The organism is Novosphingobium sp. EMRT-2, assembly GCF_005145025.1.
Lineage (GTDB): Bacteria > Pseudomonadota > Alphaproteobacteria > Sphingomonadales > Sphingomonadaceae > Novosphingobium.
Genome location: NZ_CP039695.1, coordinates 1,102,843 through 1,160,513 on the forward strand (window position 1 = coordinate 1,102,843; position 57,671 = coordinate 1,160,513).

40 protein-coding genes (2 of these 40 only partly in view) are annotated in these 57,671 nt (G+C 66.7%); 10 read left to right on the forward strand and 30 right to left on the reverse strand.

What is annotated here, in order from left to right; all coding sequences use genetic code 11:
• Nucleotides 1-608, forward strand: the 3' portion of a protein-coding gene (locus FA702_RS05435) for an RcnB family protein (RefSeq protein ID WP_136955324.1). Its footprint begins 448 nt before the window's first position; 608 of the gene's 1,056 nt are visible here — the last part of the coding sequence; its start codon lies beyond the left edge, outside the window; its stop codon occupies nt 606-608.
• A gap of 138 nt (nt 609-746) precedes the next feature.
• Here the strand turns inward: FA702_RS05435 and FA702_RS05440 are convergent, their stop codons facing one another.
• Complete coding sequence (locus tag FA702_RS05440; RefSeq protein WP_255504726.1) at nt 747-1,025, reverse strand: winged helix DNA-binding protein; 279 nt, start codon at nt 1,023-1,025, stop codon at nt 747-749.
• Between the two features lie 83 nt (nt 1,026-1,108).
• Here FA702_RS05440 and FA702_RS05445 point away from each other — a divergent pair, with 83 nt between their 5' ends.
• Nucleotides 1,109-2,113 (forward strand): prolyl hydroxylase family protein, encoded by a 1,005-nt coding sequence (locus FA702_RS05445; protein WP_370385498.1) that lies wholly within the window; start codon nt 1,109-1,111, stop codon nt 2,111-2,113.
• Nucleotides 2,104-4,005, forward strand: coding sequence for a DUF885 family protein (locus tag FA702_RS05450; RefSeq protein ID WP_210417589.1), 1,902 nt, complete (start codon nt 2,104-2,106; stop codon nt 4,003-4,005). Before FA702_RS05445 ends, FA702_RS05450 begins: the two co-directional genes overlap by 10 nt.
• Nucleotides 4,006-4,081: 76 nt before the next feature.
• On the opposite strand, the gene FA702_RS05455 is transcribed toward FA702_RS05450, so the two are convergent.
• On the reverse strand, nt 4,082-5,707 hold the full coding sequence (locus FA702_RS05455) for a lysine--tRNA ligase (protein ID WP_136955328.1): 1,626 nt from the start codon (nt 5,705-5,707) through the stop codon (nt 4,082-4,084).
• Nucleotides 5,708-5,877: 170 nt separating this feature from the next.
• Nucleotides 5,878-6,705 carry a flagellin gene (locus tag FA702_RS05460; protein WP_136955329.1) on the reverse strand — a complete coding sequence of 276 codons (828 nt, stop codon included), beginning with the start codon at nt 6,703-6,705 and terminating at the stop codon, nt 5,878-5,880.
• Between the two features lie 267 nt (nt 6,706-6,972).
• Here FA702_RS05460 and FA702_RS05465 point away from each other — a divergent pair, with 267 nt between their 5' ends.
• Complete coding sequence (locus tag FA702_RS05465; protein WP_136955330.1) at nt 6,973-9,765, forward strand: ATP-dependent DNA helicase; 2,793 nt, start codon at nt 6,973-6,975, stop codon at nt 9,763-9,765.
• The gene (locus FA702_RS05470; RefSeq protein ID WP_136955331.1) at nt 9,762-10,307 is read left to right on the forward strand and encodes a histidine phosphatase family protein; all 546 of its coding nucleotides are present in this window, start codon (nt 9,762-9,764) and stop codon (nt 10,305-10,307) included. Before FA702_RS05465 ends, FA702_RS05470 begins: the two co-directional genes overlap by 4 nt.
• On the opposite strand, the gene FA702_RS05475 is transcribed toward FA702_RS05470, so the two are convergent.
• From FA702_RS05475 to rpmF, 5 genes are all read right to left on the reverse strand, one after another.
• On the reverse strand, nt 10,304-10,744 hold the full coding sequence (locus FA702_RS05475; protein WP_136955332.1) for a MerR family transcriptional regulator: 441 nt from the start codon (nt 10,742-10,744) through the stop codon (nt 10,304-10,306). The genes FA702_RS05470 and FA702_RS05475 overlap by 4 nt on opposite strands.
• The gene (locus tag FA702_RS05480) at nt 10,741-11,040 is read right to left on the reverse strand and encodes an integration host factor subunit alpha (RefSeq protein ID WP_124807974.1); all 300 of its coding nucleotides are present in this window, start codon (nt 11,038-11,040) and stop codon (nt 10,741-10,743) included. The genes FA702_RS05475 and FA702_RS05480 overlap by 4 nt, the downstream gene beginning before the upstream one ends.
• Nucleotides 11,041-11,148: 108 nt before the next feature.
• A complete protein-coding gene (locus FA702_RS05485) occupies nt 11,149-12,123 on the reverse strand; it encodes a beta-ketoacyl-ACP synthase III (RefSeq protein WP_136955333.1) in 975 nt (324 codons plus the stop codon).
• Complete coding sequence (gene plsX / locus FA702_RS05490; protein WP_136955334.1) at nt 12,120-13,202, reverse strand: phosphate acyltransferase PlsX; 1,083 nt, start codon at nt 13,200-13,202, stop codon at nt 12,120-12,122. The genes FA702_RS05485 and plsX overlap by 4 nt, the downstream gene beginning before the upstream one ends.
• A gap of 27 nt (nt 13,203-13,229) precedes the next feature.
• Nucleotides 13,230-13,409, reverse strand: coding sequence for a 50S ribosomal protein L32 (gene rpmF / locus FA702_RS05495; protein WP_124807977.1), 180 nt, complete (start codon nt 13,407-13,409; stop codon nt 13,230-13,232).
• 214 nt (nt 13,410-13,623) lie between these two features.
• On the opposite strand from rpmF, the gene FA702_RS05500 reads away from it, so the two are divergent.
• Nucleotides 13,624-14,013 (forward strand): MAPEG family protein, encoded by a 390-nt coding sequence (locus FA702_RS05500; protein ID WP_124807978.1) that lies wholly within the window; start codon nt 13,624-13,626, stop codon nt 14,011-14,013.
• Between the two features lie 43 nt (nt 14,014-14,056).
• Here the strand turns inward: FA702_RS05500 and FA702_RS05505 are convergent, their stop codons facing one another.
• Both FA702_RS05505 and FA702_RS05510 read right to left on the reverse strand, forming a co-directional pair.
• Nucleotides 14,057-14,725 carry an MBL fold metallo-hydrolase gene (locus tag FA702_RS05505; protein ID WP_136955335.1) on the reverse strand — a complete coding sequence of 223 codons (669 nt, stop codon included), beginning with the start codon at nt 14,723-14,725 and terminating at the stop codon, nt 14,057-14,059.
• Nucleotides 14,726-14,795: 70 nt separating this feature from the next.
• Nucleotides 14,796-15,473, reverse strand: coding sequence for a S24 family peptidase (locus tag FA702_RS05510; RefSeq protein ID WP_136955336.1), 678 nt, complete (start codon nt 15,471-15,473; stop codon nt 14,796-14,798).
• Nucleotides 15,474-15,569: 96 nt separating this feature from the next.
• On the opposite strand from FA702_RS05510, the gene FA702_RS05515 reads away from it, so the two are divergent.
• Nucleotides 15,570-15,773 carry a hypothetical protein gene (locus FA702_RS05515; RefSeq protein ID WP_136955337.1) on the forward strand — a complete coding sequence of 68 codons (204 nt, stop codon included), beginning with the start codon at nt 15,570-15,572 and terminating at the stop codon, nt 15,771-15,773.
• Complete coding sequence (locus tag FA702_RS05520) at nt 15,757-16,137, forward strand: hypothetical protein (protein ID WP_255504727.1); 381 nt, start codon at nt 15,757-15,759, stop codon at nt 16,135-16,137. Before FA702_RS05515 ends, FA702_RS05520 begins: the two co-directional genes overlap by 17 nt.
• Nucleotides 16,138-16,227: 90 nt before the next feature.
• On the opposite strand, the gene FA702_RS05525 is transcribed toward FA702_RS05520, so the two are convergent.
• The 9 genes from FA702_RS05525 to FA702_RS05565 all read right to left on the reverse strand — a co-directional run bounded on the left by FA702_RS05525 (nt 16,228) and on the right by FA702_RS05565 (nt 32,874).
• Nucleotides 16,228-20,832: a multiheme c-type cytochrome gene (locus tag FA702_RS05525; protein WP_136955338.1), complete on the reverse strand. Its 4,605-nt coding sequence runs from the start codon at nt 20,830-20,832 to the stop codon at nt 16,228-16,230.
• Nucleotides 20,832-22,763, reverse strand: a complete 1,932-nt coding sequence (locus FA702_RS05530; RefSeq protein ID WP_255504795.1) for a hypothetical protein — start codon at nt 22,761-22,763, stop codon at nt 20,832-20,834. Before FA702_RS05530 ends, FA702_RS05525 begins: the two co-directional genes overlap by 1 nt.
• A 98-nt stretch (nt 22,764-22,861) precedes the next feature.
• On the reverse strand, nt 22,862-24,877 hold the full coding sequence (locus tag FA702_RS05535; RefSeq protein WP_136955339.1) for a heme-binding protein: 2,016 nt from the start codon (nt 24,875-24,877) through the stop codon (nt 22,862-22,864).
• Nucleotides 24,878-24,894: 17 nt separating this feature from the next.
• On the reverse strand, nt 24,895-26,313 hold the full coding sequence (locus tag FA702_RS05540; RefSeq protein WP_136955340.1) for a multiheme c-type cytochrome: 1,419 nt from the start codon (nt 26,311-26,313) through the stop codon (nt 24,895-24,897).
• Between the two features lie 179 nt (nt 26,314-26,492).
• On the reverse strand, nt 26,493-27,296 hold the full coding sequence (locus FA702_RS05545) for a class I mannose-6-phosphate isomerase (protein WP_255504728.1): 804 nt from the start codon (nt 27,294-27,296) through the stop codon (nt 26,493-26,495).
• 50 nt (nt 27,297-27,346) lie between these two features.
• A complete protein-coding gene (locus FA702_RS05550) occupies nt 27,347-28,387 on the reverse strand; it encodes a mannose-1-phosphate guanylyltransferase (RefSeq protein ID WP_136955342.1) in 1,041 nt (346 codons plus the stop codon).
• Between the two features lie 163 nt (nt 28,388-28,550).
• A complete protein-coding gene (locus FA702_RS05555; RefSeq protein ID WP_210417590.1) occupies nt 28,551-29,987 on the reverse strand; it encodes an aldehyde dehydrogenase family protein in 1,437 nt (478 codons plus the stop codon).
• 113 nt (nt 29,988-30,100) lie between these two features.
• Nucleotides 30,101-31,765, reverse strand: coding sequence for an acetolactate synthase large subunit (locus tag FA702_RS05560; protein ID WP_136955344.1), 1,665 nt, complete (start codon nt 31,763-31,765; stop codon nt 30,101-30,103).
• Between the two features lie 170 nt (nt 31,766-31,935).
• Nucleotides 31,936-32,874, reverse strand: a complete 939-nt coding sequence (locus tag FA702_RS05565) for a D-2-hydroxyacid dehydrogenase (protein ID WP_136955345.1) — start codon at nt 32,872-32,874, stop codon at nt 31,936-31,938.
• A gap of 57 nt (nt 32,875-32,931) precedes the next feature.
• On the opposite strand from FA702_RS05565, the gene FA702_RS05570 reads away from it, so the two are divergent.
• A complete protein-coding gene (locus FA702_RS05570) occupies nt 32,932-33,642 on the forward strand; it encodes a TonB-dependent receptor (RefSeq protein WP_210417591.1) in 711 nt (236 codons plus the stop codon).
• A 6-nt stretch (nt 33,643-33,648) separates the two neighbouring features.
• On the opposite strand, the gene FA702_RS05575 is transcribed toward FA702_RS05570, so the two are convergent.
• The 11 genes from FA702_RS05575 to fsa form a co-directional block, all read right to left on the reverse strand.
• Nucleotides 33,649-34,110, reverse strand: coding sequence for an RES family NAD+ phosphorylase (locus FA702_RS05575; RefSeq protein ID WP_136955346.1), 462 nt, complete (start codon nt 34,108-34,110; stop codon nt 33,649-33,651).
• The gene (gene cysS / locus FA702_RS05580; RefSeq protein ID WP_136955347.1) at nt 34,110-35,579 is read right to left on the reverse strand and encodes a cysteine--tRNA ligase; all 1,470 of its coding nucleotides are present in this window, start codon (nt 35,577-35,579) and stop codon (nt 34,110-34,112) included. Before cysS ends, FA702_RS05575 begins: the two co-directional genes overlap by 1 nt.
• A gap of 61 nt (nt 35,580-35,640) precedes the next feature.
• Entirely contained in the window at nt 35,641-43,905 is an 8,265-nt protein-coding gene (locus FA702_RS05585) for a hypothetical protein (RefSeq protein WP_136955348.1), read from the reverse strand.
• 35 nt (nt 43,906-43,940) lie between these two features.
• On the reverse strand, nt 43,941-45,800 hold the full coding sequence (locus FA702_RS05590; RefSeq protein WP_136955349.1) for a ShlB/FhaC/HecB family hemolysin secretion/activation protein: 1,860 nt from the start codon (nt 45,798-45,800) through the stop codon (nt 43,941-43,943).
• Between the two features lie 116 nt (nt 45,801-45,916).
• Entirely contained in the window at nt 45,917-46,711 is a 795-nt protein-coding gene (locus tag FA702_RS05595; RefSeq protein ID WP_136955350.1) for a hypothetical protein, read from the reverse strand.
• A gap of 14 nt (nt 46,712-46,725) precedes the next feature.
• A complete protein-coding gene (locus FA702_RS05600) occupies nt 46,726-47,487 on the reverse strand; it encodes a hypothetical protein (protein WP_136955351.1) in 762 nt (253 codons plus the stop codon).
• Nucleotides 47,480-49,501, reverse strand: coding sequence for an adenylate/guanylate cyclase domain-containing protein (locus FA702_RS05605; protein WP_136957279.1), 2,022 nt, complete (start codon nt 49,499-49,501; stop codon nt 47,480-47,482). The genes FA702_RS05600 and FA702_RS05605 overlap by 8 nt, the downstream gene beginning before the upstream one ends.
• Before the next feature lie 28 nt (nt 49,502-49,529).
• On the reverse strand, nt 49,530-52,709 hold the full coding sequence (locus FA702_RS05610; RefSeq protein WP_136955352.1) for a CHAT domain-containing tetratricopeptide repeat protein: 3,180 nt from the start codon (nt 52,707-52,709) through the stop codon (nt 49,530-49,532).
• Between the two features lie 213 nt (nt 52,710-52,922).
• Nucleotides 52,923-53,627, reverse strand: coding sequence for a nitroreductase (locus FA702_RS05615; protein ID WP_136955353.1), 705 nt, complete (start codon nt 53,625-53,627; stop codon nt 52,923-52,925).
• A gap of 32 nt (nt 53,628-53,659) precedes the next feature.
• Nucleotides 53,660-55,477, reverse strand: a complete 1,818-nt coding sequence (gene cobT / locus FA702_RS05620) for a cobaltochelatase subunit CobT (RefSeq protein WP_136955354.1) — start codon at nt 55,475-55,477, stop codon at nt 53,660-53,662.
• 63 nt (nt 55,478-55,540) lie between these two features.
• Entirely contained in the window at nt 55,541-56,194 is a 654-nt protein-coding gene (fsa, locus tag FA702_RS05625) for a fructose-6-phosphate aldolase (RefSeq protein ID WP_124807997.1), read from the reverse strand.
• A gap of 127 nt (nt 56,195-56,321) precedes the next feature.
• Between fsa and FA702_RS05630 the strand changes: the two genes are divergently transcribed.
• Nucleotides 56,322-57,671, forward strand: the 5' portion of a protein-coding gene (locus FA702_RS05630) for a primosomal protein N' (protein ID WP_136955355.1). 819 nt of this gene lie beyond the right edge of the window; the window shows 1,350 of its 2,169 coding nt (coding positions 1-1,350); the start codon lies at nt 56,322-56,324; the stop codon falls past the right edge of the window.

Below are 57,671 nucleotides of genomic sequence, written 5' to 3' on the forward strand. Positions count from 1 at the left end.
GTTGGCAGGGAGGTGGCTGGCAGGGGGGCCGCAATGGCGACTGGCAGCGCGGCAACCCGAACCCGCGCCCGGACGGTCCCCGGCCCGGCGGCCCGCGCCCCGATAATGCCCGCCCCGGCCCGACCTATCGCGATGGCGTAGGCGTGCATTACGGCAACGGCCAGTGGCGAAACGACAACCGGGGCTACGATCGCGGGCGGGACAATCGCTGGCGTGGCAACGATGGTTGGCGCGGCAACGACGGCTGGCGTTCGGGCGAAAGCTGGCGTGGCGACCGCGGACGCTGGAACAATGGCGGTGGCTGGAACAGCGACTGGCGGCGTGACCGGCGCTACGACTGGCGCGGCTATCGTGCCGAAAACCGCAGCATCTTCCGGTCCCGGCCATATTATGCGCCCTATCGCGGGTACTCGTACAGCCGCCTCAGGGTAGGCTTCTTCCTGGACAGCGTGTTCTTCGGCAACCAGTATTGGATCAACGATCCCTGGTCCTATCGCCTGCCGGACGTGTACGGCCCCTATCGCTGGGTTCGCTACTACAACGACGTGCTGCTGGTGGATGTCTATTCCGGCGAAGTCGTGGACGTGATCTACGATTTCTTCTGGTGACATCCGGTCCGGAAAACCACCGGCCCCAAAGACGCGACGACCCGCCGTTGGCCCTTGCCAACCGGCGGGTCGATCGCTTCAGGAGCGCGCCAGCCGAAGCCCGCAGCAGCCATCGGCATCACGCCGGTTCGCTGCCTCTCAGCTGATCGGCCCGATCGCGCGCAACACGCGGCGCATCACGGCATGGCCTTCATCGGTCAGGCGCACGAACCGGCGGCGCGCATCCCCGCGATCGGCCTTGCGGTAAAGCAGGCCTTCCTTTTCCAGCCGGGCAATCCACCGCAGGATCGTGGTGGAAGGGACGCCAGCCTCGATGCAGACGCTGGAAACCTGGATTTCCATCCCGCGCTTGCTGGCGATGTACAGGTCCAGAAGTATATCCCACGCCGGCTCGCCGAAAATCCGCCTTGGACCCAAGGCCGAATCACGCTTGCGGCGCAAGTTATTCAGGGCTTGAGCGAGCCGATAAGCTTCAGCTTCAGTATCGATCAGGGCTTCCAATGGAATACGACCTCCCTATATCAAAAGTAGGTCGTCCCAATTTAGCGAAAGAAGAACACAGAATTCCTTGCCCGCTATTAGGCATAGCATTCCAATTCGACCCTTCCGCAAAGTTAGGACTTCGATTCCTACTTCCCGGTATTTATTTAACGACTTTGACCTGCACCAATATTCACAGTATTTGCCCTGACTGGCAACGGCTCGCCACCGGATCGGATCAAAACCGCATTAACCTTAAATCGCCCCTGAACTCGGGGTGTGACATCCGTCACAAGGCGCCCGCACCTCTTGCTCCCCGTCCCGCCTTGGGTCATGAAAGCGAGCCCATGATCTCCCTGTCTCGCAAGTCCCGCCCGCATCCGGACGCCGTCCTTCTCAAGCGTATCGGCCAGACCGTTCGCGCCCGTCTGGATGCCGATCCCGCGGCCTATCGCCTTCCAGTGGAAGGTATTGAAATTTATGGAGTTTCTAACTTCCTTTCCGAAGCGGAATGCCAGCGCCTGATCGCGACCATCGACGACGTCGCGCGTCCCTCGCTCACCTACGATGGCAACCGCAGCGGGGGCCGCACCAGCTACTCCGGGGACGTCGATCCGTGGGACCCGTTCACCCTGATGTTGCAGCGCAGAATCGATGACCTCGTGGGGCTCGATCCCGACACCGGAGAGACGATTCAGGGGCAGCGTTACACCCCCGGACAGGAATTTTGTCCCCATTTTGACCATTTTAATCCGGATCAGCCGTTCTGGGATCGGGAGATGGGGCGCGGGGGACAGCGAAGCTGGACCGCCATGGCCTATCTCAACACCGTCGAGGAAGGCGGTTCGACCGATTTTCCGAAAGTCGATCTGTCGATTCCGCCCCAGCGCGGCGCGCTGCTGGTGTGGAACAACATGGCCGTGGATGGCACGCCCAACCCCAACAGCCTCCACGCCGGGCGGCCGGTCGTGAAAGGCACCAAATACGTCCTCACCAAATGGTACCGGACGCGCGCATGGGGCTGATTCGGGAGGCGGGCACGGCGATCCCGGCCAGTACGGCTGCAAGCTGGCGCCTGCTTCGCGGCACCGCACTGGTCCTTGCCCTGGCGCTGACGACGGCGGCGAGCGCCCCGCAGGCTTCCTCGCTGGCGGATCGGCCGGTCCCGCAAGCCGCCGCGAAGGCCGGCTTCGTCCGGCAAAGCGAAGCAGCCCTGGCGCTCGACCGGTTGTTCATGGACGACAGCCGGGCGGAACAGGCGCTCGACCCGCTCGGTGCGCTGGAACAGGGCGAACAGATTCCGCTCGACCGCTTCCTGCTGCTGTTCACGCCGGAACTCGTCCATCGCCTGCGCGAAACCAACGCCGCCACGCTGACGCGGCTGGACGGGATCGATCGCAATCAGCTCGATGACGCCCACCGCATTTCCTACGACGTGTTCCGCGATGCCAAGCTCCAGGAACGCGATGCGCTGACTCCGGAGGTGGAGGCGCTGACCGCCGTTCGCCCGTTCAACCACTTCGGCGGCTTCCACGTCGAGTTTCCCGGCCTCGCTTCGTCCGAAACGCCTGTTCCGCTGGATACGCCCGCCGATTTCGAGGCGCTGCTGGCGCGTGACCGCGCGCTGCCACAGGTCTTCGACCATGCCATCGCCCGGTTCCGTGAAGGCATGGCCGGCGGCGCGATCGAATCCCGCCTGACCGTGCGCAACATGATCGCGCAGATCGACACGATCCTGGCGCAGCCGGTCCAGCGATCCCCGTTCTATTCGCCCGTCGCGCAATACCCCGCGCGATACGGCACCGGCGCCAAACGGCGCGTCGCCGCCGCCTTCCGGCAGGCGATCGGGCAATCGGTGTACCCCGCCTATCGCAAACTTCGGGCGTTCCTTGCGGAGGAATACTACCCCGTCGCGCGTGAGGATGCGGGATTGTGGGCGATGAAGGGGGGAGACCGGCTCTATCGGCTGCTCATCCGCAATCACACGACCCTGCCGCTCGATCCCGATGCGGTGCACGATCTGGGCCTAGGTGAAGTGGCGCGCATCCAGCGCGAGATGGAAGGGGTGAAGACGGAACTGGGCTATGCCGGTCCGCTCAAGGCGTTCTTCGACGAATTGCGCGTGAACCCCCGATACCATCCGCGGACCGACGCGCAGCTTGCCGACGGTTTCCGCGCCGTCGGTCGCAAGGTCGAAGCGCAGGCACCACGCTATTTCCTGCACCTGCCGCGCACGCCCCTGCTGATCCTGCCCTATCCCGCCTATCGCGCGCGCTATGAAGCGGGCGGCAGCTATAGCCAAGGCGCGCCGGACGGCAGCCGGCCCGGCGTGTTCTTCTACAACACCTACGACCTCAAAAGCCGCTTCCTGACCGGCATCACCACGCTTTACCTCCACGAAGGCGCGCCGGGGCATCATTTCCAGATCAGCCTGGCCCAGGAGAACGCCAGCCTGCCAGATTTCCAGCGTTTCGGCGGCAATACCGCCTATGTCGAAGGCTGGGCGCTCTATGCCGAGACGCTGGGTTACGAGATGGGGTTCTACAAGGACCCGATGCAGCACTGGGGCACACTGGACGACGAGATGCTGCGCGCCATGCGGCTGGTGGTGGACACCGGCATCCACGCCAAGCGGTGGACGCGCGAACAGGCGATCGACTACATGCTGGCCAATTCGGGCATGGGTCGCAGCGATGCGACCGCCGAAGTCGAACGCTACATCGCCAATCCGGGGCAGGCGCTATCCTACAAAATCGGCGCGCTCACCATCCAGCGCCTGCGTCGCAACGCCGAAGCGGAACTCGGCCCGCGCTTCGACATTCGCGCGTTTCACGATCAGGTGCTGGGCAGCGGCGCGCTGCCCATGCCGGTTCTGGAAGCGAAGGTCGACCGCTGGATCGCGGGGCAGCGGGGATAGGGCCACGCTGCCCGCCCCGAGCCCCTCCCGCAAGCGGGAGGGGAGTTCTTGGAGCACCCGGTTGGGCCAGAAGCGCTCAGCCTTCCAGCGCCTCGGCGATCAGCTTGCGCGTGTTCTCGATGCCGTAGAGCGCGATGAAGCTGCCCATTCGCGGCCCCTGGCTGGAGCCGAGCAGCGTCTCGTAAAGCGCCTTGAACCAATCGCGCAGGCTTTCGAAGCCGTAATGCGGGTCCTTGCCAATCTCATAGACGATGTTCTGCAGTTCTTCGGCGGTGGTGTCGGCGCTGGCGGCGGCCAGTTCCTCGTCGAGCGCGGTGAGCGCGGCGACTTCGCCGTTCTCCGGCTTGCGGCGGAGAAGCGTGGGCGCGATGAAATCGCGGTTGTAAGCAAGCGCGCAGGTTACCAGCGTATCGAGCGCGGGATGCGCCGCCGGATCGGCGTTCTCGACGTAGTTGGCAAGGTACGACCAGACCTGCTCGCGCGTCGCACCGGCCCCCAGCACGCCCACCAGATTGAGCAGCAGGCCATAAGTGACCGGCAGCTTCTCGCCCGCTCCGGCGGCATCGCCATTGGCACGCAGCAGGTGCCACACCGGGTTGCCCAACTGCTGTTCGATCGGCTGCGCGGGCAGCTTCTCGCGGAACTGCCAGTATTCATCCACCGCGCGCGGGATGATGCCAACGTGCAGCGACTTCGCGCTCTTGGGCTCGCGGAACAGGTAGAAGCCCAGGCTTTCCTCGCTGCCGTAGTCAAGCCACTGCTCGATCGTCAGCCCGTTGCCCTTGGACTTGGAGATCTTCTCGCCCTTCTCGTCGAGGAACAGTTCGTAGATCAGCCCTTCGGGCCGGCGGCCGCCCAGCACTTGCGCGATCCGGCCCGACTGGGTGACGCTGTCGGTCAGGTCCTTGCCGCACATCTCGTAATCGACGCCGAGCGCCACCCAGCGCATCGCCCAATCGACCTTCCATTGCAGCTTGGAGCGCCCGCCCAGGATCGACTGCTCGACCATCTCGCCGGTCACGTCCTCGAACCGGATCAGGCCCGCTTCCGCATCGACCACGTCCACCGGCACCTGCAGCACCTGATGATTGGTCGGCGAAACCGGCAGGACCGGCGAATAGGTCTTGCGCCGTTCCTCCCGCAGCGTGGGCAGCATGATGCCCATGATCGCGTCGTAATGGCGCAGCACGTTCTTCAGCGCATCGTCGAAACCGCCCGCGTTGTAGCGGTCGCTGGCCGAGACGAATTCGTAGTCGAAGCCGAAGCGGTCCAGAAACGCGCGCAGCATCGCGTTGTTGTGGTGCGCGAAGCTTTCGTGCGTGGCGAACGGATCGGGGATGCGCGAAAGCGGGTGGCCGATATAGGCGGCGAGCAGACCCTTGTTGGGCACGTTGTCGGGCACCTTGCGCAACCCGTCCATGTCGTCGGAAAAGGCGACGAGGCGCGTGGGATGACCGCCCGTCAACACGTCATAGGCCCGGCGGACCAGCGTGGTGCGGAGCACTTCCTGGAACGTGCCGATATGTGGCAGGCCCGAGGGACCATAGCCCGTCTCGAACAGCACGGGCACGAGATTGCCGGCGGCATCGCGTTTGCCGCCCGGATACCGCTTCACGATCTTGCGGGCTTCCTCGAACGGCCAGGCCTTGGAGACCTGCGCGGCTTCGAGCACGGACGGCGGACGGGTTTCGGTTTCGGTCATAGCGGGCGTCCTTTCGCCCGCCTGCCCCGCTTGCGCAAGGAAAAGCTGGCGCCGCTGACGACGTGGCCCAATCGTGGGAGAGGCACCGCGCCGCGCAACCCAAAAAAGAACGGCCGCCCCGCCAGGGTGCGGGGCGGCCGCGCTGCGGCGCAAGACGCGGGGGAGAGCCTTTAGCGCAGCAGCGTCAGGACGGTCTGCTGGGCCTGGTTGGCCTGTGCGATCATCGCGGTCGATGCCTGGCTGAGGATCTGCGACTTCGCCAGCGCCGTGGTTTCGGCCGAATAATCGGTGTCCTGAATCCGCGAACGGGCTTCCGACAGGTTGGTCACGTTGCTGGTGAGGTTGTTCACCACCGATTCCAGCCGGTTCTGCCCCGCGCCCAGCGAGGCGCGCGTAGCGCTGACATCCGAAAGCGCGGCTTCCACGTTGCTCATGGTGGTCACGGCCTTGGCAGCCGTGGTCACGTCGAGCGCGGCGGCGGCCAGGTTCGTGCCGTCGATGGCGGTGCTGGTCAGCGTCACGGTATCGCCGCTGTTGGCCCCCGCCTGGATGTCGATCGACACGTCGGTGCCGGCCGTGGTGCTGAACAGCGCGTTGCCGTTGAACTTGACCGTGCTGAAGACGCTGCCGATCTGCTCGGTCAGCGCGGTCACTTCGGTCTGCATGTAAACGCGGTCGGTGGTGTCCTGATAGGTGCCCGAAGCCGACTGGTTCGCCAGTTCGCGGATGCGCTGGAGCATGTTGGTCACTTCGCCCAGCGCGCCTTCGGCGGTCTGCGCCAGCGAGATGCCATCGTTCGCGTTGCGGATGCCCTGGCTCATGCCCTTGATCTGCGAGGTCATCGACGTGGTGATGGCGAGGCCCGCCGCGTCATCCTTGGCGCTGTTGATGCGCAGGCCGGTGGACAGGCGCTCCATCGAAAGGCCCAGGGTCTTGGTCGCGAGATTGGATGCGTTCGCGGCGCGTATCGCGTTGATGTTCGTATTGATAACGGTCATGACAAGTACCTCCACTCTGTCTGCCGGAACGATCCGGCGCGGACCGGTTGGTCCCGTGCCAAAGACCGGTCTGGAAGCGGGGGGTTTCAGGTCATCCGTGTCACTACCTAGCGCGGGAACAAGGATCGCTTCAGCATGATCCCTTCTTATCATATGATTGTTTTGACTTAATAATCTTCGATCTTCGCCATTGCTGGCAGCGTCTCATCGTGGATCGTGACCGGCCATGGCTTGCCCCGCGTTCCAGTTCCGTTCTATGCGGAACGCATGGCCGCCCTCACCCTTCCCGCGCTTCACGCCAGCCACGGCGGCTGCTGGCTGCGCGATGCCTCGCTGACGGGCAACCCGTCGACGCGCGCGGTGGGCAAGGGCGATGCGATCATGGCCGCGGCCGATACGCCGCTGCTGCTGCTGAACGCGCCGCTGGTGGCAAGCCGGCTGGGTTATCCGGACCTGTCCGGGCTGGACCTGCTCGAACTCTACGCCTTCATTCACCCCGCTCGGTTCGTGGTGCCCACGCCCAAGGGCCTTGCCCATGCCCTGAACCTTGCTGAGCCGGCCAGTGACGACGCCGTGCCGCTGCTGTTGCAGGAGGCGGCGGAAGCCCTGCTGGCGACCTGCGAAAGCCCCGGCTGGGCCGAACGCGAGGGCGCCTGGACGGCGCTGCAATCGCTGGTGCGGATGCGCTGGCCCTGGGCAACGCTGCTCGCCCCCCGCATCCACCGGCCCGAACGCGCCGAACGCTGGCTGTTCACACGCCTGCCCGAATGGGAAGAGGCGGCCGAGCGCCCGCAGCCGGCGCAGGTTTCGCTGACCGGCGAGGAGGTGGAGGAGCGGCTTGCCATGCTGACCGGGCGCGACGCGGAAGCGCGCCCGGCGCAGCGCTCCTATGCGCGCGAGGCCGCCGGCATGTTCGCGCCGCGCCCGCCGCGCGGCAGCGGTTCGGGGCAGCCGCACATGCTGCTGGCGCAGGCCGGCACCGGCACCGGCAAGACCTTCGGCTATCTCGCCCCCGCCTCGCTATGGGCGGAGAAATCCGGCGGCACCGTCTGGGTTTCGACCTACACTAAAGCGCTGCAACGGCAGTTGCGGCGCGAAAGCCGGCGGGCGTTTCCGGCCGAGCGCCACGGCAAGGCCCCCGTGGTAGTGCGCAAGGGACGCGAGAACTACCTGTGCCTGCTGAATCTGGAAGACGCGCTGCAGGGCGGATTCGCCGGCCGCGCCGCGATCCTGGCCCAACTGGTCGCGCGCTGGGCCGCCTATAGCCAAGACGGCGACATGATCGGCGGCGATCTGCCCGGCTGGCTGGGCACGCTGTTCCGCAAGCGCGGGATCAGCGCGCTGACCGACCAGCGCGGCGAATGCGTCTATGCCGGCTGCCCGCACTACCGCAAATGCTTCATCGAGCGCGCGGTGCGCGCCTCCGCCGATGCCGAACTGGTGATCGCCAACCACGCGCTGGTCATGGTCAACGCCGCGCGGGGCCGCGATGCGGCACAGCGCCCGACGCGGATCGTGTTCGACGAAGGGCACCATGTGTTCGAGGCCGCGGATTCGACGTTTTCCGCCGCACTTACCGGCGCGGAGACGATCGAACTGCGGCGCTGGGTGATCGGCCCCGAAGGCAAATCGCGCGGCCGGCGGCGCGGGCTTTCCGCGCGGCTGGCCGACGTGGCGAGCTACGACGAGGAAGGCGCGCGGGCGATTGCGCAGGCGCGCGAGGCGGCCGAAGCACTGCCCTCCGACGGATGGCTGGCGCGGCTGCAGGAAAACGCACCGATCGGCCCACTCGAAGCGCTGCTCGCGGCGACGCGCGCGGTGGTCCATGCCCGCGACGAAAGCGGCGGACAGGAAGCCGGCTATGGCCTGGAAACCGAGATCGCGCAGATGGACGGGGCGTTCATCGAGGTGGCCGGGCTCGCGCAGGAAGCGCTCGAGTCGCTGCGGCAGCCCCTCGCCCGGCTGGCGCTGCGGCTGGAAGCGATCGTTGAGGACGGCCCCGACTGGCTCGACGGGCCGGCGCGCGCGCGGATCGAGGGCGCCCGCGGGGCGATCGGCTGGCGGACCGATCTGGTCGCCGGGTGGATCGCCCTGCTGAGCCGCCTCGGCGGCCCCGCTGATCCCGATTTCGTCGACTGGCTGGCGGTGGAACGCTCCGACGGACGCGAGTGGGATATCGGCCTCTATCGCCACTATCTCGATCCGATGAAGCCGTTCGCCAACACCGTGCTGGCGCCCGCGCACGGGGTGATGATGACCAGTGCGACCTTGCGCGACCGGGCCGGTGGCGGCCGGGGGGATTCCCCGGACAACGGAGACTGGGACAGCGCGATCCGGCGCAGCGGCGCGCCTTGGCTCGACATGACCCCGCGCCTGTTCTCGGCGGAAAGCCCGTTCGATTATGCCAGCCAGGCCGAAGTGCTGATCGTGACCGACGTGCCCAAGGGCGATATTCCCGCGCTGGCCGGCGCCTATGCCCGGCTGATCGAGGCATCGGGTGGCGGCGCGCTGGGCCTGTTCACGGCGGTCCGGCGGCTGCGCGCGGTATATGGCCGCATCGCCGACCGCCTCGCCCGCGCCGGACTGCCGCTCTATGCCCAGCATGTCGATCCGATCGATACCGGCACGCTGGTCGACATCTTCCGCGACGATCCGCGCGCCTCGCTGCTGGGCACCGACGCGCTGCGCGACGGGGTGGACGTGCCGGGCCATTCGCTGCGGCTGGTGATGATGGAACAGGTGCCCTGGCCCAAGCCATCGATCCTGCACCGCGCGCGCCGTCTGGCCGGCGGGGGGCAGGCATATGACGACCGCATCATCCGTGCGCGGCTGGCGCAGGCCTTCGGGCGGCTGATCCGCTCGGCGGACGACCGGGGCTTTTTCGTGGTGCTTTCCTCGGCCTTCCCCTCGCGCCTGCTTGGCGCCTTCCCGCCGGGAACGCCGGTTCGCCGCGTCACGCTCGATGTGGCTTTACAAAGCGTGGCGGGCGGTGTTTCTGGAGCCTCGGCAACCATCGCCAACGCCGGCGCCAGCGCCGGACCTGCCGGGGACCTTTCGTGAAGACGCTTGCGCTTTTCCGCCATGCCAAATCAGACTGGTCGGACGCGCGCGCGCGCGATTTCGACCGGCCGCTGAACGAACGCGGGATCAAGGGCGCGCAAGTGATGGGGCGGTTCATCCGCGATGGCGGCTGGCGCTTCGACCGGCTGCTCGCCTCGCCCGCCGTGCGCGTGGCCGAAACGATCGAGCAGGCGAGCACCGCCTGGGGCCACGGCTTTCCGGTGGAATGGGACCGGCGCATCTACCTTGCCAGTTCGGCCACACTGATGGACCTGCTGCGCGAAGTGGAAGGCGATCCCGCCAGCATCCTGATGGTGGGGCACAATCCCAGCCTGGAAGACCTGATCTTCGATCTGGTGCCCGATGACGGCAGCAGTCCCTTGCGCGACATGGTGGAACAGAAGTTCCCCACCGCGACTTTCGCCGTGCTGGAACTGGACATCGACCGCTGGCCCGACATCGACGAAAACTGCGCGCGGCTGGTGGCGCTTACCCGCCCGCGTGATCTCGACCCGGCACTGGGACCGGTCTTGATCGACTAAACGGCTTCGGCTTCCGCGAGCGCGCCGGCAAGCCCATCGCGCACAGCTTCCAGACGGCCGTACAGCACGCGCAGGGCCGAAAGGACATCCTCCGCCCGCGCCAGTTCGTCGTTGCTGACCGGCGCCGGATCGGACGCGAGCGGCCCCGGCACGGGCCGTGCTCCACGCGCCTTCCCCCCGAGCGCCTGCCGCGCCCCGCGGATGGTATAGCCTTCGCGGTGGAGCAGACGGTCGATCTCGGAAACGAGCGCCACGTCCTCGGCGCGGTAGTATCGCCGCCCGCCAGCCCGCGTGAGCGGGCGCAGCATGGGAAACTGCTCTTCCCAGTACCGCAGGACATGGGGCCGGATGCCCAGCCCCCGGGCCACCTCACCGATGGTGCGGAGCGCGCCAGGATCCTTGCCGTCCTGGAAAACAGAGGCGCTTCGGCCGCTCATCCACCGGCGCAGATGCGATCCTTGAGCATCTGGCTGGCGCGGAAGGTCAGCACTCGGCGCGGCGTGATCGGCACTTCGATGCCCGTCTTGGGGTTGCGCCCGATCCGTTCGGTCTTGTCGCGCAGCAGGAATGTGCCGAAGCCTGAAATCTTGACGTTCTCGCCCGTCGCCAGCGCGTCGCTCATATGCGTCAGGATCGATTCGACCATGTCCAGCGAATCCGCGCGCGACAAACCGACGCGCCGGTTGATGCTTTCCGCCAGATCAGCCCGGGTCAAAGTGCCTATCGATCGCATCCGTTCAGTTCCCCCAATGCAAACCCCTGCGTTGCACCATAATGCAAAACGCTTGCATGGCAATGCAATGCCTTGGGGTTGAAGGGAATTCGGATGAAATCGCCGCGATCAGACGCGCGCGAGGCAGGCACCCCAGGTGAAGCCGCCGCCCATCGCCTCCAGCATCACCAGGTCACCGGGCTTGATCCGCCCGTCCCGCGCCGCCGTATCATAGGCAAGCGGCACCGAGGCGGCGCTGGTATTGGCATGGCGATCGACCGTGACCACGACCTTTTCCGCCGGAAGCCCCAGCTTGCGCGCGGTCGCGTCGAGAATGCGGAAATTGGCCTGATGTGGCACCACCCAGTCGATGTCGGACGGCGCATAGCCCGATGCCGCCAGCACTTCTTCCAGCACCGAAGCGAGATTGACGACGGCGTGGCGGAACACCTCGCGCCCCTTCATCCGCACCTTGCCGACCGTGCCCGTGGTCGACGGGCCGCCATCCACGTAGAGCAACTGGTTGTGCTGGCCATCGGCATGAAGCCGCGAGGCGATGATCCCGGGCGCCTGCCGGTCATCGTCGGCCACCGTGCGCGCTTCCAGCACCAGCGCGCCGGCGCCATCGCCGAACAGAACGCAGGTGGTGCGGTCTTCCCAGTCCAGGATGCGCGTGAAGGTTTCCGCGCCGATTACCAGCGCGCACTTCGCCATCCCCGTGCGGATCATGCTGTCGGCCGTGGCCATCGCATAGAGAAAGCCCGAACAGACCGCCGCCACGTCGAACGCGATGCCGCCGTTGCAGCCAAGGTTGTGCTGCACGATCGTGGCCGTCGCGGGAAACGTCTGGTCCGGAGTGGCCGTGGCCAGCACGATCAGGTCCACGCGCGCCGCATCGACGCCGGCCGCTTCCAGCGCGCGCCGGGCAGCATCGGTCGCGAGGCTCGACGTCGTTTCGCCTTCCCCGGCGATGTAGCGGTTGCGGATGCCCGTGCGCTCGACGATCCATTCGTCGGTCGTATCGACCATCTTTGCCAGTTCGGCGTTGGAGACCGCCCGTTGCGGCAGCGCCGAACCGCTGCCCGTAATCACCGATCGAATCACGCCGCCGTCTCGTCTTGCGCGGCGGCGGCCTTGCGGCGGCTGGAGGAACGGATGGTCTCAGCACCGACGCTGGCAAGGTCGGCCGCGATACGCTCGGTCAGATTTTCCTCCAGCAGCCGGGCGGTGACCGCCACGGCATTGGCCACGCCCAGCGCCGAAGCGCCGCCATGGCTTTTTACGACAATCCCGTTGAGGCCCAGGAACACGGCCCCGTTGTGGTTGTTCGGATCGAGATGATGCTTGAGCAGTTCGGTCGCCGGGCGGGAGATCAGGAAGCCCACCTTGGACCGCAGCGAACTGGCGAAGCTGCGCTTGAGCAGGTCCGCCACGAAGCGGGCGGCGCCCTCAACCGCCTTGAGCGCGATATTGCCCGAAAAGCCGTCGGTCACGACAACGTCGACGTCCCCGCGCGAAAGCTTGTCCGCCTCGGTATAGCCATCGAACGACATTGCGAGGCTGGCGTTGGCTTCCTTGAGTTGCTGCGCGGCGACCTGCAGTTCCTCGGTGCCCTTGGTCTCTTCCGTGCCGATATTGAGCAGGCGCACGCGCGGCGCCGGCAGGCCGGTGACAATGCGCGAATAGGCCGCGCCCATGATCGCGAACTGGACGAGATTGCGCGCATCGCATTCGGTGTTCGCACCGAGATCGAGCATGACGAGATCGTGCTCGCCCATTGTGGGCAGCAGCGCGGCAAGCGCAGGCCGGTCGATCCCCGGCATGGTGCGCAGCGAAAGCTTGGCCATCGCCATGAGCGCGCCGGTGTTGCCCGCGCTCACGGCGGCGCCGGCATCGCCGCGCTTCACGGCGTCGATGGCGAGCCCCATCGAGGTCGTCTTCGCACGGCGGAGCGCCTGAGTCGGCTTCTCATCGCCCGACACGACATCGGGCGCATGGAGGATTTCCGTGGCCGCGCGCAGATTGGGGTGGTTCTCGAGAGCCTGCTTGATGCGTTCTTCGTCCCCGACGAGCAGGAACTTGAAGCGTTCATGGCGACGACGGGCCAGCGCCGCGCCTTCGACCATCACGCGCACGCCCTCATCGCCGCCCATCGCATCAACAGCGATACGCGGCAGGCTCATTGTGCGAATACCCCCCAAAGGATGGGATTAGAGCCCGACGGCGATGACTTCGCGGCCGTTGTAGTGACCGCAGGCGTTGCACAGCATGTGCGGACGCTTCAGTTCACCACAGTTCGAGCATTCGTGGAATGCTTCCGCCTTCAGCGCATCGTGGCTGCGGCGCATGCCGCGACGGGACGGCGAGGTCTTTCTTTTGGGGACGGCCATTTCGGCACCTGTTCCTGATCTTGCGAAACTGTTTGTTACGGGCGCGATAGGGAAAACAAGCCTTCCGCACAACCCCTGCGCGCGTATGCGGCGGAACGGCAAGTCGGGAGTCGCCCCTATCGCGGGCGAAGGCGCGCCTATACGGAATTTCTCGTGCTTTGCAAGCGCAACAGGGCTAGCAATCGTGCGGACAACAAGGGGAGTGGACGAGAGGATGATCCTGCCTGTCACATTGAGCACGGCCGCCGCCGCCGCGCTGCTGAATATCTGGCTTACCATCCGGGTCGGCATGGTGCGCCGCGCCACCGGCATCAGCGTGGGCGACGGTGGCAACGAAGCGTTGATCCGCCGGATGCGCGCACAACTGAACTTCATTGAAAACGCACCGGTGGTGCTGGTCATGGTGGGCGGGATCGAGCTGGCGCGCGCCGGCAACCCCTTCCTGCTGGGCGCCGCCGCGATCTTCATCCTGGGCCGCGTGGCGCACGGCATCGGCATGGACGGCGGCCCGCTGGGCTTCCTGCGCGGTGTGGGCACGCTGACCACGATGCTGACGCAACTGTGCCTTGCCGTCTGGGCCGTTTCGATCGTGCTGGACGCCTGAGGGACAACGGGCCGGCCGCGCGCAAGCCCGGTCGGCCGCTTGCCTACCCCAGCACGTAATCGCTGACGTAGGAATTGGTCTGGCGTTCGCGCCCGAATGTGCTGGTCGGCCCGTGACCGGGCACGAACGTCACGTCCGAACCCAGCGGCCAGAGCTTCTGCGTGATCGAATCGATCAGATCCTGATGGTTGCCCATCGGGAAATCGGTGCGCCCGATCGAGCCCTGGAACAGCACGTCGCCCACGATCGCGAAGCGCGACGGCGCGTGATGGAACACGATATGGCCAGGCGTGTGTCCGGGGCAGTGGATAACGTCGAGCTCCAGTTCGCCGATGGTGACCTTGTCGCCATCCTGCAGCCAGCGGTTCGGCTCGAACGGTTCTCCGGGGATGCCCCAACGCTTGCCGTCGTCTTCCAGACGCGAAATCCAGAAGCGGTCCGCCTCGTGCGGCCCCTCGATCGGCACGCCCAGGTCTTTCGCGAGAATACCGGTCACGCCGCAGTGATCGATGTGGCCATGGGTGACGAGCAATTTCTCGATGGTAACGCCCGCCTTGGCGATCGCTGCCTTCAACCGCTCCGGATCACCGCCGGCATCGATGAACGCGGCCTTCATGGTGCGGGTACACCACACCAGCGTGCAGTTCTGCTCCAGCGGCGTGACGGGGATGATGGCCACCTTCATCGGCGGCTGCACGGCGGTTTCGGTCATACAAAGGGAAATGGCGGGTCGCGTGGCGCTTGGCAAGGGACGAGCCACCCACCGTGCCATAATCGGCGCGCTATAAACGCCCACCCTTCCACACCACGCGACCGACCACGTCGACCTCGCCCGCCGCGCGTTCGCTGGCCGGATAGGCCGGGTTGTCGCTGATCACGCGCAGGGTTCCCGCAGGGCCGGGTTCGAGGCGCTTGACCAGCAGCATGTCGTCCAGGCGGATCACGTGGATGCCGGCGCGCAGGGCGCGCGGCGTGCGATCGACGAGAATCTCGTCTCCATCGCGCAAGGTCGGCTCCATCGAATCGCCTTCCACCGCGATCACCGAAAGCGCGACCGGATCGAGTCCCTGCGCCTTGAGCCAGCGGGCGGAGAAGCGCAGCTGGCCCGATGGCGCCTCGTCACGCGCCAGCGCGCCAGGACCGGCCGACGCGCCCAGCGGCAAGCGGGGGATGTCCGCCCAATCGGCCAGCGCGCGCGCGACGCCGCCCGCCTTGGCCGCCTCCCCCGAAGCGGCATGCGACGGCGCACCAAGTTCGCTTTCCGAAACGCCGAAGAAGTTGGCAAGAACGCGCCGGTCGTCCTCCTCCAGCTTGCGCGGGCTGCCCTTGCGCACGAATTGCTGGAGGTAGGCCGGATTGCGCCGCAGCAGGCCCGAGAGCGCCGAGAGGCTGACGCCGCGCCCGCTCGCAAGCTCCAGCAGACGCGCCCGTGCACGGGCCTGAAGATCGGTTCCGGTCATGCGCCCACCATTGTCGAAGGATTTTTCCTAGACTTGTAGGATTTGTCCGTCAACATAAGAAAAATCCTAAATGGATTCGCGACGGGAGAATGCACCATGCTCATCCGCAAGATCGAAAAGTTCCTGCTCCGCACCGGGATGCCGGTGACCCGCTTCGGCCGCATGGCCGCACACGATCCCCGCCTTGTCATGGACATGCGCAACGGACGCGAGCCCCGCCCCGAAATGATCTCACGCGTAGAACATTTCATGAACAACTACAAGCCGGAGACGTCCGCGAGCAATGCCCATGCTGGTTGATCACGCCCTGTTCCGCGACGCGCCACGCACCTCCCGCCCATCGCACCGCCACCGCACCGCCGGCGAACGGCTATGGCACGCCCTCCGCGCCCTCGCCGGCGCAGGCGCGGTTCTGGTCAGCCAGCGCGAAACACCATGGGCCAGCGTGACCTTTTCCGGCGCGCGCCACAGCTTCACGCTGCGGTTCGACGAGGCCGACGCAATCGAGGACAGCGAGCGCCTGATCGCCGCGCTGCCCGAGCACCCGTTCCACATCCCCGGCCATCTGGTGGCCGATGCCAGCGTGGCGCGCGCCGACCACAGCCTGCTGCCCGCCCCACGGCTGGAGCTGGACATCGACATCCTGTTGCTGGAAGCGTCGTGAGACCAGCCGGAGCCTGACGACCGAAGGCGCCGCGCCCGGGTAAACCCCGGTGCGCGGCCATTCCTCTCCACAACCCGTCAGAAGCAATAACTACCGGTCGACCTTGGCCATCAGTTGCGGCGCGGTGGTGGCCCCCACCCAGAGATTCATGTCGACAGCGTTCGAGACCCGGAACGGTTCCCGGCGATCGTTGAGGAACAGTTCCTCCATCTCCGCCCGGTTGAACGGACGCGATCCCAGCCGGCCGAAGATGGCGATCTGCCCGCCGGTTTCATCCACGCCGCGATCGCGATCCAGCCCCTTCGACAGTGCCAGCGCCGGGCTGGGCGTGTGCGCCCACGCGATCAGTTCCGGCCGGGGTTCGGGCGAGAAGCCGTAGAAGTTCGGCTGGCTGGACGGTGAAGTAAGCTGCACCACCTTCATCCCGTTCCGCCCGTCCGCGACATAGGCGAACAGCGAGGCGTTGGTGGAAGCGACGATCACGTCCTCGGCATCGTTCAACTGCCCATCGGCGGTGAACGATTGCTGGATCGCCGGGCGCGTGGGCGCGGTCACGTCCACGATCACCAGCCCCTGCGCCTTGGCCGCGACATAGGCATAAGTGCGGGCGACATAGACGCGGCGGGCATCAGCCAGCGGCACGGTGGCCTGCGGCACCGGCACCGGCTGCGCCAGGTTGGTCACGTCCATCAGTTCGAGGCCGTTGGCCGTCGTCACCCACAGGTAGCGGAACTGCACCGCCGTGGCGCGCGGGTCCTTCAGCGGCACGACCGAGGTGACGCGCGGATCGAGACAGGTCTCCCCGCCCTTCTCCTCGCTCGCCTCGCAGGGCTTGCCCGGCGACCACGGCTTGGGCAGGTGGACCGTGACCAGCGCCTTGTCCGTAAGGATATAGGCATAATCGCCCGCGAGCGTGATGTGCCGCGCGCCCGTCAGGACGCCGTCCGGATTGAACGTCAGCGCGCGGCGGAAGAAGTTGTTGCGGAACTCGCCATCGGCCAGCGTATCGACGTTGACCGCGATCAGCCCTTCCACGGCATCGGTGACGAAGGCGTAGTGGTAGATCGGCGAGAACGGTTGCTCCTGGTTGAGATGGCGCAGTTCGGGCGTGTTGCGCGTGGGCGCGATCGCCTGGTTGGTGGGCAGCGCCATGCAGGTGGCGTTCTTCGTATCCACGTGCGTGTCGTGCCCGAGCGGCGAGAACGGCGCGGTGGTGATGCGTTCGGAGAAGCCCTTGTTGCTGACCGAGGCGATGTCATAGGCGCGGAAGCCGCCCTTCCCTTCGGCCACGAACATGTATTCGCCGCGCATCTGCAGGCAGCGGACCGCGTCCGAGGTCCCCTTGGTGACGTTGGTGAACTGTTCGCGCCCCTTGGTCTCTTCGGAGAGCTTGCCGTCGATCACGCCGCCGCGCGTCCAGTCCTTCAGTTCGCGGCCGTTCTTCTCGACGTGCTGCTTCCAGTAGTCCGGATAGGCATAGCGATGCAGATAGCTGCCGATCACCGCCTGCGGCTCGTCCCATTCGGTGACGCGCACCGCCTCGAACCCGCCGTCCAGCCCGAACCAGGCGTTCATGCCGACGAAGTTCACGTAATTGGTGCCGAGCAACAGGAGCTGCGCCATGATCGCGTTGTTGTCGTCCTGCTGGCTGAGATGGCAGTCGGTGCATTGCTTGGTCTCGTTCTTGCGGACGGTGTGCGGGAAGTGCGGTGCGAACGCCTGCGAGGAATAGCCGATCGCCGAGATCGGCGGCTGCTGCACGTAGATCCGTTCGCGGTTGATGTTGGTGGACGAGAGGATCAGCGCGGAGGACGAGCGGATCGGCGCGGTGATCGCCTTGCCGCTGACGGGGTTGCCGTCCTTGTCGAACTGCACCGGATCGGAACCGGAAGTCTTGTTGCGCTGGTGCTTGCCGAGCTGGAACATGTCGTCGCGCGCGACCTGCGGGTTATAGGTCGCGTAGTTGCGGGTGTAGTCCTCCTCGTACTTGTGCGTGGTGGACTTCCAGTTCGCCTCGATCGGCAGGTGGCAGCCGGCGCACGACGTGGTCCACGAGAGGTGGCAGGTGAAGCACGCCATGTCGTCATCGCGGTGGGCGCGCTGTTCCTTGGGAACGCCGGTGCCGAACTTGTACACCCCATCCTGCGCGGCGGATTTCGCCATCAGCTTGGCGCGCGCGGCCTTGGGATTGAAGATCGGCTTGCCCAGATCGTCGACCTTGCCCGCAAAGCGCGCATCGACCGAATCCTTCACCAGGCTGACCCGCCAGGAGAGGTTGGGATCGATGATCGAGCGCTGGATCAGCACGCGGCGCCCGTCGGCCGCCTTCATCCATTCGAACCGGCGCTGGCCATCGGCGTTGCGCAGCAGGCTGAGGTTGTTGCCCTTGGGCGGCGCGGCGAGGTTCGAGGTCATCAGCGTCGGATAGGCGTCGGGCGTGCCGTGGCAGTCCTTGCAGCCGATCTCCACCGCGTTGGCCACTTCGCCCATGATCATGCCGTTGCCGTGGCTGTCCTGCGAAAAATGGCAATCGGCGCACTGCATGCCCAGCTGGGCGTGGATGTCCATCATGTGGACCGTCTTGCCCGGATTGTCCGGCCCCGGCTCGACGAACTTGCCCTCACCGTTCTTGCGCCACTTTTCCGGATCGTCCGGATTGACGATGTGCGCTTTGTCGGTGCCGTAGCTCGACATATCGCCTTCATCGTCCAGCAGGTTGCCGCGCCTGTCGCGCTTCAGGATCGCGCGGAAGTTCCAGCCGTGGCCGTGGTAGTCCGCGAACTGCGTATTCTTGAGCTGCGGGTTCAGGTCATAGACGTTGCGCAGGAACTCCACGTCGCGCCACAGGCCATGCGTGGACGCCGCTTCCGGGTTGCGGTCGAGAATCTCGCGCGCTTCGGCCATGTTCGGGTGGAACTGCTTCTTGAAGATGCGCTGGTAGTCCGCGTCGGACATGCCCGCCGGCTTCGGCGCGCGATTCTCCGGCCCCGGCCACATCGAATCCGCATCGGATTCGTAGTCCCACATGATGTAGCCGAGGTAAGTGTTCAGGAAGATGTTGGGCTGGTGCATGTGGCAATTCATGCACTGCGCCGTGGGGATAGCGCGGGTGAACGCGTGAACCAGCGGGTGGCCGCGTTCGCGGTCCTGCATCGCCACCGGGCCATCGTCGTGACCGCCCGCAGGAGCGGGCACCGCATGGCCCGCCTTGTCCAGCCCCGCCATCGCGTGCGCTTCGGCCTGGCCCATAGCATGCGCATCCATCGATCCGTGCGGCGCGACGCCAGAAGCGGGCGAGAAACTGAGCTGTTCCGCCGACGCAATGGCGCGCGCGCAATCGCCGGCAAGATCCTTCGACGCGGCCGAATCGCTGGCGTCGCCGGGCAGATAGCCGCCCTGCCCGCCCAGCACGGTGCCGCGCACGCGCGTCTTGTGCTCTTCCTTCGCCGCGTCATAGCTGCCGTACTTGCCGGCACGGTGCTGGCCTTCGCGCAGCGAGTTGATCGTGGGATCGGCGGTGATCGTCTGCCCGTCGCGCCCGCACTTGCCGTAGTTCAGGCTGTGGCGCGGTTCGCGATCGTTGGCGTAGATGACGTGGCACGAGGCGCAGCCCGAGGAGCGGTAGTCGCCCGGCTGGTCGTTGGTGCCCATCTGGAACAGGAACGGATCGTTCAGGCGCGTCTTGTGGATGTTCAGCACCGGAATCGCCACGCGCAGGCCCGTGGCGGGGCCGCGGTTCGACTGCTTGAGATCGGGGCGGCCGGGCTCGTCCAGCCGCTGGATCAGGCCGGTCGAGTTGGGCAGGCCAATTTCGGGGAACTGCGGGTTGATCGCGCGACCGCCATCCTCAAACACGCGGAACACGTCCGCCGGCGGAATCGTGTGCCAGCGCGGCAGCGGATAGAGCACGGGCAGCGCACCGCGCGCCTTTTCCTGCGGGGTGACGGTGCCCCACATCGGCTTGCCGTCCGGCCCGATTTCCTTCGACGCGGACTTGAGCAGCGCGGGTTCGCCCTGGCGGGTGAAGCTTTCCCCGAACAGGTAGTTCTTGAAGGGGACGATGCCGTTGTTATAGGCCGCGCCGCCCCACAGCATCGCGCCGGTGGACATCAGCGAGCGTTCCGACGCCTCGATGATGTTCATGTGGCAGGCCCCGCAGGAATCGCGCGCGACGCGGTAGTCCGACGGGTTCACGAAGCGGATGAATTCCGGGCTTTCCTTGGCCAGCAGCGCATAGGACCGCTTGGGATTGGCCGATGACGGCCAGCCCCACGCCACCGGGAAGCGCGGCAGGACGTGCGCGTCCTTCATCGCGCCCACGTATTCCATGCTGCCCCGGTTCCAGCTCCGGTCCGCGACGACCTGGTTGTTGCCGCCGTGGCAATCCACGCACGCGAGCACCACCGCCGAGCTGGCGTGCATGGTCTTGTGGTCGCTGGCGGTGTGGCAGCTGACGCAGCCGGCGTTCTTCTGGTCGACGAAGGCCCATTGCTCCTCCGCCGTATCGCCGGGCTGGCCGCGCGGGGCGGCGGGTGCGCGGACGTACTTGACCTTCTGCGGCACTTCCTCGCCCGAGGCCCACAGCGCGCTGGGCACGGCCAGAACGGCCAAGGCGGCGAGCAGCCACGCCAGCGGCAGGGCGCGAAGCCGGCGAAACAGGGCGGCAGGACGGCGGAAGGCGGAAGGCTGGGTCATCAGAAGGCCAGTGTCGCGTTGGCGAGGACGGAGTAGTAGCGGCTGCCGCCACCTTCCTGCGCGAAGAGGTCACGGAAACCGCTGCCGGCGTGCAGCACGGCGCCCGACAGGCGGAACACCAGGTTCTGCGAGGCGTTGGGCCGCCAGATCGCGGAGACGGAGGTATCCCAGCCGATGCTGTTGGGGATCGAGCCCTCGTTGCGCAGGACCTGCAGGATGCGGGTGTTCTGGAACCACAGGTGGTTCACGTTGGCGCTGACGCGCAGCGTGGGCAGCAGATCGAAATCGCCGCCCAGCCCCGCCAGCACCGTGCCGGGGTTGAGGAAGTTCGACTGGCCGAGTTCCTTGGACGTGCGCAGCGAATTGAGAATGCCGTTGCGCCCGTTGAGCGAAACCGCACGCCCGCCGCCGGCGAACGGGATCGACTGGCGAATCCAGTAGCTGGTGTCGGCCCCGGCGAACTGCGGGTTCTCGAAGATGGCGTCGAAGCCCCCTTCAGTGCCGTCATAGGGATTGCTGTCACCGCTGGCCCACAGGCCGGACAGGCGGAAGCGCATCCAGTTGATGTCGTAGCTGGCCTCGGCCGCAGCCATGAACGCCTTGATGACGGCCGGGCGGCTGGTGATGAAGCTGTTGCGGTCCTCGCCCAGCGCCGCATAGGCCTGCGCGGTCAGGTTCATCCGGCCGACGTGGCCGTCCGCCGCATAGCCGATATAGACCACGTCGTACTGGCGCGGGCGGATGTCGCCCAGCAGCGCGGGGCGCGCGGGGAAGCCGTTCTTGTCCGACTTGTAGCGGTTTTCCCGGTTCATGTTGTAGGTGAGCGAAACCTGGCTGGTCAGCCCGACGAACGGGAAATCCTGGCGGTAGATGTTGCCGGTGAAGATCCAGTCGCGGCGCAGCGGCTGCGTCACGTCGTTCAGCCCGGAATTGGTGTCCTTCTCGATCCGCCAGAACGCGGCGAGGTTGAACTGCCAGCGGTTGTTGTCGCGGTTGCCGAACAGGCGCACGCCCAGCTGGTTGTCGTTGAACAGGAAGCCGCGGAAATCCGACTGGAACGGCTGGATGCCGGCGCGCAGCGAGACGAAATCGTAGCGCTTCGTATCGAACCGGCCGATGTGGTAGTCGATGAAGGCTTCCTGCAGGCCGACGAAGCCGGTGGTTCGCGTGGTGCCTTTCGAGGGTTCCACATAGAGCACGCGGCGTTCTGGCACTTCGACATGGGTGATGTTGGCGCCCACGGCCACGCGGTATTCGATGACGGGCGGCTTGAACGCGGTCATGCCCTTGAGCAGCGAAAAGCCCGCGATGAAGGTCTGCGACAGGACCAGGCTGTTGCTCTGCCCGAACACGTCGATCGAGTTGGGCCGCGTGGTGGTCTGGTTGCCCACGGGAATCGGGAACGTGCGCGGTTCGATCACCGTATCGGACACGGCGTTGGCGATGAAGAACCAGTCGTCGCCCTTGAGGAAGCCCGGACGCTGGCCTTTCGACAGCGGATGATCGCCCTTCAGCAACGAATGGTGGAAGGGATCAAGCGTGGAATGGCAGACGTATTCCAGCTTGGGGAACAGCGTGAACAGCGCGCGATCGCGCGCGCCGGTCTGCGGGTCTTTCTTGGGGCAGAGCGACCCCATGATGCGCCAGCGATCCGGCACGCCAACGTCGAGGCCAAGCGCGCCCACGGGGCCTTCACCATCGTACTTGTCGTAATAGGCTTCGGGCGGGGGGGCGGAAACCGCGCCGGGATTGGTCTGATCGACCTTGTCAGGCAGTTCCTTGTTGAAGCCGGGACGGCGGCGTCCGTCGATCAGGGCATCGTCCGCTTCGGTCGCGCCGCCGGGCAATGCCGGTGGCGGTGCCGCCGCCTCCGGAGCAGGCGCCGCCGCGCTGCCGGCCGCCGTGTCAGACGGGGCGGGCGCGGACTGCATCAGCGCCACCGCCGGGACGAGCGCGCCGGGCGCAACAGCCGCTGCCGGCAGCGGCGTGGCGGCGGTGAGCACGGGCAGGAACAGGGCGGCGGTTTCGATCACAGGCCCTCGCAGACGTTCTGTTCGTTGCTGTCGAGGAACGGCGCGAACGGGCAGTTGACGTAGCGCAGCCGCACGCCCTGCCCCACGTTGACCACGATCGTATCGGCCCGCATGTCCTTGGGCGCGTTGCCGATCGTGCCGACGCGCAGCCCGCCGTTGTTCGCGCCCAGGAACGCGATCATGTCGTCCTGATCGATGCCGTCGCCGGAAATCCCGATCGCGCCGACCAGCTGGCGACCGCGATAGATCGGCACCGAACCGGGGAAAATCTGGATGCCGTTGGCCAGCCGCTTCTTCCCGTTGGGCGCGTTGGGAACGGCGGTGCATTGCTGCACCACGTCCTGCGCCTTGAGCGAGCCTTCGACGAAGACCGCGTGCTGGATCAGGTTCGCCTTGACCAGCGCAATCTGCAGGCCCGTGGCGAAGGGGCTGAAATCGGTGATCGGGCGCGAGAACGGGCCGTTGGGCCGCCCCACTTCGCCATCAGGGAAGAACGGGCGCGAAAGGTTGCCGCCCGAACGGTCGGCAAAGGCGACCTTGCCGGTCAGCGCGGTCTGATCGCCCAGAAAATCGCGCACGCGCTGGACGAACGCCGGAATTTCGGCGTCAAGATCGCCGGTCAGTTGCGCGGCGGCGTTCGGCCCGGAGAAAAACGCGGCTGTGCGCGCCTTCTGGAGCGAGACATCGGTGCCGAAGATCGGCGCGTCTGGCCCGCGCACCACGCCAAGCGGCGCCCCATAGGTATCGACCATGGAGATCGTCACCTGCGCGCGGCTGTCGAGGGGGCGGCGAATCTGCGCGCGGGCGCGGCTCATCACCTTGAACGCTTCTTCCAGCACCGCGCGCACTTCGGCGGCGGTAAGCGGCTGGGTAACGTCCGCGCCATCGGTGCCGCCGCGAATGGGGTAGCGATCGTTGCCCGATCCGTCCGTCAGCACGAAGGCATCGGCGTTCGCGAACTCGCCCGACGTGGCATAGCGGTAGCCGCTGGCTTCGCTGCCATAGGCGGTGCCCGCCAGCACCACGCCGCCGGGATAGTATCCGTTCACCGGAACCAGCGTGCCCACGGTATTGTTGATCGCGTTGAAATCGGTCTGGAGCGCGTGCAGGCCTTCCACCCGCGCATCGGAAAAGCGCAAGGTCGAGCCATCGACCGGAATCATGTTGGCGACGATGCTGTCCGGCGGGGCAAAGCCCTGGATGCCGGCCAACGCCATGTATTCCTCGGGATCGCCGTCCACGTCGGCGACGTTGGGATCATAGCCATAGTCGCCGTCGGCCATGACGCCGATTCCGCCCACCACCACGCCGTTCTTGTAGAGCGGGAAGCCGCCCGGATCGGCGGCGAGGCCCAGCGGCGACCGCTTCGGCCCGATGAACGCTGCCGCGCCCAGGTTGTTGGTGATGTAGCGCGTGTTGAGATCGGAACAGGGCAACTGGCTGAACTGCACCCCGAACAGCGGGCCGCTTTCCAGCCCCGGCGTGTTCGGCGCGGGGGGGAAATGTTCCTGGACGATCATGCTGGCGGTACGCGTGGAAAAGGCGTTGCCGCTACTGGACAGGTAGGCGCCGGTAATCGCCTTGGCGATCGCGCCCATCGTCGCTTCCACGGTCAGCCCCTGCGCATCGACTTCGCGCGGGCTGATTTCCCCGGTGGCGGTGCGGCGGCTGGTATCCATCCGCGTCAGCGCGCCGTTCATGCGGAACACCGCGAGCACGTTGCCGACGCGATCGACCACCGCGATGATCGCCGGATAGTTGAGCGCGCGCGCCTCTCCCACCGCTTGCGCGATGATCTTCTTGACGTCGTCCGGCGTCAGCGATTCCTGCGTCGGCGCGGCATAGACGCGCGCGCTGCTCGTTGGCGCGGGTGTGGGCGAAGGCGTGGGCGAGGAACCGCCACCGCCGCCGCAACCCGCCAGCGCGAGCGAAAACGACGCCAGAGTCGCTACCGCCCGGTTAGCGATCACACCGGGAGCAGCCGCCTGACGCAGGGGCTGCCTCACTTTCATCAGGGCAGACTCCGGCATCAGCGCAGGCTCCGGATGCTGCGGACCGCGCCGCCCAGTGCGCGGCGGAAAGCGATCGGCTGGAACCCATTGGGATCGCGCACGGCGGCGTAGGCCTGGTTGATCTGCACGCGCAGGCCATTGGCGGAACCGCCCGAAACCGCGCCCTGATTGACGAGGCCGTTGAGCAGGGTGTCGATCGCCATGACCGACTGCACCGCGCCTTCATAATCGGTGAAGCGTTCGGAGACCGCATCGCTGGCGATGGCGTCCATCACCGCAAACGTCTGTTCGCGGGTGAAGGTGGCGGAGCCGAAGCGAGCCGAAAGCGTATCCGCCGCCTGCCGCAAGGCCTGCGCCGCCTGCACCGTCTGCGCCCGGCCTTCGCCCATCGCGCGGTGGAACGCCTTGCTGCGCGCATCGAGATTGCCGGCCAGATCGGGCGCGATCACTTTCGCCGCCGCCAGCAGCATGATCATGTTCTCGTCGTTGTAGGGCGGCATCCCGGCATGGATCGGGCGGCCCGGATTGGGCATCGCGGATACCGTCGCCTCGTCGCTGTCATAGATGCGGCGGTGGCACGAATGGCAATCGAAGAACGTGAACTCGGGGAACAGGCCATCGCTGGCCTTGCCGGGCTGGCTGAACAGTTCGAGCGAGCGCTTGACCGCCTCGGCCTGCCCCACGGCCCACATCCGCATCGAATTGGTCTTTCCGCCCTTGCGCTGGGCGTAGTCCGAATCCTCGTTGTGATGGGCCTGGAGCGTCGAGAACAGGTCCAATTCGAACGAGATGCGCGGATGGCCCGCCGCCATGATGCGGTGGGCGATGAACTGCCCCTTGCCGTCTCCGGACAAGTGGCAATCGAGGCAGACCTGCGCGCGCACCCGCGGGACGGTAAGATCGGTCATCCCCTGCGCGACATTGCGCCCGTGGCTGGCGCCGACGGTGTAGTGCGTGGAAAGCCAGCCGCCCGCGTTGCCGTGGCAGGCTTCGCAATCGACGCCATCGGCCACGCGCACGGCACCGGGCGTCGCATGACAGCCCAGGCATTCGCGCTGCACGCCGGCGGCGTCCAGCCCCATCCGGCGGACGATCGCCTGCCCGCGTGGTTCCACGATGGCGCGATAGGCGCGGCTGTGCGCACCGGTGGGCGACGATTCTTCCTGCCATCGCAGCAATTCGTCCTGCCGCACCGGCGTGCCGTCGGCCACGCTACGGCCGTGGCAGGTGGAGCCGGCACAACTCGCCACGCCCTGATGCGCGCGGAGCGAGCCACCCGCGTTCTGGGCCTGCAGCGGCGCGGCGGGAACGAACAGGGCAGCCGACAGCGCAGCGCACGCCATCAGGACGCACAGAATCGCAGCCAGATAACCCAATCGCGGGACGGACCGGAAAGCGGTCGAAAGCCGCTTCGGATGGATCGAATTGCCCAGCATTGCCCCTCGTTCCTGCCGGTAGCGGAAAGGAGTGGAAGCTTTTGCCTCTTCACTCCACGCGAACCGATAGTGCTGCAATGCGACCCCGCAGGCGCAGATTAGGCGAGACACCCCTTCGGGTTCAAGCCCTGATTTCGCTTTGGCTCTGGCATTGAAGGCGTTTTTTGCCGCGTGGGTGCTCAGGCAGGACGAATGACGATCGTCTGCCCTGCGGGATCGAAGCGCACCGCGCCGATACCGGGGGCGCTGGCGCATTCGCCGGGCCGCACGGCTTCCCCTTCAACCACCGCGTCGCCACGACGCGGCACGATCAGGCACGGGCCGGCATAGGCATCGGCCAGCGCGGCACCCGGGACGCCATCGACGCGATGTGCGGTGAAGTAAGGCCCGCTGGCCAACTCCACGGTGCCTTCCGGAGGAATCACGCGCCGCAGCGCCGGATCGAGCGGGACGCCCCGCGCCACCGCCACACCCCGGTCCAGATGCAGTTCCCGCGGGCGACCGTAGTCGTAGAGACGGTAGGTTATATCGCTGTTCTGCTGGATTTCGATCAGGCTGACCCCCGCGCCGATGGCGTGGACGGTGCCGGCCGGAATGTAGAAGAAATCCCCTGTGGAGACGGGGTGCCAGACGAGCATCTCCTCGATCGATCCGTCCAGCGCGGCGGCGCGCAAGGCTTCCGCGTCCACTGGTCCGCGGAAACCGACGCCCAGCGTCGCGCCCGGCTCGGCATCGATCACCAGCCAGCATTCCTCCTTGCCGCCGTCGGATTCGCCCATGGCCGCCGCCTGCGCGTCGGAAGGATGAACCTGGACCGAAAGCTTCTCGGAGGTGAAGATGTACTTGACCAGCAGCGAGGGCAGTTCGGGCGGCGGCACGAACCAGATTTCGCCAATGCGCGCGCCGCCATGCGGCGGTGGGAATGGGGCCGGCAGGGTGTCACGCCCCCAAGGCTTCTCAACGGATCGGGTGGTGAGCTTCATCAACCGGACCTCAACGCGTGCCGCAACCCCTGCGAGCCATCCCGCGAGCGCTACTGGTTTGCCGCGCCCGAGAGTTTGCCGACGAGTTGCGCGCCTTCCGGCGTGCAGACCAGAACTTCGTCCTTGTCGACCACCACGATCAGGTTGGTGGCTCCGACCACAGAGACGCGCGGGCCGTCGGTATGCACCAGAACGTTGGCGCAATCCTTCAGTTCCACCCGCCCCTTGATCGCGTTGCCCGCACCATCGCGCTCCAGCGCTTCGTGCAACGCCTGCCAGTTGCCGATATCGGACCAGGTCATCACCGCCGGCACCATCGCGGCGCGATCGGTGTTCTCCATCACCGCGTAATCGACCGATTCGCCTTCGATTGCGGCGAAGGCGGCCGCATCGGGGTGGAAGCGATGCCCTTCCTCCACGCCCTTCTCCACCGCTTCGCGCACTGCGGCGATCAGGGCGGGGCGATGCGCGGCCAGCTCGGCCAGGAACGCCCCGGCACGGAAGGCGAAGATGCCGCCGTTCCACGAATAGCCGCCGTCGGCCAGAAACTGGCGGGCGCGGTCGAGATCGGGCTTTTCGACGAAGCGTTCGACCCTGGAACCGCCGGTATCACCAATGGTTTCCCCGTGCTTGAGATAGCCGAAGCCGGTTTCGGGCGTGGTCGGCGCGATCCCGAAGGAAACCAGCCAGTCGTCCGCAGCAAGCGCGGCCGCCGCATGGGCTGCGGCCTGAAACGCCACGACATCGCCGATGTGATGATCGCTGGGGCAGACCAGCATGATCGCGTCTTCGGGCAGACGCAGCGCCGCCAGAGCAATGGCGGCGGCCGTGTTCTTGCCTTCGGGTTCGACGATGATCGCCGTCCGATCCGGATGGGGAAGTTGCGCTTCCACGTGCGCGAGGTGCGCAGTGCCGGTGACGACCACCGGATCGCCGAAGCCCGCATCCGGAGGACAGCGCAGCAAAGTCGCCTGAAACAGCGTGGTGTCGCCAACAAGGGGAAGGAACGGCTTGGGCATCGCCTTGCGCGATCGGGGCCACAGCCGCGTGCCGCTGCCGCCGCACAAAACAACAGGAATTATGGTCTTCATGCTACCCCGTCTTACCTGCCGCCGCTCTGCCATAACCCCGGCGTCGTGACAAACTTTTTCCCGGCAAGGTTACAAGGCTAAAAAGACCAATGTAGCCGATAAGCATGTCCCATGTTAGGAAAACTCGCGCGACTGCGGGCAACAGCGCCGAAATAAAGATGAACTACACCCGCCGAATAACCATGTTACGAATTTCGGTCATGTCTTCCATTGCAAAACGGATGCCCTCCCGACCGAGCCCCGAATCCCGCACACCGCCATAGGGCATGTTGTCGACGCGATAGCTGGATACATCGTTGACGACGATACCGCCCACTTCAAGCCTGTCCCACGCTTCCAGCACCTTGTGCAGATCGCTGGTGAACAGGCCCGCCTGAAGCCCGAACTTGCTGTCGTTGACTTCATCGAGCGCCGCATCCCAGTCGGTGAATTTCGACAGGATCACCACCGGACCGAAAGCTTCCTCGCGATAGACGTCGCTGTCGCGCCGCGCGCCTTCCAGCAGCGTCGCCTCAAGCATGTTGCCCTCGCACCCGCCGCCCGCCAGCAGCGTGGCGCCGCCGGCCACGGCACTGTCGATCCAGCCCTTGAGCCGCTGCGCCTCCTTGGCCGAGATCATCGGGCCGATGAACGTCTCGCGCAGCTTTGGATCGCCGGCGACGAGCGTCTTCACTTTCGCCGCCAGCATGTCGCGGAAGGTGTCGTAGATGTCGGCATGAATGATCACGCGCTGCACGTGGATGCAGCTTTGCCCCGACTGGTAGTAGCCGCCGAAGATGATGCGGGCGAGCGCGTGATCGAGATCGGCGTCCTTGTCAACCACCACGGCCGCGTTGCCGCCCAGTTCGAGCACGACCTTCTTCTTGCCCGCGCGCGCCTTCAGGTCCCAGCCCACGCCGGGTGAGCCGGTGAACGACAGCAGCTTCAGCCGCTCGTCCGTGGTGAACAGGTCCGATCCGGCGCGGCTGGCCGGCAGGATCGAGAACGCGCCTTCGGGCAGCACGTCGCATTCGGCCAGCACTTCGCCGATGATGATCGCGCCCAGCGGAGTCATCGACGCGGGCTTCATCACGAACGGGCAGCCGACCGCGATCGCCGGCGCGATCTTGTGCGCGGCCAGGTTCAGCGGGAAGTTGAAGGGACTGATGAAGCTGCACGGCCCGATCGGCACGCGCTTCCACATGCCCATGTAGCCCTTGCTGCGCGGCGAGATATCGAGCGGCTGAATCTCGCCATAGTTGCGCGTGGCCTCTTCCGCCGCGATGCGGAAGGTGTCGATCAGGCGACCGACTTCGCCTTCGGCGTCGGCGATCGGCTTGCCCGCTTCGACGCACAGGGCATAGGACAGTTCGTCGAACCGTTCGCGGAAGCGGCCGACACAGTGGTCCAGCACGTCGCGCCGCTCGAAACTCGCCAGCTTCGTCAGCGGCTCGGCCGCGCGCACCGCCCCGGCGATCGCCTCATCGATCACGTCGGGCGTGGCCAGCGCGGTGCGGAACGCGACCTCGCCGGTGAACTTGTCGGTCACCTCCAGGTCGGCATTGGGCTGCACCGCCTTGTTGTTGAGGTAGAGCGGATAGACGTCCTTCAACTGCACCATGTCCAAAACTCTCCCCCCTCCCGCTGGCGGGAGGGGCCGGGGGTGGGCCTTCCCAGGAGCGGGAGTAGCCCACCCCTAGCCCCTCCCGCGAGCGGGAGGGGAACAGGTTGCGCCTAAAGCGCCTTCGACAGTTCCTTGATGTCCTTGTTCAGGATCTGGTCGTTTTCCGAATAATCGACCGGGCAGTCGATCAGGTGCACCCCCGGTGTATCGCGGCAATGCGCCAGCAGTTCGACAAGGTGCGCCGCGCTTTGCACGCGATGCCCGCTGGCGCCGTAGCTTTCGGCATACTTCACGAAATCCGGGTTGTTGTAGGTCAGCCCGAAGTCCTTGAAACCCATGTTCGCCTGCTTCCAGCGGATCATGCCATAAGCGCTGTCGTTGAGGATCAGCACGGTCAGGTTGAGGCCAAGGCGAACGGCCGTTTCCATCTCCTGGCTGTTCATCATGAACCCGCCATCGCCACAGATCGCCATGACCTTGCGATCGGGATAGAGCATCGCGCTCATCATGGCCGATGGCAGCCCCGCGCCCATCGTGGCCAGCGCGTTATCAAGCAGCACCGTGTTCGGCCGGCACGCGGTATAGCCGCGGGCGAACCAGATCTTGTACACGCCGTTGTCGAGGCAGATGATCCCGTCATCCGGCATCGTGGCGCGCACCTGCTGCACCAGATGCGGCGGGAAGATCGGGAACCGGGCGTCCCCCGCGAGCTTGTCGGTATGATCGACTTCCGCCTTGCGGAAAGCCAGCATGTGATCGAACGTCCAGCTGCCGGAAGGCACGATGTCCTCCTTCATCTGCCAGACCGCGTTGGCGATATCGCCGATCACTTCGATATGCGGGAAGTAGACAGGATCGACTTCGGCCGTCTTGGTGGAGACGTGGATCACGGTCGGCCCGCCTTCGTTCTTCATGAAGAACGGCGGCTTCTCGATCACGTCGTGCCCCAGATTGACGATGCAGTCCGATGCTTCGATCGCGCGGTGGACGAAGTCCCCGGCGGAAAGCGCCGCGCATCCCAGAAACCGGGAGTGGCGTTCATCGATCACACCCTTGCCGAGTTGGGTGGTCAGGAACGGGATGCCCGTCTTTTCGATGAATTGCAGCAACATCCGGCTGGTCATCGTGCGGTTGGCGCCGGCACCGATCACCAGCACGGGCGATTTCGCCGCCTCCAGCGCCTGCACCGCCTGCCGCACCGACTTGGCATCCGCGTTGGGCCGGCGGACCAGGCTGCGCTTCAGCGGCCGTGAATCGGTGTGTTCGTCGGCAATGTCCTCGGGCAATTCAATGTGCGTGGCGCCGGGCTTTTCCTCCTCGGCCAGCCGGTAGGCCTCGCGAATGCGGCTGGGGATGTTGTCGGAAGACGCCATCTGGTGCGTGAACTTGGTGATCGGCTGCATCATCGACACCACGTCGAGAATCTGGAAGCGGCCCTGCTTGGATTTCTTGATCGGCTTCTGGCCGGTAATCATCAGGATGGGCATGCCGCCCAGCGTGGCATAGGCGGCGGCCGTCACGAAATTGGTGGCGCCCGGCCCCAGCGTGGCAATGCACACGCCGGTCTTGCCGGTGTGACGGCCATAGGTGGCCGCCATGAAGCCCGCGCCCTGTTCGTGCCGGGTCAGGATCAGCCGGATCTTGTCGGAGCGGGACAGCGAATCGAGCAGGTCGAGATTCTCCTCGCCCGGCACGCCGAAAATGTACTCGCAGCCTTCTTCTTCAAGGCATTCGACGAAAAGATCGGACGCTTTCTTGCCAGTTCCTTCGGCCATGCAACGGTCGCTCCCAGCAGGCACGCGCAGCCAGACGCGGACCTTTCCCCAACTCGGATACGACCCCGGACAGGCTGGCGTTGTCGTTCTGGCTTCCGCGCCTGTCCCTTGGCAGCAGGGGTAACAAATGGCTGGCGCGAAGTCACGCGGCAAGGCGCGGAAAAACCGCCTTAATAGCCCAGCGCCAGATCGACCACATGCGTCAGCGGCTCGCCGGCGAGGAAGCGCGGCATGTTGGCCAGGAAGCGCTGCACCGAACGCTGGAACATCCGGTCCTGCGCGCGGCCCGAAAGGTGCATGGTGACATGCGCGTTGGGCAGCGACCACAGCGGATGGTCCTGTGGCAGCGGCTCGGGCGTGGTCACGTCGAGGAACGCCGCGCCAATGCGCTTTTCGGCGAGCGCGTCAACCAGCGCGGGCTGATCGACCACCGACCCGCGCGCCACGTTGACCAGCGTTGCGCTCGGCTTCATCGTCGCCAGCTCGGCCGCGCCGATCATGCCGTCGGTTTCCCCGGTGGCGGGAACGGCCAGGATCACCCAGTCGAATTCGCCCAGCCGCGCGCGCCAGGCATCGGGAGTCAGCACGCCTTCGCCCGGCGTGCGCCGCACCACCGTTACCTCCACATCGAAAGCGCGCAGCAGGTGCGCCACCTTCTGCCCGATCGCGCCATAGCCCAGCAGCAGCGCGCGGCTGCCGGCCAGTTCCATCTTGCCCGGCGAATCCATCAGCCACTCGTGCCGGTCCTGCGCGCGCACCACCTCGCGATAGCCCTTGGCGATCGAAAGCATTCCCATGACCACGTATTCGGCGATGGTGATCGCGTTGATCCCGGCCCCGTTAGTGAACGTCACGCCGCGTTGCGCCATGACGTCAAGCGGGAAACCATCGACGCCGGCATAGATCGAATTGAGCCAGCGCAGCTTGCCCGCGCGCCGGATCGCCTCGGCCATGTCGCCCTTGTCGTGGAGATCGAACCAGCCGATCTCCGCCTCGGGCGCCAGGTCCATCAGTTCGTCCGTGTGGCGGAAATAGCGCGGCTCGATGCCGGCGGGCAGATGCCCTTCCACAAGCGGCGCCGCGAGGGCGTTCATCACGAGCACGGTCATTGACGCGGTTCTCTCCCCGGTGTTGTCTGACGAGAGCGTAACGCGGAGAGTTCGTCAATGAAACTGATTACAGGGTTGGTCGCGTTGGCAGCGGTGCTCGTTCCGGCGGTCGCATACGCGCAGGACGAAGGAGCGGCCGAAGTGATCGTCTCCGCCATGCGCCGGGACGCGGACGATTACTCGGCGGACATGCCTGCCGTCGGGCTGCGCCGGACAGCCGACTTCGCCATTCAGGAAGTCACCATCGCCGGCGATACGCGCGATGCCGGCCAGCGCGCGGACGAAATTTACGCCATGCTTGCCAACGCCATCACGGGGGCGTCCAAGGCCGGCGTTCAACTCGCTTTTGGAGAGCGGGTAGTGCAGGCGGTCACGTTGAAGAACTATCGGGACCTTTCACTCGAACGCGACAGCCGCCCAGACAGCCAGCGGCTCAAGTTCCTGGTGAAATCGCCACTGGCCGCTGGCACCGATGCGGCGAGCGCTCAAGCGCGCATCAACGCGTTCATCAAGGCCGTGAAGCCTGTCGGACGGGCGCTGATGGAAGCGAACGGCGACCTGACTCTTTCTGTCGTCGCCCCGGACCAGTATCGGGGCGCTATCGCCGATGCGATCGCCGCGGACGCCCGAACCCTGTCCGCGCGTTTCGGACCCGACTACGCCGTCGAGGTCGAAGGGCTCAACCGACCGGTGGAATGGGCGCGCGCCGGCCTTTCGGAAGTATTGCTCTACATCCCCTACAAGCTCGTCATCGTTCCCAAACGATAAGATGCGTCACAACGCACCGCGATAACGTTCACGCATCGGCGGCACGTGAAGGCACTGCGTGAAGCTGAAGGGCCGCGTTGTCAGCGGCGATACCCGATGCGCCGCAGGATGCAGCGGGTTGAGCATGACCACGTCCGCTTCGGGCAGCACGCGCGAACGGATCGCGGCGAGGAGCGAGCGGCGATCGGCCAGCCAGGCCGTGACGAATGCGCGCGCCTGCTCCTCATCAGCGTCGTCGGGCACGCGTTCGGGCGTGGCAGCGACATCGGTCCAGCCCAGCACGTAGTCCTCCGCCGCGCTGGCGGGTCCATCGGGCAAGTAACGCAGGCCGACCAGCACGGCGAGGCCCGCTTCGGACGCGAAGTTCACCACCGGAACGCCCGGCGGGGAATAGCGGCCGCCATGGCGCAGCGTGCCCGCCCCATCCAGCGCGACATGCGCGGAACGGGTCAGCCGCCACAACCGCATCAGCCGAGCTTCCACTCCCAGCCCAGCGGATCGCCGTCCATCACCTCCACGCCCCGCGCCGCCAGTTCGTCGCGCAGCGCGTCGGACTTCGCGAAGTCCTTGTCGGCGCGGGCGGCCTTGCGCGCGGCAAGCACGGCCTCGATCTCGGCCTCGGCAATCTCCGCGTCCTTCGGCCGCAGGCGCAGGGCGGCGCGGTCGAGCGTGAGCAGGTCCAGCCCGAGTACCGCGTCCATCGCGGCGATCGCAGCCAGCTTTTCCGCCGGATCGACCTTCTTCAGCGCGATCAGTTCATCCAGCACGGTCAGCGCGATCGGCGTGTTGAGATCATCGGACACCGCGGCATCGAAGCGTTCGAGCAACGGCGCGAACTTCGGCCCCGGCGCCGCGGCCGGACCACCGGGCGCGCGCTCCTTCAGTTGCCCCACCGCCATCAGCAGCCGCTTGAGCCGGGTGAGCGCAGCCGCCAGCCCCTCCCACGAGAACTCCAGTTCGCTGCGATAGTGCGCCTGCAGGCACAGCATCCGGTAGGCGAGCGGATGGTAGCCCCGGTCGATCAGCAGTTGCAGCCGCAGGAACTCGCCCGACGACTTCGACATCTTGCCGGACCGTTCGACCAGGAAGTTGTTGTGCATCCACACCTTCGCGCCGGAATTGGCCGGAACGTCGAGCCCGTTGGTGCAGCAGAACGCCTGATTCTGCGCGATCTCGTTCGGGTGGTGGATTTCGCGGTGATCGATGCCGCCGGTGTGGATGTCGAACGGGAAGCCCAGCAGCTTGCCCGACATCACCGAGCATTCGAGATGCCAGCCCGGCGCGCCACGCCCCCACGGCGAATCCCATTCCATCTGGCGCTTTTCGCCCGGCGGCGTCTTGCGCCAGATGGCGAAATCGGCCTGGTGGCGCTTGCCGTCGACCTGTTCGATGCGGCCTTCGCCCTCTTCGGTGGCGGCGCGGGCCAACCGGCCATAGTCCGCCACAGTCGAAACGTCGAAATACAGGCCGCTCGGCAGTTCGTAGCAATGCCTGTCCGCGATGCCTTCGGCGAACTCGATCATCTGCGGGACGTAGTCCGTGGCGATCGACCAGTGCGCCGGCTGGCGGATGTTGAGCGCGCGAATGTCGGCCCAGTAGGCTTCGGTATAATGCTTCGCGATGTCCCAGATGGATTGGGCGCTAGCGCGCGCCATCTTCTCCATCTTGTCCTCGCCCGCATCCGCATCGTCGGTCAGGTGACCGACATCGGTGATGTTGATGACGTGGGTGAGCCGGTAGCCTTTGTGGCTCAGCACCCGTCCCAGCACGTCGGCGAAGACATAGGCGCGCATGTTGCCGATGTGCGGGTAGTTATAGACCGTCGGCCCGCACGAATAGACCCGCGCCTCGCCGGGGTGGACCGGCTGGAATGGCTCAAGGCTGCGCGTCAGGCTGTTGAACAGCGTGAGCGGGGCGGATGGCGGGGGGACTTGCATGGGCCATGCCCTTGCCCCGCCCCCCGCCATCCGGTCAAGCACCTCTGTTCAGAGCGATCCCTCAGGGCCGCGCGCAGTTTCCGCCGTCTTCGCGGCACTGGCCGTCGCCCAGCAGGTCATCGTTGCCCGTGCCGGTCACCGGTTCATCGATCAGCGGCGCGAAGCCCGGAGGCGTGATCTCGTTGATCTGCACCAGCGGGCTCTGCGTGAAGCTGTCGGCCGTGGGCACGGTGTTGGTGCCCGGAGGCGGATCGAGATAGGTGACGATCACGTTGCGCACGTCGCCATCATCGACCTGCTTCGGCGTGCTGTCGCACGATCCCGGATTGGCCAGCAGGCACCCGTTCACGGTGGAGCCGGTCGCGAAGGCGCCGTTCACGGAAATCCGCGGAATGGCGGCAAGGCCGGTCTGCCCGCCGACGATGCCGTTGATCGCGATCTGCGTGGGCGCCTGCGTCCCGCCCGCGCGGATGGTCAGCGTATCGACCACCAGCCCGCGCCGGTCGTCATAGGCAGTGCCGTTCGCCGTGTTCTGGACCAGGAACCGCTGGCCCACGCCAACATCCAGCGCGCCCGCCTCGATCACGGTGCGGCCGGCGGTGACGCCATCGTTGGCGCCCAGCCGCTTGCTGATCGCGCCGAGATCGGTGAGATCGGCAATGGCCGTGCGCGCCGCGCCCGTTACCGCGACAAGGCTTGCACCCGAGACGGACAACGTGCCGCCCCGGCCCTGCCCTTCGAGCAGGCGGATCGAACCGGTCGCGGCATCGATGAACGTGCCACCGCTGGCGTCGATCGCCAGCGTATTGCCGGCCATGCCGTTCATCGTCACGGCGCCGCCGAACGAGGCCGTGCCCGCCGTGATCAGCCGCAAGGTGCCGGTCGCGCCGATCTGGCCATCCACGGAGACGCCGCTGGGTGCAACGGTGCTGCCAGCGGTGCCGGTGAGCGTGCCCACCAGGAGCGATGGCCCGGCGTTGATCGTCAGATCGCCGCCGGAATGGATATTGCCGAACTCCGCGTTGGACAGGCGATAGCCGGTCTGGCCCGTCAGCCCGTCACCCAGCGACATGCCCGACTGGCCATTGTTGATCAGCGTGATCGCGGTGGTGCGCGCCGCCGTTCCGAGCGTCGCCTGCGACCCCAGATCGAGGTCGGCCGACCGGAACGTGATGGTCTGCCCCACCGCGCGCTGGCCGATCGAGATCAGCCCTTGCGCGGTCACGTCCAGCGCCGTGCCCGCATCGAGGATGCCGCCACTGATGTCGCCACCGACCAGGGTGATCGAACCGGTCGCCTGCATCGTGCCGAAGGTCAGCGAGATCGGGTCGATCAGGATGTTACCGCCGGACGTGGCGCTGCCGATCTTGGCCGTATTCACCACCGTCAGCGTCAGGTTGCCGCCGGCGGAAAGGCTGGTCACGTCAAGATCGTGGGCGGTGCCCGCCAGCGTGGTGCCCGCGCTGATGCTGTCTCCGACAAGACTGCCGGAGGCCGTCAGATTGACCGCGCCGGTGCCGGAAATCGTGCCGAGATCGAGAGCCGCGCCATTGAGCGTGATGTTGCGCACCCCGCTCGTCGCGCCAAGCTGCACGCTGCCGCTGGACAGCAGATCGACGTCTCCGCCCGCCAATTCGGCCGAACCGATCGCGATCGGACCGGTGGCGGTGATCGCCGCATCGCCCGCGACCGACAGCGTATCGAGCACGGTGAAGGCGCCCGGTGCCACGAAGCGGGTGCCCGGTGCCGCATGGTACCCGGTCAGCGTGCCGCTGGCGATGAGGCTGCCAGCGGTGATGTCGCCACCAAAGCCCAGCCCGATGTCGCCCGCCGTGGCCCGCACGATGCCGTTGCCCGAAAGATCGGTTGCGCCGGACAGGTTCAGCGATCCGGCCGTCAGGTTGGCTCCGGTGAGAACGATGCCCCCCGCGGTCGACTGCAGGTCTATCGTGTCGGCGATGTCGGCGGAGCCGCCGTCGAACGCCAGAGTACCGCTGGTGCGTATATCGAGCGTGCTGCCGTTCAGCGTACCTTCGCCCAGGAAGCCGAGAGGCGTGCCGCCTTCACCCAGGCCGATCGCGATGGCATTGGCGACGTTGACGTTGCCCAGGCAGATCGAGCCGGTTGCGCAAGCGCCCGGTTCCGGCGCGCTGGCGGGCGCGGACGGGGAAAGCACGTCGGCCGAGAAGTTGCCACCGAAGAAGGACGCGCCGCGCGCATCGATCGTCTGCCCTTCCAGACGGATATCCCCGCTTCCGGCATCGACGGAAGTGCCGGCGCCGATGAACAGCGTCGTGGCGGGAACCGATGGCGGGTCGGTTGGCGGCGGGAAATTGGTGCCCGCCGAAAGCGTGATGCCCGAAAGGCCGCTGAGCGGCGCGCGAAGCGTGCCGCCCGCCTGGCGCTTCTGCTCGGACGTGCCGGTGTTCGCCAGCAGGCTGTTGTTCTCGGCGATCCGGATATCCGCGCCGCTGCCCATGTAGATGGTCGAGCCGGCGGACACGCTGTTGCCGGCCGGCATGCGGATGTCCCGCCCGGCGCGGATGTCGACCAAATCGGACGCTTCGATCACGCCGCCGCCGTCATCCTCACCAAGGATCACGTCGGCCGGGTTGGGATTGCCGAAGGGCGTGCCGGCATTGGCGATAACCGTCCGCCCGCTGGCATTGCGCAGGGTTATCGCGCCGATAGAACGCAACAGGATTTCGCCATCGCCGAAATAGCCGCTGTGCGCGCCGCCATCGATAAAGCCATTGGCATAAATGTCGATATTGCCCCCAGCCTGCACCGTGGCCGTGTCCGACAGATAGAAGCCATAGCCGTTGTGCATGATATCGCTATCGGCCCGCACCACGGCGCAGGATTGATCCGCGCAATCAACCGAGTAGATCGACGTGACACCATAGAAGTTGATGAGGCTGACGCTGCTGGCGTGGATGTAGCCACCACCACCGCCCGTGATGTCCAGACCATAGCCAGCGTTGACGATCAGACTGCCGCCGATGTCCACCAAGCCATCCGACAACGCTTGCAGGGTGACCGGACCAGCGCCGATGATCTGCAGGTCTTGCGCAACGCCAAGCCTGCCCCCATCCGTCAGGATCGAGACTTGCGGGTAATAGTTTGTCCCGAAGCCATCCGCGTTCACAGTCAGCGAATCGAATGTCATGGTGCCAGCTTCGGTGCCGCCATGGTTTTCGATGGAAACGCCGCCAGCGCTGTAGTTGTACTGAAACGTCGAGTTGTACTGCACAAGCGCGCTTGTGACATCGATCGTCGTGCTGCCGGCGGAGAACGTGCTGAAATTGCCTTGGCTGTCTTGCCCGGCGGCAATGTGGATATGCCCCCCCGCCGGCGCGACGTTGCTGGAACCCGCGTTATTGCCGCTGGCTCCCGGCGGTATCGGCTGCGCCGGTGCCGGAGGATTGGATCCCGGTCCGCCCGCTCCGCCAAACCCGCCGAAGCCCAGCCACCGCGTGGTGCCTGTCAGATCGAAGCTCACATCTCCGAAATCGAGAGTCGTGCCGGCGATGGTGATATCTACATTGCCGCCGACCCCGGCATAGCCGGTTCCTCCCTCGCCGCCATTACCGCCACGGCCGCCGACCGCGCTGTTGTCCGCTCCGTTGCCGCCGTTGCCACCGCCGGAGCCGAAGCCGGTCGCGATGAAATCGGTCTGGCCATACAATCCCAGGTGCAGCGTGCCGCCCGAATCCCCGTTGATGGAGATCGAGCCGCCATACGCTTCGCCACCGTTTCCACCACGGCCGCCGGCCCCGCCGGACCCATTGATCCCGGACGTGCCGGCGCTGCCGATGCCGGAGATCGCGTTGGCCTGGAAGGTGGCGCGCGTTTCCTCCGCGAAGTCGATCGTGCCGCTGTCGGCGGCCCCGATCAGGATCGAGCCGCCCATCGCAAATCCGCCGTTCGCGCCCCTGACGCCCGCCCCCGTGGTCAGATCGTTGCCTTGGGACGAACCACCATCGCCAGCCTCGCCGTCGGCCGTCAGAACGATGCGGTCCGAACGGATCAGCGAACCCTCACCGGATGCCTGGATCGAGATCGTGCCGCCCGTGGCGTCACCACCAGCACCGCCAATCGACGCGCCACGGCCGAAGTTGTTGTCGATAAACAGCGCGCCGCCGCCGCTGCCGCCAAAGCCGGACGATTCGAAATCCGCGACGTTGAGGTTTATACGCCCGCCGGCGGACGCGCTGATTTCCAGCGAACCGCCTGTCGCATCCCCGCCGTCGCCACCGTCGCCGACCGAATCCGCGTTGAAAACGGCACTGTTGCCGCCATTGCCACCCTGACCGCCATAAGCGTTGGACAACAGCGCGTAGCTGCCTTCGCCCGACGTTAGCGTCAGGCTGGAAAGCCCGCCGGTCTGGATCGAGATCGTGCCGCCGGCGGCCGCGCCGCCCGCACCGCCCTTGCCGGCGATGATGGTCGTGGCAGTGGCATCACCGTTGCCGCCCCGGCCGCCGTTGCCGGCCGAGGCCTGCACATCGGCCACTAGGTTCCCAACAGAGGTCGACGCATCATCGACGTTGACCACCAGTTCGGCTCGGCCACCGGTCGCATCGCCGCCAGCGCCGCCGTCGTACCCTTTGCCGCTGTTGCCGGCATCGCCACCGAATCCGGTCGCGGACAGGCGCGGATTGCGCAGCGTGGCCGTGCCGCCGGTTATCTCGATGCGCGCCGTGCCGCCCGTGCCGGCGCCGCCGGCACCCCCGATCAGCCCGCTTGCCCCGCTTTCGCCATAGCCATCTGCGTTGACCTCGATGCTCTGGGCCGTGCCGCTTTCAGTGGTGCCGGTGAAATCACTTGCGATAGTGAAAATCGCCGTGCCGCCAACCGCATCGCCGCCACGGCCGCCCCCGCCGGGAATGCTGCTGGAGCCACCCGAGCCGCCCGAACCGTAGTAATAGGACGAGTAAGCACCTGGAGCGCCCCCGCGCGCCGAACTGTCGAGCAGGGTGCGCGTGGCATCGAACCGGCCAGACGTGATGGTCAGCTGGACCGTGCCGCCCTGCGCCGCACCGCCATCGCCGGTGAACAGATCGGCGTTCGCGGACGAACCGCCGCTGCCGTATTGATAGATGTTCCCGCCCTGGCCGCCCTGGCCGGCGGCGGAAAGGGTGACTTCCAGGTTCGTCGGGCTGGCGGGATCGTCCGGCAGGTCGATCAGGTCGCCGCCGTTGACCAACAGCGACGCCGTGCCGCCCGTGCCGGTGCCGCCGGTGCCGCCCTTGCCGGGCGCGGTATCCACCGTGCCGCCCTGGCCGTAGCTTTCATAGGAATAGCCGTTGTAGAAATCGGTATTGCCTTCGGCCCGCAGCACGACCGCATTGCTGGCGAGCGAGCCGCCATTGAGCGTCAGGCTGGCGTTCCCGCCCATGCCCGCACCGCCATTGCCCGCGTCAAGGTCAGAGGACGAATCCTGGTACGAACCCGCCCCACCGCGTCCGCTGGCCTCGATCGTGAGGCTGGCAATGCTGGACGTGCCGCCATTGACGGTGAGCGAAGCGGTGCCGCCGGTGCCCGCCCCGCCGTCGACCGGGGTGGTGAAACCATAACTGTTGCCCTGCCCGCCGAAGCCGTTGGCCGAGATGTTCAGCGTGTCGATCGTGGCGGTGCCATCGTTGATCGTGAATTCGGTCGTGCCGCCGACACCCTCGCCCCCGTGCGGATTGGCAGACGAAGGCGAAGCCGCGAATGCCGAGACCGTTCCGCCCGACAAGGCCGCGAAACCGAGATTGCGCACGGCGGTGCCGAGGCTGTCGAGCGAGACCGATGCCGCCGTCAACGAAGCGTTGAAGCCATCGAGCGAGAGCGACACATGGCCACCGGTGCCCAGGCCCGACCGCGCACCTCCGCCATAGTTGTACCCCGCATAGCCGGACGACGCGAGCGAGAGGGAATCCGTCGAAAGCGAGGAATCCTCGATCCGCAAGGTGACGTCGCCCGCGGTGCCGTTGCCGGCGCCGTCCAAATCTTCCGAGCCGGTTGCTTCGGAGGATGCGCTCAGCGTGCTCGATAGAGCGATGGCGCTGCCACCGCTGGCCGTGATGGAGATATTGCCCGAAACGGCATCGGTGGCGTTGCTCGTCCCGCTCGCGCGGGCACTGGCCGAAAAGTACGACGAATCGATCGTGCTCGCGCCGCTGACGTCCACCACGATGTCACCGGTGCGCGACGCGCCCGCGAACGGGGCCGTGCTGTATGTCTCGAACGAGATACCCTGCGGCGTGTCCAGCGTGGAACCGTTGGTCAGCGAGAGGCGCAGCGTGTTCGGGCCGATGGGCTGGCCGGTCTGCGGGTTGATGGCTTCCGCAGTCGCCGATGTGGAACTGTACAGCGACAGGCCATAGTTCGAAGCATCATCAAATGTCAGATGCGCCGCATCCAGCGCGAGCGAGACATCGCCGAGGGCAGCGGATTTGCTGGCCGAGGCATCGTTGGACAGGCTGAGGCCGCCCAGGCTGAAGTTGCCGTTGGCGAAGCTGGCGGAAACGCTTCCGGTACGGGCATCGTAGAGGACGTTGTCGCTTCCCAGCGCGGTGCTGGAGCCGGCTTCAAGGAACGTGGCGCCGGCCGCGAAGAGGCCATCCGCCACGTTCAGCGAAACATTCCCCGCGCTCGAACCCGCGCCCGCGACCGGAAGCGTATAGATGTAATAGCTGTAAGGGCTGTCAGGCCTGCCCAGCGCCTGCAAGCGCAGCCACTGCCGATCGCCATCCGGACCGATCTCCACACTGGAATTCACACCGCTCTGCGTGAAACTGATGGTCCCGGCGTCGGAACGGCCGAAGTTCAACGCTCCCGCGCCGCCATAGGCGTTGGCGGCGAAAATCGCCTGGCCGGTCACGGCAAGCTGGCCGTTGGCGATCGTGGTGGTGATCGAACCGCCGCGGGCGTCTTTGCCGGTGCTGCCCGCCAGAAATTGCTGCGGATTCTGGGGATCGAATTCGATCCCCCCCTTGCCCGAAACGTCCACGGTAAGGTCGCCACCAACCGCCAGGCGACCCGCGCCCGTGACGGTAATGGTCGCCGCGCCGCCGACAGGACCGGTGGTAGCGTCGATCTCCAGCGTGCCGCCGGTGCTGATTTGGTGGCCTGCCGCGGCCGAAAGCCCGACCGCGTTCTGCGCGCGCAACGTGACGGTCTGGGCAGACTGGAAGTTCGTGGACGATGCCGTCGCGTCGACATCGATGCGGTCGCTCGCCGTGGCGATAACCTGGTTGGACGCGGTCAGCCCGGACACGGAAATCCGCCCGCCCGCAGCCGCCGGCGTTGCGGGGAAGTTCACGTTCCCGCCCGACACGTTGTAACCGGCGGACAGCGTGATCGCGCCGTCGATTTCGCTGTTGGCGGCAACGGCGGGCGCATAGCCCAGCGAGCCCGAGACCAGCATGGTGGTCACGTCGTTCTTGGGCACGGTGACCAGATAGATCCCGTGGTAGGGATCGCTGGGGGTGGCGGCGGCGCCGGTGGTGGTGCCGGTATGGACCACACCGTTGGCATCGGTGGTGCCGGTATCGACCGTGATGTTGAACAGGCCGTTGTTCACCGTCAGCGTCGCGGCTTCGGCCCCAACATAGGCGACCGAGCCGTTGGCGCTGACCGTGCCGCCCTGCACCACGCGCGGGGCGACCAGCGCCACATAGCTGCCCGGTGCCACCGTGGTGATCTGCGCGCCATTCTGCACCGTGATCGCAGCGCCGGCGTTCGACGCCTGCCCCAGCGTGATCGCCCCGTTCGCTCCGGTGAACTTCTGCCCATCGGGATTGCCGGCGTTGACCGTCACCGGGCTGGCCGTCAGCAGCAGGCTGCCGACGTTGAACGCACCAGAGGAGCCGACCACCCAGCCCGTCGGGTTATAGAACCAGATACGGCCGGCATCGCCGGAATTGACCGTGCCGTTGATCTGCAACGGCGATGCCCCCGCCGCGGACGAGGCCACGCGGTTGAGCACGGTATAGGCGCCGGAAACGCTGGTATCGGCGTTGAAGGTCAGCGTGTTCCCGGTGGGCAGGAACACCCCGCCCGCGTCGGTCGCCGTCCAGTCCACCAGCGCGTCGTGCGCGTTCACAGTGATCGTGTCGCTGCCTGGTGCGCGCACCGGCGCGTTGGCCCCGAATACGACCGTGGGTGCGCCATTGACGGCTTGCGCCCAGGCCGGTGCGGCCAGCGGAATGGCGTTGATGATCAGCGCAGCCGCGCCGGTCGATGCGCCGGTGAGCAGCTTCTGAAGAACCCGGCGCGTGCCGGCCTTGCGGGAAGCCGGAGCGTTGCGCTCCGTGTGGAGTGCCGATTGAACCATGGCCTTGCCTTCCGTTCGCATCTGGAACGCCCCCTTCACAGCCGCCACGGGGCGAGCTGGATCGAAAGATTGATCAGGAAGCGGACATCACCCTTGACCTTCTGCAGCACCGTATCGCGCAGCGGCACGGCCACCACGCCATCGACCCGCACCGCGTCGAACAGCGTGGCGCGCACGCCGGCGCCGGCCGAGAACAGCCGTTGAGGATCGGGCACCCCGGCCACCTTGTCGCGGTTCCAGATCCACGCCGCGTCGAAGAACGCATAGGGCTGGAACGCCGGCTTGCCGGGTTCCTTGGGGAATTGCGATCCGATGCGCAGTTCCGTGCGCACGCCGATGCCGCTGTCGCCGATGGCCGCACCCGGATCGTATCCGCGCCCGACGGTGTAGTTGCCGCCGGAGAACTGCTCGTAGGACAGCAGGTTGTCGAACGCATATTGCGCGCGCGGCGCCACGGCGATCGTGACATTGCGGACCGGGCGATAATCGAACTCGCCCGAAGCGCGGATCAACGAACCTTCGGGATCGCCACTGAACCGGCTGGGCGTGACCGCGCCGCAAGCCGCCAGCGACAGGCCCGCGCAGCTCTTCGTGGCGTCAAGGATCGACAGGCCGTGCCGCGCCTCGACCGACAGCCCCCAGTTCCAGTGCGGTTCATAGGGGGTGAAGCCATCGCGGCCGAGCAGGCTCTTGCGCGAAAGCCCGTTCAGGTCGAGCCGCACGAAGGCGACTCGCAGCCGGTCCTCGTTGAAGCGGATCGCGCCGAAATCGACCTGCTGGTTGATCAGATCCAGCCCGCCCGAAGCCGACAGGTTGAACGCCTGCCGCCGCACGAACGGATAGCGTGCCTCCAGCGAGGCGACGAGCGTGCGCGAATGGAACTGGCTGGCCCCCACGGTGGTGGGATTGGTCCAGGCATAGGTGAAATCCCCGCGCAGCGAGAAGCCTTCGCCGCCCAGCCGCATCTCGTGCCCGATCTGCAGCACTTTCTGTTCGCGGAACTCGGGCGTGGCGAAGAAGCTGACCGTGGTGGTATCGCCCAGCCCCGTCAGGCCGTTGAACTGCGCGCGCAGCAACCCGTTGAACCGGCCCACCGCCTTCGAACCGAAGTTCTGGACCGAGAAATCGGCATAGACCGGTGTGCGCCGGACCGAGACTTCGCCGATGACCTCGCCCGGTGCGCCGTCCACCGGGCGCAGCGCCAGGCGCACGTCCAGTCCCGGCACGTCCTTCGCCAGCAGCAGATAGCGTTCGGCCTGATAGGTGTTGAACACCGGTTCGGCGGTCAGCTTGTTGAGATAGCGCAGCAGCGCGCCTTCCGACGCCCCCGCATCGCCCTTGATCTGGATGCGCGAAAGATGCGCCAGCAGCACGTCCAGCCTGACGTTGCCATCGGTGATCTTCTGCGGCGGAACCTGCACCGCCGCCAGATAGCCGGCGCCGCGCAGCTTGGTGGCGGCGCGATCGCGGATGTCGCAGATGATCGAGACCGGCTGGTCGGTGCCGACATATTCGCGGTAGCTGTCGGACAGGTCCACGCCCGGCAGCTTGTCCATGCCCGCGAACGTCACGCTCGACAGCTTGAGGCGGATGCCGGCGAAATCGGGCGAGGACAGCGGGCACGGCGCGCGCTCCACCGCCGAGGTATCGACCGCGACCGGGCCGCTCTTGTTCAGCGTGCCTTCGGCTACGCCGCGCTCGATTTCCTCGCGCGTGGGAGGCTGCGCGCCTACCGGTGCGGGCGGCGGCGCCGACTGGGCCAGCGCCTGCCCGGCAGGAACCAGAAGCGCCGCTACCAGCGCGGCCGACAGGACTCTGCCCCCGACGGCGCGCCGGCGGAAAGCGGTGGAAACAGGCTCGCTCCCAAACGGGCGCGCTGCGACGTAATCGGGCATCCGATCCGTAACTCCATCAGGCGCGACCCTGTTATGATTATCGGTTGTCAAAGTGTGGCGTGATCCGGCCGTATGCCGCCCATGCCGTCGTTTTCAATGCAGGAGCAATCCCCTGCCTATCCTTGTGCCGCCCCGTCAAGCTGCTCCAGACTGGCGGCCAGCCAATCGAACTGCGCCTTGCACCCGTTGTCGAGCAGGAGCGTTCCCAGCGAGGCGGCGTCGGCCGGCACCGCTTCCGGGTCCAGCATCACCACTTCGAAGTCCACACCCTTGTTCGGATCGCCTTCTTCCGCAACCCGGTAACTGTGCCCGTCAAGCAATTCCACCTGCGCCCGCGGCCAGGCGACCCCCGCCGTCCGGCTCGGCAAAGCGACCCGGACGGTGCCACCGCCGGCGCTTTCCCCCAGCCACACGAACCGCCGCGCTTCGGACGCCTTGCGCCACAGATAGAGGTCGCTGCCACGCGGCAGGCACACCCGCCCGCCCTGATCGATATCGGCCAGCCAGATGCTGACCGGGATCGGTTCCGCCGCCTGGCTGCCATCGCCACCCTGCGCCGGCAATCCGCCCCGGACCGCGCCGGCGCGCACCGATACCGGGTTGCTGAGCGAGCGCGCCAGCAGCGCCGCGGAGCCGGCGTCGCGGCTGGCCAGCGTGTTCATCGCGAAACTGCCCGCACCGCGCAGCACGCGCGTTCCTGCGCGATCCAGCACGGTCACCACGTCGCCGGCGCGCAAGGTTACCGTCGCCCCAGCGGGCAGCCGCTTGCCCGGCGGATAGCTGACCGCGGAGGGACCGGTCGATCGCACCACGACCACCTGCGCCAGCGCCATGCCGGACACCGAAAGCCCCAACGCCAGCACAGTGGCCGCGATCGCGGACTTCAGCCTGCCTGTTTTCAGCCTGCCCATTGTACCAGCCCCCTTCATCCGCCTGCTGCCTGCGGCGCGGTGGAATTGGCGATCACGTCAAGCTGCGCGTTGCAGCCGTTATCCGCAAACACCGATGCCACGGCCATGTCCTCGGATGGGACACTCGACAGCAATTTCAGCCGGATCTTGACGGTCGGGCCGACCGGGTTGCTGAAGGTATAGCTCTGCCCGTCGACCACCGGCACCGATGCCATCGGCCACAGCTTGAGCGCGCTGCCGGCCTTCCAGGCGACATCGGCCATGGAGCCGTCGGCCGACAGCAGTTTGCCCATGCCCTCGCTCGCGCGATTGGGGCGCCACAGCACCAGCGCGGTCGGATCGGCGACGCAGAACATGCCGCCCTTGCTGACATCGACATACCACACGCTGTCGGGCGCATCCGCTTCCGCGGTCGATGTTGCCAGCGGCGCGCCGCGCACCGCCCCGGTCCGCACGCGGGCACCGGGGGTCCGCACGGTCAGGCTGGCAAGCGCGGTGCCCGCCGTCTCGTCGCGATTGATCGCGCCGTTGAGCGCAAAGGAGCCGGGACCGGACAGCACCCGCGTGCCGGCCTTGTCGAGCACCGTCAGCCGGTCGCCCGCGCGCAGCGTGACGCTGGCGTTGGCGGGCAGCTTGCGCCCTTGCGGGTATTCGGCGGCGGAAGGCCCGGTCGATCGCACGACGATCGCCTGGGCCAGGGCGGAGCCTCCCGAAAAGAGGCATCCTGCAGCCATCAGCCCCGCGACGACGGCCTTGCGCGTCTTCGTGTCAGCCAAGGACATAACTTTCTCCCTTATGCGTGTGCTGCAATCTCTGGAGGAGATTGAGCACTGCATCGTCTGAATGCGCGATTTCCAGCAGCTTGTCTGTGAGTCCAAGCACACGGTCGCTGTCTCCGGCGTCATGCGCCGCGATCAGATCGGCCACCGCCGCGCGGTCCGCCGCGGGCATGTCGGGCAGCGGTTCGAACACGTCGACCGGCGTGGCGCGTCCGCGCAGGGTGATCGTTCCCATCGGGCGGAACCAGTCCAGCCCCGACCGCTCCATCGCCGCGCGGCTGACCAGCACGGTGGTATCCAGCGGCTTGTTGGCGCCTTCCAGCCGCGCGGCGGTGTTCATCGCATCGCCCAGCGCGGTGTACTGGATGCGGCCTTCCCCGCCGAAGTTGCCGACGATCGCCTCGCCATAATGCAGCCCCACGCGGGTTCGGCCGATCCGGGGCACGCCTTCGGGCACGCTCCTGCGGAATTCCTCGCCGGCCAGATACATCGCGTAGGCCGCGCGGACGGCGCGTTCGCCATCGTCGGGATAGGCGATCGGCGCGCCCCAGAACGCCACCACGGCATCGCCGACGAACTTGTCCAGCGTGCCGCCGTATTGCAGGACCACCGCGCTCAACCGGTCGAGATAGTCGTTGAGCAACCGCGCGATCACTTCGGGTTCGACCGCGTGGGTCAGCTTGGTGAACCCTTCGAGATCGCTGAACAGGCAAAATATCTCGCGCTTTTCACCGTGCAGCGAAAGCCGTTCGGGATTGCGCATGATTTCCGAAGCGACCGAGCGCGGGAGGTACTTGCCAAGCGCCCCTTGCGCGAATTCGCGCTGCGCGGCGTTGATGGCGCGCAGCGCCGCGCTGATCGCGGTGTAGGCGATAAGCCAGCCGACCAGCCAGCCCATCGCGGGCATCCGCAGCGTATCCATCCCCGCCCGCTCGATCAAGAACGGGAGCGCCAGGAACAGGCCGAATTGCGCCACCACCGCCAGCGCGAGCAGCCAGGTGCGCGTGCGCACCGCCGCCGTGGCCGCGCCCAGGCCCACCGCCAGCAGCGCGGCCAGCACCTTGATCGCCATGGGAGGCGGCAACGGCAAAGCCTTGTCGAGCAGTTGCGCCAGCATGCTGGCATGGACTTCCACGCCGATCATGCGGGTTTCGCCAGTCACCGGGTTACCGGTGCGGGTAAAGGGCGTGTCGAACTGGTCGAAGTCCGAAAAATCGCCGCCGATCAGGACATAGCGTCCCTTGATGGCATCGGCGACGAGCGGCGCGGTTTCCGGATCGGCCAGCAGATCGATCGGGATCTTGTCGAACACCGGGCGGTCGCTCGCCGTCGGCGAACGGAAACGGATCGGCCCCATGTAGTTCGCGAAGCGCGGATCGGCATCGCCCGCCACACGCTGCGTCATCGCCACCGAAAGCAGCGGCGGCAGGCCGGGATACTGCATGGGCCACGCCCGCGCGACGCCATCGTTGTCGGTTTCCAGCAGGATGCTGGCCGGCTTCACGTTCGCCGTCTGCGCGGCCGCGATGAAGCGGCGCAGGTCCTGCTCCTGCTCATAGGTGATCGCGTCGCGATTGGTCCGGTTGTCGGCATAGGCCAGGAAGACCGGCGTCTTCATGCCTTTCAGCGTCGACTGGAGCAGCGGATCATCGTCCTGCGGCGAATCGAACAGGATGTCGATGCCCACGCCCTTCACCCCGATACGGTCGATCTGGGCGAGCGCCTTGGCCAGAATGGTGCGATCGACCGGCGATATCTGCCCCGTGGCGCGGTTGGTATCCGCGGTATAGACGACCATGGCGATGCGCTTGTCGGGATCGACGCGCGGCGCGAAGTTGGCCGCCCGGATATCGTAGAGCGCGCTTTCCGCATCGCGCAGCAGTGGAATCTGCCAACTGAACAACGCTGCGAACAGCGCCGTCGCCAACAACAGCACTGCCACGGCCACACGCTGGCGGCCAAGTTGCGCCATGGCTCGCCGCAGGCGGCGCCCCCAGTCAGACACGTCCATCAAGGCCGATTTCGCCTCCGGCATCCGCTTACCTGACTCTTCCCGCCACGGTTCCGGAACCGGCGCCCGCGGCCGGCATCGCGTCGCGCAGCAGCGGCCGCGCCGCATCGCCGATCACCGCGAAGCCTGCCCAGTAATAGGGGTGCGAGGTATCGACATCGTCCATCAGCTTGCGCTGCGCCTTCAGCAGCGCCTCGCCCGAGCTTTCGCCCGGCACCGCCTCGAACAGCCCGCCAATCAGGCGGGTCGTGGCCATGAAGTCATCGGGGGCGGGCCAGTGGCTGGCTAGCACGGCGCGTCCACCGGCACCAATGAACGCACGCACCAGCCCTTCCAGCGCCGAACCGCCGCCCGTCGCCAGGCCGGTTTCGCGCGTCACGCTGATGTCCGCCTGCCCCGCCGTGTCGCAGGCGGACAGGATCACCAGATCGGCGTCCAGCTTGAGATCGAAGATCTCCGAGAAGCTGAGCAAGCCATCGGAGCCGGCCGGACCGAACGAGGTCAGCAGCGCGGGCCGGGTCGGGCAATCCTCACGCGGGGGGGTGACCAGCCCGTGCGTGGCGAAATGCAGGATGCGGAAATCGGCCAGATCGCGCCGCGCCTTGATCGCGGTGTCGGAGAACGCCGCGCCAATCATCAGATCGGTGCCTTCGTTGCGCAGCACCTTCTGCGCGCTGACCAGTTCCTCCTGCGAAATCGGCCGGTTCCACGCGGCCAACGGCCAGTCGCAGCCGCTGCGGTCCATCTCCGCCTCCATGCCGCGCATCCGCGCCACCTGGATCGCCCCTGCCCCGGATACCGTGGCGTTGTGTCCCAACCCGAGATAGGCCGAATGCGCCTTCGACAGGGACTGCTTGCGCGATTCCATGAACGACCGGGCCGAAACCGACGTGGACACGATGCGGTCACGCCCCAGCCACGCCACCCCGCGCATGTCGAACGGATCGCCGGCGGGATTGCCCGCCTGCTTCTGGTAGGCGGCGAGCGAGGCGTCATCGGTGATGAGCAAGTTCGCCGGCAGGCTCAGCAACGCCCCGTCCGGCTCGAAGATCAGGTGATGCACCGAGGCCATGTCGGCAGCGACAGGATCGAACAGCGCGCGATAGACCCCGCGGGCATCCTTCACGTCGAACGGATTGGTCACGTACTGGCGGCCATCGAACTTGGAGATCGAATCGCGCATCCGCGTGACCGCCGCCTGGATCTCGCCGCCGGTCATCGGCACGCGATAGGCGACCGCCTTGTCCTTGGTGGCGAAGTACACGAACACGTCCGGCCCCAGCGCGGCCATCTTCACATAGGCTTCACCCGGTGCCAGCCCCGCCTTGAGCTCGGCTTCGGGAATGGCGCGCTGAGACACCACGCGATAGCGCGCGAACGCGGCAAGCTGGACGACGGTGGTCTGCTCCTGCGCCTCCAGATCCTGGATCATCTGCTGCGCCTGCGCGATTTCGTCCTTGCGTGAAGCCGCGTCCTCCAGCCTCTGCAGCGCGGCGAACTGCATCCGCGCGCGTTCGATCGAGCGGCCAAGGCTGACCGACTGGCGGAACAGGCGCGCCGCGTCGTCGCTGCCCGCCGACAGCTCGCGAGAGAGTACCGCCTGGGTTTCGGCGACGCCGGGCCGGACAATGATCTGCGACGCGGCGAGGAAATCGCCGCTCGCCGCCGGATCGGTGCCCATGCGCCCGACCAGCATGTCGAGATAGGGCGACATCTGGCGCGAAAGACCGGACAGGCCGTTGCGCCGCTCGATCGAGCGGGCCACGACATCATGATACAGCTTCAGCGCCTCGTCCTGCTTGCCGTGGCGCGTGAGGAAAGCGGCGAGCCGGGCCTGCGTGACGGCCAGACTACGCGTATCGGGATACTGGACGCCAACGATGTCCATCGCCCCGCGCAGCAGCGCCTCGGCCGAGGCAAGCTTGCCCTCGCTCTCGTCGATCGCGGCCAGCTCGGTCATCATCTGCGAACGCATCCGCACGATCGAGACCACCCGGCCATTGCGGATGGCGATCGCGCGTTCCAGCCCCTGCCGCAGCGCTTGCCGCGCATCGTCGTTGCGCCCGAGCAGGCGCAGCGCCGATCCTTTCAGGTGCAGAGCCTGCGCATCGAGGATCAGGGAGCGTTCGTCCTCGGTCAGCTTGAGATCATCGACCATGCCGATCGCGCTGGCGGAATTGTCGGAGGAATTGACCCGTCGCGCCACCGATGGCGTCAGTTCCATCCGCTCGCGCAGGGCGTCCGCGCCGGTTGCCCCGATCATCCGCAAGGGCACGCCCAGCCGGTCGAGCGCTTCGGCGTACTTCTCGCGGTTGAGCAGGTGGATCGCTTCGTAGTTGCGGCGCAGGCGCTCGACCGCGGCGGTGCCTGCCGGCATGGCGTCAGCGCGCGCGAACAGCGCTTCCGCTTCGGCGAACTGGCCAAGATTGGAGCGCTGGAGCGCCGCGTTGACGAGAAACTCGACGCGATCGATCGGCACGTCGCCTTGCGAGGCCTGCCGCTGGTCCAGCGTTTCGAAATAGGCGGCGGCATCGGCATAGTCGCCCGAATTGTTCCGGCGATAGCCTTCGGCCAGCGCCGTGGCCGGATCGAGCGTCAGCGCCTGGATGCGGGCATAGGCTTCGGAATCGTCGATAGACGTCGTGGCGACCTCGATCGGTTCGTCCAGCGCCTTGTCCGCCATGATCGACCGGACGGCCAGCGAAAGCGCGCCGTGATAGGCCGAGAAGCCTTCGACGATATAGGTCACCTTGCCGCGATCGGCGCGCAGGACTTCGTAACCGAGATCGGGCGAGCGCCAGCGGCAATCCTCGCGCGACCAGGAAGCGGGCGCGGCCGGCAGCGTGCCGGTGCAATCGACCGAGGCGCGGCGCCGGTCCGCCAGCCGTGCAGCGGGATCGCCCGCATTGTTGCGCAGGGCGAAGACATAGCCGATCGGCAGCGCCGAATCGCGGCAGACGATCGCCCACGTCCGGTCGAACGCGCCGGCGTTGGCGCTATCCCCGGTGCGCGACTGCACCTGGCACAGCGCGCTGCCGCCGCCGCTGCCCAGCGGAAAACTGTCCCTGAGCAACAACGAGTCGGTCTGTGCCTGCGCCGTGCCGCCCGCAAACAGGCCGCAGCCCGCCGCTCCCAGCAGCAGCGCTCTCAGCGCCCCCTTGACTCCGCGCGCGGCGTCCCCCGCCGCTCCTGCCGAATGATACCGCATATGCGCTCCCCATGGCCGGACGGCTGACGCCGTCGCTCCAAGCCAGATAAGCGCGACCCCGCTTTGTAATTATGCTTGCGGGCACACCATAGAAGGATTTCCCAGCCGGTGCCAACAGCCTCGCGTAGTAGCGGGGAGAAAGATGGCGCGATTGTATGAACCCGACGAACCGGCTCGTTCCGGCGCGTTGGCCGTTCGAAGCCCGCGACCGCCTCAGAAACCGTCGAAGGCTATGGCTTCCTGCAGCGGCGCGCGCGGCACCGGGAACGAATTGACCGCGGCATCCGGATCGCCATGCCCGATGGCGAGACCACAGAAGAAGATGTGATCCTGCGGAATCGCCACGCATTCGCGAATCTGCCGTTGATAGACCGCCCAGGCCTCCTGCGCGCACGAATCGAGCCCTTCCTCGCGCAGCAGCAGCATCACCGTCTGCAGCCACATGCCGATGTCGGACCACTGCGGCGGCCCCATCGTGCGTGGCGTGTGGACCAGCATCAGCACCGGCGCGCCGAACGCGCGGAAGTTGTCCATGAACTGCGCCAGCCGTCCGCGTTTGTCCTCGCGCGCGATGCCCAGCGCAGCGTAAAGCGCCTCGCCCACGCCGAAACGGCGCGCCTCGTAGGCGCCGGACAATTCCGGCGGATAGATATCGTATTCCGGGGCATGGGCCGCGCGGCCTTCGGGGATCACCTGCGCGACATGCGCGAACAGCCGTTGCAACGGCTCGCCGGTCAGCACCAGCGCGTTCCAGGGTTGCACGTTCCCGCCCGACGGCGCGCGCTGCGCCTTTTCCAGCACGCGTTCCAGCACGGCACGGTCAACGGGATCGGGCAGGAACCGGCGGACGGACCGGCGCGTGGCGACGGCTTCGGAGACGGTGCGAGCGGGTGAAGCGGGACGGGATGGCGTGCTCATGGCCATTTAACTGATCGATTAAAGCGAGCCCGTCAATCGTCCTCGAACAGGTCGGCCAGCTGTTCGACCATCGTGCCGCCGAGTTGTTCGGCGTCCATGATCGTCACCGCGCGACGGTAGTAGCGCGTGACGTCATGACCGATGCCGATGGCGACGAGTTGGACCGGCGATTGCTTTTCGATCCAGCCGATCACCTTGCGCAAGTGTTGCTCCAGATAGCCCGCGCTGTTCACCGAAAGTGTCGAATCGTCCACCGGCGCGCCGTCCGAAATGACCATCAGCACGCGCCGGTCCTCGGGCCGCGCCAGCAGGCGGGCGTGCGCCCACAGCAGCGCTTCGCCGTCGATGTTTTCCTTGAGCAGCCCTTCGCGCATCATCAGGCCGAGATTGCGCCGGGCGCGCCGCCACGGCTCATCAGCCTTCTTGTAAACAATGTGCCGCAAATCGTTGAGTCGGCCTGGATTCGCCTGTCGTCCGGCAGCCAGCCACGCCTCGCGCGATTGCCCGCCTTTCCACGCGCGGGTGGTGAAGCCGAGAATTTCCGTCTTCACACCGCAGCGCTCCAGCGTGCGCGCCATGATGTCCGCGCTGATCGCCGCGATCGAGATCGGCCGCCCGCGCATCGAGCCGGAATTGTCGATCAGCAGCGTGACGACGGTATCCTTGAACTCGACATCGCGCTCCACCTTGTAGGACAGCGACTGCCCTGGGGAGATCACCACGCGCGCCAGCCGCGCCGCATCGAGCAGGCCTTCTTCCTGGTCGAAATCCCACGAACGGTTCTGTTGCGCCATCAACCGGCGCTGGAGCCGGTTGGCCAGCCGCGTGACGACGCCCTGCAACCCCTTGAGCTGGGTATCGAGGTAAGCGCGCAGGCGAGTCAGTTCCTCCTCGTCGCAAAGGTCCGTCGCGGCGACCACCTCGTCATAGACGGTGGTGAAGGCCTTGTAGTCGAAATCCTCGGGCAGGTCAGTCCACGGCCGGTTGGGGCGCGTCGGCAGCATGCCTTCCTCGCCCTCGTCGGCCATGTCGGCATCGGCCGCGTCCTCGGGACTTTCGATTTCCTGTTCGGTATCGGTTTCCTCGTCGCCCTCGGTCGTCTCGCCCGCCGCCTCGACCGGCTGGCTGTCGGCATCGCTTTCCGAATTGTCCTGCTCGTCCTCGCGGTCGTTTTCCTGATCCTCGCCCTCGTCCTCCTCGGTTTCGGGCTGGTCGGGATTGGCGGCCTGGGTCAGCTCGAGGTGCTGGAGCATGTCCAGCGTGAGATGCTGGAACGCCTTCTGGTCTTCGAGAGCGGCGGCCAGCGCATCGAAATCGCCGCCCACGCGCTGTTCGATCCAGCTGCGCACCATGGACGTACCGAGCTGCGCGCTGGCGGGAATGGGCTGCCCGGTCAGCCGTTCGCGCAGCAGCAGCGCAACCGCGGCCTGCAACGGCACGTCATCGGGCTTGGCCGCGCGCGCGATGGGGTCGGACGCCATCCGCGTGGCCAGCGCGGCATCCAGATTGCCGCGCATCCCGGCATAGCCGTCCGACCCCAGCGCCTCGTACCGGACCTGCTCGACCGCATCGTAGCACGCCCGCGCCACCGCTTCGTTCGGCGCGCCGCGCTGATGCAGCACGGGATCGTGATGGCGCAGCCGCAACGCCATGCCGTCGGCGAAACCCCGCGCCTCGGCCACCTGCGCGGCGGGCAGCGACCGCCCCGGCATCGGCAGGCGGAAATGCGCGCCAGACTGGCTGGGCGCATCCGCTGTCCACGCGATGTCCACCTCCGGATCGTCCGACACCACACGCGCGGTGCCGGCAAGAACGGAGCGGAACTGATCGAGGGGCGTTTCTTCGGCCAAGGTCTTTGCGTTCTTTCAGTGGCCGCGCGCCCATCCCGCGGGCGCGAGGCGTCATTTCCCGGTTCAGCCGATCTTCTGGCCGGTCTTGGCCCAGTCGGCAAGGAAGCCTTCGATGCCCTTGTCGGTCAGGACGTGCTTGAACAGGCCCTTGATGACCGCGGGCGGCGCGGTGATCACGTCCGCGCCGATCTTGGCGGATTCCAGCACATGCACGCCATGGCGGATCGAGGCGACGAGGATCTCGGTGGCGAAGGCGTAGTTGTCGTAGATCAGGCGGATGTCGCGGATCAGTTCCATGCCGTCGAAGCCGTTATCGTCATGCCGGCCGACGAAGGGCGAGATGAAGCTCGCCCCGGCCTTGGCGGCGAGCAGGGCCTGGTTGGCCGAGAAGCACAGCGTGACGTTGACCATCGTGCCGTCGCCGGTCAGCTTCTTGCAGGTCTTGAGCCCGTCGATCGTCAGCGGCACCTTGATGCAGACGTTGTCGGCGATCTTCCGCAGGATCTCCGCCTCGCGCATCATGCCTTCGTGATCGAGCGCGACCACTTCGGCCGAGACCGGACCTTCGACAAGGCCGCAGATTTCCTTCGTAACCTCAATGAAATCCCTGCCGGATTTCGCGATCAGCGAAGGGTTCGTGGTTACGCCATCGAGCAGGCCGGTGGCGGCGAGGTCGGCGATTTCGGCGGTATCGGCAGTATCGACGAAGAACTTCATGGGATGTGGTCCTGACCGGAAAGTGATTCCCTGACGCCTATAGCGCGTGGCGGGCGCAAGTGTATCCCCATGCCAGAGGCGACGCCCCTTTGCCCGTGCACGATCTGCCCCATATAGCAGTCCACGCATGAACCGCGTCCGCTGCCTCGTCTTCAACGCCGCCCTCGGCCCGCTGGACTACCGCGTGCCCGACGGCATGGCGGTGGAGCCGGGTTCGGTGGTGGTCGCGCCGCTCGGCCCGCGCCAGATCATCGGCGTGGTGTGGGAGGCGGAGCGGCTGCCCGGCACCGAGGTTCCCGAATCGAAACTGCGGCCGCTTCTTGCCGTGCTGCCGGTGCCGTCGCTGGCCGCGCCGCTGCGCCGGCTGATCGAATGGTGCGCCGACTACTACCTCGCCCCGATCGCCTCGGTTGCGCGCATGGCGCTGTCGAGCACGGCAGCGCTGCGGGGCGGCGGCACCGTCACCGAATACCGCCTGACCGGGCGCGAGCCCACCGGACGGATCACCCCGCAACGCGCGCAGGCGCTGGACCTGCTGATCGACCAGCAGGCGACGATCCGCGAACTGGCGGAGATCGCCGGCGTTTCCGACGGCGTCCTGCGCGGGATGGTCAACGCCGGTCTGCTCGAACCCGTGCTGGTGGACAGCGACCGCCCCTACCCTGCGCCCGATCCGCGCCATGCCGTGCCGGATCTTTCGGACCAGCAGCGCGAAGCGGCGGCCACGTTCGTGACGGCGGTGGAAGAGCATGCCTTCCGTCCGTTCCTGCTCGATGGCGTGACCGGCTCGGGCAAGACCGAAACCTATTTCGAAGCCATCGCCCGCGCGATCGGAATGGGGCGGCAGGTGCTGGTGCTGCTGCCCGAAATCGCGCTAACCGAAAGTTTCCTCAAGCGGTTCGAGGCGCGCTTCGGTGTCGCGCCGGTCACCTGGCATTCCTCACTCAAGTCCTCCGAACGCCGCCGCGCCTGGTGCGGCATCGCCGCCGGACAGGCCCGGGTCGTGGTCGGCGCGCGCTCGGCGCTGTTCCTTCCCTTCGCGCGGCTGGGCCTGATCGTCGTCGACGAGGCGCACGAAATCTCGTTCAAGCAGGACGATGGCGTGCGCTACAACGCGCGCGACGTGGCGGTGATGCGCGCCCGGTTCGAAAACGTGCCGGTAATCCTCGCCAGCGCCACCCCCGCGCTTGAAAGCCTGCAGATGGCCGAGGCCGGTCGCTACGAGCGCGTGGTGCTGCCCGACCGCTTCGGCGGCGCGTCGCTGCCCGACATCGCGGTGGTCGATCTGCGCGAACAGCAGCCGCCGCGGGGGCACTGGCTGGCCCCTCCGCTGGTGGAAGCGCTGAAGGACCGGCTGGAAAAGGGCGAACAGTCGCTGCTGTTCCTCAACCGGCGCGGCTATGCCCCGCTCACGCTGTGCCGCAACTGCGGCTATCGCTTCCAGTGCCCGAACTGTTCGGCCTGGCTGGTCGAGCAC

Bases quoted from the DNA above. Each gene is read 5' to 3' on its own strand.
- FA702_RS05520 (WP_255504727.1), top strand. From the start codon at position 15,757: ATGCCCATGCTGGTTGATCACGCCCTGTTCCGCGACGCGCCACGCACC.
- rpmF (WP_124807977.1), bottom strand. From the start codon at position 13,409: ATGGCCGTCCCCAAAAGAAAGACCTCGCCGTCCCGTCGCGGCATGCGC.
- FA702_RS05500 (WP_124807978.1), top strand. From the start codon at position 13,624: ATGATCCTGCCTGTCACATTGAGCACGGCCGCCGCCGCCGCGCTGCTG.
- fsa (WP_124807997.1), bottom strand. From the start codon at position 56,194: ATGAAGTTCTTCGTCGATACTGCCGATACCGCCGAAATCGCCGACCTC.
- plsX (WP_136955334.1), bottom strand. From the start codon at position 13,202: ATGAGCCTGCCGCGTATCGCTGTTGATGCGATGGGCGGCGATGAGGGC.
- FA702_RS05545 (WP_255504728.1), bottom strand. From the start codon at position 27,296: ATGAAGCTCACCACCCGATCCGTTGAGAAGCCTTGGGGGCGTGACACC.
- FA702_RS05455 (WP_136955328.1), bottom strand. From the start codon at position 5,707: ATGACCGAAACCGAAACCCGTCCGCCGTCCGTGCTCGAAGCCGCGCAG.
- FA702_RS05460 (WP_136955329.1), bottom strand. From the start codon at position 6,705: ATGACCGTTATCAATACGAACATCAACGCGATACGCGCCGCGAACGCA.
- FA702_RS05445 (WP_370385498.1), top strand. From the start codon at position 1,109: ATGGAATACGACCTCCCTATATCAAAAGTAGGTCGTCCCAATTTAGCG.
- FA702_RS05530 (WP_255504795.1), bottom strand. From the start codon at position 22,763: ATGCAGTCCGCGCCCGCCCCGTCTGACACGGCGGCCGGCAGCGCGGCG.
- FA702_RS05480 (WP_124807974.1), bottom strand. From the start codon at position 11,040: ATGCGATCGATAGGCACTTTGACCCGGGCTGATCTGGCGGAAAGCATC.
- FA702_RS05575 (WP_136955346.1), bottom strand. From the start codon at position 34,110: ATGCGGTTGTGGCGGCTGACCCGTTCCGCGCATGTCGCGCTGGATGGG.
- FA702_RS05555 (WP_210417590.1), bottom strand. From the start codon at position 29,987: ATGGTGCAGTTGAAGGACGTCTATCCGCTCTACCTCAACAACAAGGCG.
- FA702_RS05475 (WP_136955332.1), bottom strand. From the start codon at position 10,744: ATGAGCGGCCGAAGCGCCTCTGTTTTCCAGGACGGCAAGGATCCTGGC.
- FA702_RS05465 (WP_136955330.1), top strand. From the start codon at position 6,973: ATGGCCGCCCTCACCCTTCCCGCGCTTCACGCCAGCCACGGCGGCTGC.
- FA702_RS05550 (WP_136955342.1), bottom strand. From the start codon at position 28,387: ATGAAGACCATAATTCCTGTTGTTTTGTGCGGCGGCAGCGGCACGCGG.
- FA702_RS05515 (WP_136955337.1), top strand. From the start codon at position 15,570: ATGCTCATCCGCAAGATCGAAAAGTTCCTGCTCCGCACCGGGATGCCG.
- FA702_RS05590 (WP_136955349.1), bottom strand. From the start codon at position 45,800: ATGCCCGATTACGTCGCAGCGCGCCCGTTTGGGAGCGAGCCTGTTTCC.
- FA702_RS05610 (WP_136955352.1), bottom strand. From the start codon at position 52,709: ATGCGGTATCATTCGGCAGGAGCGGCGGGGGACGCCGCGCGCGGAGTC.
- FA702_RS05570 (WP_210417591.1), top strand. From the start codon at position 32,932: ATGAAACTGATTACAGGGTTGGTCGCGTTGGCAGCGGTGCTCGTTCCG.
- FA702_RS05565 (WP_136955345.1), bottom strand. From the start codon at position 32,874: ATGACCGTGCTCGTGATGAACGCCCTCGCGGCGCCGCTTGTGGAAGGG.
- FA702_RS05535 (WP_136955339.1), bottom strand. From the start codon at position 24,877: ATGAAAGTGAGGCAGCCCCTGCGTCAGGCGGCTGCTCCCGGTGTGATC.
- FA702_RS05505 (WP_136955335.1), bottom strand. From the start codon at position 14,725: ATGACCGAAACCGCCGTGCAGCCGCCGATGAAGGTGGCCATCATCCCC.
- FA702_RS05585 (WP_136955348.1), bottom strand. From the start codon at position 43,905: ATGGTTCAATCGGCACTCCACACGGAGCGCAACGCTCCGGCTTCCCGC.
- FA702_RS05510 (WP_136955336.1), bottom strand. From the start codon at position 15,473: ATGACCGGAACCGATCTTCAGGCCCGTGCACGGGCGCGTCTGCTGGAG.
- FA702_RS05540 (WP_136955340.1), bottom strand. From the start codon at position 26,313: ATGCTGGGCAATTCGATCCATCCGAAGCGGCTTTCGACCGCTTTCCGG.
- FA702_RS05605 (WP_136957279.1), bottom strand. From the start codon at position 49,501: ATGGACGTGTCTGACTGGGGGCGCCGCCTGCGGCGAGCCATGGCGCAA.
- cysS (WP_136955347.1), bottom strand. From the start codon at position 35,579: ATGCAAGTCCCCCCGCCATCCGCCCCGCTCACGCTGTTCAACAGCCTG.
- FA702_RS05560 (WP_136955344.1), bottom strand. From the start codon at position 31,765: ATGGCCGAAGGAACTGGCAAGAAAGCGTCCGATCTTTTCGTCGAATGC.
- FA702_RS05615 (WP_136955353.1), bottom strand. From the start codon at position 53,627: ATGAGCACGCCATCCCGTCCCGCTTCACCCGCTCGCACCGTCTCCGAA.
- FA702_RS05595 (WP_136955350.1), bottom strand. From the start codon at position 46,711: ATGGGCAGGCTGAAAACAGGCAGGCTGAAGTCCGCGATCGCGGCCACT.
- FA702_RS05525 (WP_136955338.1), bottom strand. From the start codon at position 20,832: ATGACCCAGCCTTCCGCCTTCCGCCGTCCTGCCGCCCTGTTTCGCCGG.
- FA702_RS05450 (WP_210417589.1), top strand. From the start codon at position 2,104: ATGGGGCTGATTCGGGAGGCGGGCACGGCGATCCCGGCCAGTACGGCT.